Consider the following 49,737-nt stretch of genomic DNA (forward strand, 5'->3'; position numbering starts at 1 on the left):
AAATAACTTACAATTTTAATTGTTATTGTGGGATGGGCGTCCCGCCCGTCTTTTTTGGACGGGCGGGACGCCCATCCCACTTTCAAGAGTGGAAGTTATTTAATTCTCATTCCTATGGTTCTCTAACCGGAAATCCTATTATCCACGGCCTTAATTCACAGGCTTAGTGGAATTCACGCAAAATTTTTCATCTACAATTGCAGAATTGATACTGACAGCGTGCATGGATGATGACGGAATTATCAGGTCTTGCGGAACTACCACGGTCTTTTTACAAACAAGCTCGCTACTGCCTACAGAGGCAAAGTTCCAAGCATAAAATTCGGGAGTGCTGACTGTCGCATTGGCCGGATGTAAACCTAGTGCAGTCACCAATACTAATCCTAAAGTTACTAAAGCTACGATCGCGAATCTCAGCATATTCTTTGTTTGAACAGGAAAACTTACCTGATCGGTATTACCTTATTATTGCCTGGGTGGATAGAGAGCGTCAATCGATTTTAGATTTTAGATTTTAGATTTTAGATTTTAGAGGCGACCCCACGGATAAATTCGGGGGTTCCTTTATCGGATACAGGTGTTTTATTTCTGGACGGATGAATCCGGGAGCTTGTATCCTGGATGCTTGATTGTCAATAGCAGTTATTCCGCCGTCAGGTTCAACTCGTAAGCGATCGGCTCAGATGCTTGAGAAACTACCACAAATTCATAAAAACCAGTATCATCCAGCAATCCTGACCAACTCAGCCCTTCTGCATCTTCCAGCAAAGCTCGCGCGCCCTTTGTCCGCCCTGGAGTATAAATTGACAGTAGAGTAGATTTGCGCGGTGCTTGCAAATTCACGCGCAAAGTTTGATTTTGAGCGAACCTGGCAATGTAAGCTTTCCCTTCTCCGGGTTTGAGATTCCCTGTGAGGCTTTTGCTCTTCGATAGGCGGTCAAATTCAACGCTTTCAACAGTTGCTCCAGCTTGTAAGGCTTCGAGTTCGTCGGCGGTAATTGCTTGCCAAATTTGTCCGATCGGCAAACCAATGATATTGCGATCGCGCGGCTGTTGTGGAAACCAATAAAAGAACCTAGCATCAGCCAAATCGTAGAGAGCCCGACTGCTCAAATTCAGCTTGTTAACCTCAGTTTTCCAGCGATCGATATCAGTGGTGTCGTAAGTGCCCAACCGCGCTCTAGCGTCGCTGCTGAGGTTTTCCAGCTTGTCGAGCAACTCGTCGCCGATTTTCTGCCACCTTTCGCGCCACTGGCGATCTTCATCGCCTTCTTTTAACAATCGTCCGCCCAATTCCGGGTATTTGGCATAGAAAGTCTCGTCCACAAGGTTGACGTAACCGCTATAGAATCGATCGTCAATTTTGAGCTTTACAAAGCGATCTTGCAAAGCATCTTCTTGCTCCCGCTTCGGGCTTGAAGGCTGGGGAACTTTCTGCACTTTTGATTGCAGATTTAACAAAGAATTGCCCGCAAACCAGCCAACTCCCCCCATACTTGAGAGCACCGCCACCACGAACAAAACCATTTTCCAAGCAGGCATCTTTTGCTGATTGCCAATAGCAGCAACTCGCACCGGAGTTCCCGGCAGTTTTGGCGTGGGGGCGGGCACGGGTATAGGCGAGAGATCCGGCGGCTGCGTGGGCGCAAAATACCCTGGCTGCGGGGCTGGTGGCAAAGGCTGTAAAGGCGGATTGCCGGAGAGAGCGAGCATTACCTCGCGAGCCGAGGAGTAACGCTGGCTCGGCTGTTGAGCAAGCATTTTATCCAGCACTAGGGACAAATTCGGAGACAGAGAACATTCCGCCCGCCAATTCCAATTCAGCGTCTGGCTGTCGAGCAACTGATGGGGTTCCTTCCCCGTCAGCAACACTAAAACCGTGGCCGCCAGAGCGTACAAATCGCTGTGGGGAGAGACGATGCCCATCTGCATCTGTTCGACGGGAGCATAGCCGAGCTTGCCGATGCGAGTCGCGGGGGCGAGAGTGCCGTTAGCCTCAGCGAAAAGAGATTCTACGGTGGCGGCGACTTGTTTTACTCCGCCGAAGTCGATGAGCACTGGCATCCCGTCAGAACTCCGCAGAATCAGGTTGTCCGGGGAGATGTCGCGGTGAATCACTCCCAAAGAGTGAATGTATTCGAGTACGGGCAAAATCTGCAGCAGCAATTGATTGATTTCTGCTTCTATAAACCGCAAACCTTGACGCTTGCGGGCGTCGAGCAGAAAGCGGTAACTTTGGCCCGGCACGTAGTCTTGGACGAGAAATAGGTAGCCTCGATCGCTGATACTGACGCGGAAGAGTTCGCGAAAGCGGGGGATTTGATTGTGTTGCAGCTTGTAGAGCACTCCCGCTTCCCGCTCGAACAGTTCCTCGGATTTTTGTAAAGCGTAACTTCCGTGTACTTGGGGCGCAAATTCTTTTAAAACGCAGGGTTCGTTAAATCGGTGGGCATCTTCAGCGAGGTAGGTGCGCCCGAAGCCTCCGTGTCCCAATTCGCGGACGATGCGGTAGTGATTGTTGAGAGTTATGCCGGGGTAGATGGGATTGTTCATGGGAACTTGCTGCGTCGGATTTTCACGCTTGACTGAGACTGGGAGTTTTGGGCGATCGCTGATTTAATCTTGCCATAGTGTGTCAGTGTTTATTAGTCGATCGCCCGCTTGGCTATCCCCTGTGGCTATTGTTAAAAAAGCAGTTTCGTGCTATAGAAGTTTATCGACTGCGCCATATTTTCGATTCGATCGACCTCAAAGTGTGTTCAAATTTTTAGTGTCCAGCCCAATGTGCGATCGGGTCGCGCCGCGCTACTAATTGAATCTTGAGCGATCTCGGTGCAAAATACGCATTTTAAGGAGCAAATAATGCAGCCAGAACAGCGTCAGCGAGCAATTGGGGCGTTTGAAGAGTTTTTGAGAGCGCCCCTTGAGGAACGATTGCAACACCAGCAGAGTCGAGGTGCCGAATCCGGGGCGATTCCCTACGGGATAGCTGCGCTTCATGCGCTTTTTCAAAAAGTCGCGACCACAGTACCAGCTTACCAGAATTTCCTAGCTGAACATAACATCAATCCCGCCTCAATTCAAACCTTTGAAGACTTCCAAAAATTGCCGCTAATTACCAAAGAGAATTATTTACGCTGTCACCCGCTACCTCAGTTGTGCTACCACGGCAAATTAGAAACTTGCGATTTCATTGCTGTTTCATCTGGTTCGACAGGAAAACCGACATTTTGGCCGCGTTTTATCAGCGACGAGTTGCAAATTGCCGCTCGTTTTGAACAAATATTTCACGACAGTTTTTACGCCGACAAGCGCTCAACTTTAGCTGTCATTTGCTTTGCGTTGGGGACTTGGGTAGGTGGAATGTATACGGCAAATTGCTGCCGCTATCTAGCGAGTAAGGGCTATCCAGTTACAGTTGTGACACCGGGGAATAATAAGACTGAAATATTGCGAGTTGTGCAGGAACTTGGGGAGCATTTTGAGCAAGTAGTTTTGTTGGGATATCCGCCATTTATCAAGGATGTGATTGATAGCGGAATTGCTGGGGGTGTGGAGTTGCAAAAATATCGAATTAAGATGGTGTTTGCGGGGGAAGTGTTTAGCGAAGAATGGCGGAGTTTGGTGAGCGATCGCACTAATTCTGACAATCTCTATTACAACTCTGCGAGCCTTTACGGTACTGCCGATGCGGGGGTTTTGGGCAACGAGACACCGCTGAGCATTTGCATCCGTCGCTTTTTAGCAAACAATCCCGAAGCAGCACGCAATTTATTCGGGGAATCGCGGTTGCCAACACTGGTGCAGTACGATCCGAAAAGCCGCTTTTTTGAAGTGAATAATGACGGCACGCTGTTATTTTCTGGCGACAACGGCATCCCGCTAATACGCTATCACATCTCGGATAATGGCGGTTTAATTTCTTACGAAGCAATGCTCAATTTTTTGGCTGAATGGGGATTTAACCCTGTGGCACGTTTGCAGCAAGCAGCAGGTATGAAAGTTTCTGATTTCCCCAGAGGAATTCGCTGCTTGCCCTTTGTCTATGTATTCGGGCGATCGCACTTTACCGTTTCCTACTTCGGTGCTAACATTTACCCGGAAAATGTCACCGTAGGTTTAGAAGTTCCCACCATTCGGGAATGGGTGACGGGAAAATTTGTGCTGCAAGTCAAGGAAAATGCTGATCAAAATCGATTTTTATCGGTGGTTGTGGAATTAGCAGCGGGGGTGGAGGGCGATGAGGAGATGCAGCAGGCGATCGCATCTTCAATTCTCGCGCAATTGCGGCGGCTAAACAGCGAATTTGCTAATTATGTGCCGCCGGAATATCAGTTACCTGTGGTGACATTAACGGAGACGGGTGATGCGGAGTATTTTCCGATTGGGGTGAAGCACCGATACACGCGACAGTAAGTAGTTTGAATTGATGAGCTATCACTTTTCAAAAGTCTTGTTTTATTCTATAATTAGGGTGACATTTGATGGTTCAGCTTAGAATATGCCAGCCCAAGACATCTACCACAATAATGTCAGAACAGCCCTAGAAAAAGATGGGTGGACGATAACCAAAGATCCCCTACCCTTAAAAATTGGCAAACGTACTCTCAGCGTCGATTTGGGTGCAGAAAAACTATTTGCTGCCGAAAAGCAAGGTCGCAAAATTGCTGTAAAATTAAAAAGTTTCGTGAGTGTTTCACCCGTTCATGACTTAGAAGAAGCTGTTGGACAGTATATTGTCTACGAAGATATCCTAGAGCTTTCGGAACCTGAACGGATAATATATCTGGCAATTCGTGCAGAAGTTTATGCAGAAATCTTTTCTGAACCTATCGGGCAGATTTTGTTAGAGAACAAGAGATTTAAACTAATAGTTTTTGATTCATTAAAGGAGACAATTGTCAGATGGATACACTAGATGAATATCGCCAAATTGTTCGCAATGTTTTAGATAGTTATGCCCAGATTTCTTACGGACACGGAGAAATTAAAAGCAGCGTTATTGTTGACAGCGAACAAAACAATTTTTTACTAATGCACGATGGCTGGCAAGGGCCTAAAAGAATTCACGATTGTATCGTTCATGTGGAAATTATTGACGGCAAAATCTGGATTCAACAAGATGGTATAGAAACGGGAATTACCGCAGAACTTGTAGAATTAGGAGTGCCTAAAGACAAGATAGTTTTAGGGTTTCATCCGTATCATGTTCGGCAACATACGGGATATGCGATCGCCTAAACCAGCTTACAATACAGGAAACAGGTTTTCATATCTCTGCCGACTATTCTGAAAGCCCGATCGCACTTTTTGCCCAAAAATGCGATCGAACACCGAATAATTAGTCTTTAACTATTAGCAATTATCGTTTTATTGACCGTCAGTTTGTCTGAGAGCCGCCAGAATTTCCGGTCGTTTCATGCGCGCGTAGCCCCGCACTTTCTTGTCTTTGCCGATCGCCTTCAACCGTCTCAGCGAAAGACTTTCGTAGTCTTCCTCTGGGGACGGGGACGGAAACGGCAACTCTAACTGCAACTGCGGTAGCTGAGGTTTCTGCTGAGCTTTCGACTGCTTCTTAGGCTGCGTTTTTGACTGCGTTTTCGGTTGTGCCTCGGGCTGTATTTCTGAGTGCGTCGCTGCGGCTCCCAGTTGGCGGCGGAGCGTTTCAATTTGATTTTTCAGGTCTTTCTCTACGTTTTCAATAGCCTCGGAAACAAACTGATTAATTGTTTGAACTGTGCGTTCTAATTTTATTGACAGCAGTTTTTCCAGTTCATCCAACTGTCTCAAAGCACCTTCAAGATTTACCTCAGAAATAACAGCCGATGTTGGCGGACGGTTGCTGCTCGATTGTTCAATTTTTTTAGCCATTTTATCTACCTTTTCATGAAATGCTTTTTCCACTTGTTCGAGCAAATGCTTAATCTGTTCTATTTGGTTACGCTCAAAGTTTTGCTCAGTTAGAGCTTTTACTTGCTTTTTTAGTATGTCTTCATTTTTTTTAACAGATTGTTCTATTTGTTTTGTTAGACTATCTACCTTTTTTTGAAATGATAGCTCAAATTGTTGCAGTAGAGTCTCAATTTGTGCAGTTTTATGAGTCGGCTGCGGAGCTAAATGTTCCATTTCTGCTTGAGCAACAGCTACCTCCTCGTCGGTCATTTCAAATACCCACGCCCACATTTGCTCGATGCCAAGTTCTTTAGCAACAATACACCAATCTGAGCCGCAGACAACTTCATATTCTTCTTCGTTGCTGTAAGCTTCTGTAGGGCGTACAATTAAAGGAATTAAGTTGCTGCCTTGCTCGATCAGACTTCTTCTGAGAGCTTCGCGGCGTTCCCGATGAATTTCGCCCCGCTGAGGCTCTGGTACTGCAATTTGGGAAGTGTAAATCTGACTGTGACTAATGGGCTTAATCCGCAAATATTCAACTATTCGGTTTTGATCGGACGATCGATCCATCTTGTTACAAGTCCCCTTTTCTCATTAAAATCTGGTGTGTAGGTATTTATGTATATCTACGCGGCTTCCCGTGGGGTGACATCCCTGACGATGGCGTCGGGCCCTCGCCCGTGCTACGGCAAAAGTTACTGCAATTCCTAAAAAAAGCGACTGTGATGAGTTTAACTGGCTGTGGGACACCAATGATCCACTGCTTTACTCATCTTTACTTATTTTGGAGTAGAGACTCACTGAGTCAAAGTTGCGAGTAGCCGCAGGAGTTGCGAGTTATGAGTATTTTTGCCACTTGTCAATTATTTTAATCATTGTTTTGTCGGTTAACCCTTTAACACGTTCCACCACATTTGCAAATGAGACAAACGGCCGCACATCTCGCTCTTTGAGTATTATTTGGATTACTGGAAGCTTCAAGCCAGCATCTTTCAAATTAGCCGACAGTTGATTTTTCTCTAAAGTATTGAGTGCTTCCAACAGCGACATTGATTCGGAAGCTACGTTTTCAACTTCTGGTATCCTCTCTACCACCACTTGTTTTTCGGGTGGCGACTCTGATTTCAACTCATTAATTCTGTTTGCTAACCCAGCTTCAACTAACAGAGGTACTTGTTGTAAGATTCGGTTTTCAAGTTCTTGTATACTCTGCGCTAAAACTTGTTGTTCACGGGCGTACTCGGCTTTTAATTCATTGATTTGACTTGCAAACAGGGCTTCAATATTTGTTAGTCGCTGTTCTAAACTAGATGAATCTTCGGGAGTTTCATTTTCACCGAAATTAGGGACTTCTACCAAAGAAACCGCGTTAGTTATTGAATCTGCGGGCTGGGACGAAGTATTTTCGTGAAAAAACCCGGTTTCTTGGTTCTCAACTAAATTCTCAGTTTTGGCTGATTTCCTCAGCGCTTGAACTTGTTCCAAAAGCAATTCTTCATTTTCGGGTTCAAGAATAAATGCTCCGATTGTCTCGCCTTTTTGAGGGTGAATTTCCCTGGCTTTCGCAGCAGCGTAGTATTCAAAGTCTCCGTCTACTATCTCGTAGGCATCCATACCGTTGCGGCGGACAATTATGGGGTTGATCAATCCTCCTAATTCTAAAATCAGTTGCGCCAGTTTCTCCAAATCCGGATCTGCAAAATTGGAACGGGGCACTGCGGATGTAATTTTTTTAACTGCAACCAGTGACGGAGATAATTTTTTCATTAGTTTTTACCTATTTTTTCTAAAACTTCGATTGCTAGCATTTCAAATTCTTGAGATGCGATGCAATCCGGCTTAAAGTCCAGCACTGAAATCGGATCTGCGATTTCCATATTTCCCACGATTTGAAATTGTTCTGCACACTTTGCTAAATCGTCTCTCTCGTAAATTACGCTGTCCATGATTTCAAAGCCGTAGCGTTTGGGAATTGCCTCCCTCCGCTTGGGCAAACTGTACTGTACAAATTTAGCATTAGTTGAGATTTTGCAAGCAAGTACGCCTAAAACTTCTAGAGGTTTCTTGCCAATTTGTTTTTTGAATCCGTTGACTTTTTTAATAAAATCCTTGACATTAATCAGTCCTTGATTGGCAAAAGGTTTTAAGTCAGAAGGAATAATTAAATAATCCGCCGCAATTAGGGCCACTCTAGCATAAAAATTCAAAGATGGCGGCGTATCAATCAGTACAATATCATATTTTTCCTGTACTTCTGCTAGTTTCTGAATTAAAATCATTCGGCTGTAATCTAGTTGATTGAGTTCCGTTTCATATTGCATTAAATCAATGTGGGAAGGAATCACATCAATTTCGGGATGGCAAAAATTAGACTTGCGAGCTACTTGTGCAATCGAGAAAAAGTCTTCTGATTGCAAAACTTGAAGAATATTACTATCTTTCAAATCGTCTTGTTCTTCATCTTCAAATTTTACTAAACCTGTCGCAAAGGTTGTATTAGCCTGACTGTCTAAGTCAATCACCAAGACTCTCTTACCTTTCTTGCTCAGCGCTGCGGCTAAATTGACTACTGTTGTAGTTTTGCCAACGCCGCCTTTATTGTGGTAAACTGCAATGATTTTCATCGTATTTTGGCTTTTTTGGGGAACGGTTACATCTGATTTAACTTGAGGCTTAACTGGATAATTTTCAGGTATTTGTTCCGGTTCAGAGATTTGACTTGGCTCAGGTTCTGCGGTGGCGGGATTGTTGGGCTGTACTGGGACTTCGCTAATTAACTCAGGAGTAACCAAATTAATTTTACTATCTTCCAGTTCTAGATTATCAGGAGTTTTTATAGGTTTTAAAGTATTTCTGCCAATTAAAGCGATAATTTCATCAATTCTATTTTCAACGTCTTGTCCAGCACACTTAAAGACTAGCTGAATATCATCGGCGACTCTTTCGTAAATTCTAATTTCTTTACCGTTAGTTATGAGTCCGTAGCGGATGCTCAAACTTGTTAAATAGCGATTGAGTTTTCGCCGGTGGCGGTCTAAATTTTCCTTCGGATGTTTAGCCTCCATGACTACACTCATCGGTGAGTCTGTCTCGACAACTATGGGTATAACTTGGGTGGCAAATGAGAGGAAGTCTAGACGAATATTCCCAAATGCGATTTCTTGGTGCCAAGTGTCGGGCGTATAGCCTAACTTTGGTAGCAGATAGCTGACAATGAGTTTGCTTTCTACTTCGCTTTCGTTGCGACAGTTATTGGGATTGAAAGTCATTCGATTTTAGATTTTAGATTTTAGATTTTAGATTGGGAATGACTGATTTAATAATGGTACAGATTGTGATACTGACAGTAGGGTACGCATTCCTCACCTTACAAAGGCTACGGATTGTAATATCGAAAAACCCGGTTGTGTTTGACAAACCGGGTTTTTCTGGGATTTATCGCGTTGAAAGTTTACTTTGTTTTAGCGTTAAATTCCTGCAATGTTTGATAGCCGCCAGCGGGATTGTACAAGTGACAGTTATCGGCAATCCGCTTCATTAAAGACCAAGAAAATTCTGTTTCGTAGAGATGATCTTGCCAATTTTCCTTTAAGCTGCTGTGGGCGAGGCGCAAATTGTACCAGGGAATAGCAGTTGAAAGGTGGTGGGGAACGTGTACGTTAATGTCGTGGCACAGAAACTCTACCCAACGGGGATAATCGCAGTGAACTGTTCCCGATAGTTGCGCTTGGGCTTCGTTCCATTCTTCGGGTTCTTTAAAGGAAATATCTGGTGCTGTGTGGTGGACGATCGTAAAAGTGCTCATCCAGAAATGGTAAACCAGCCAGGGCATCAACCAAAATTTGACAAATCCCCAAATGCCTGTGGTTGCAATTAAAATCGGGAATCCGATCGCAGCACCGATTAAAACGACAAAAACTGAAAACCGCACTTGTTCTTGTTGCTGTTTACCTTTGAAGCGCCACCACTTAAAGTGTACTTTTGCCCAGTGGGCGATCGAGCCGATCCACCACATCCGACCGAATATTAAACTATAAGCTATTTGTAAAGGCTTGGACGCGCCAGTGTAGTCTGCTGCTGTCATCGGGTGCCAAGCATTATCCTCACCAAGTTTATTGGTGTGCTTGTGGTGATAATTGTGGCCGTGCCGCCATGCGTGAAACGGAAAAATTAACGGCAGAAATGCGAGATGTCCGACTAAATCGTTAACCCAGCGGCGGTTAGCAAATGACCGGTGCCCGCAGTCGTGGCCGATCACAAAAAAACCGGTTAATCCGGTGCCTGTGAAAATCCACATTAGGGGCAGTAGATACCAAGGCGATACTGCTAAGCCCCAGTAACCGACAGCAACTAGCAAAACGTTGACGATTACTTTTGTCCAAGCTTTGCGGGGGTTTTTGACGAATACTTCCCGCGGCAGGGTTTTGAGAATATCTTTGAGGCGCAGGTTGGAGGTGTCACTTGCGGATGTCAAATTTAGTGGTTTTTCGATCGATGCTGTCATAAACTGATTTCGATTCTCCGTATGCCATGAGCATGGCTTAACAAAATTAGCGCATAAAAAAGCGCAGTAAAAGGTCAGCTCGTTGCCAGCAAGCAGCAGACGAGTTGAGCTGTAGGCAAGCGCGTTTTAGCAAATGCTAGCGATCGCTATCCGCAGTTAGGAATTTCTAGCACTTTTGGCAAAAAACACTGCGGGTAGCAAAACATTCGTTTTTATAACACAGGGGCCGGACAATTAGCATTAGGCGCTATTGTCTGCTAATTGCTCTTGCTGCCAGAAATCGGGTCGAGAGCCCGCAAGCCAGCGATCGAGCGTTGCTGTTTGAGGCTTTGCACTTCCAGCAGCAAGGATTCGATTTCTGCTTGCAAGTGCAGGAACTTAACTTGCTGATCGGCTTGGTACGGGCACTTTACCAAATCTACTTTGCGGGCAAAACTGGTCGATAGGGTAGAAGAACTAGCCATTTCGGGGTTGCTCGCGGTGACTTGAGGCCGGGAAAGAGTGGATGAATTATTTGACATTAGTAATTGAGTAGACATATCTACACATTCACACCATTAAGTTACTTTAACCTGAACCGATCGTATTAAACATCAAATTAACCGATCGAGCTAAAATTAGTGTAAATTCCTTGGCCATTGCCTAAAACCATTGACATCGTGACCCTGATTCTACCTGCTACTGACTCTGCTGCTAACTCCGCTGCCCGCGCCGCCGAGCCGAAACGCTACGGCTGGCCCGGCTTGATCGAAGCTTATCGCCCCTACCTGCCGGTGACGGAAACCACGCCGGTAGTCACTCTCCAAGAGGGCAATACTCCCCTGATTCCAGCACCTGCGATCGCCTCTCTCATCGGTAGAGACGTGCGCGTCCTCGTGAAATACGACGGCCTCAACCCCACTGGTAGTTTCAAAGACCGGGGGATGACAATGGCGATTTCCAAAGCCAAGGAAGCTGGTGCCGAAGCTGTAATTTGCGCCAGTACCGGCAATACTTCGGCCTCGGCCGCCGCCTACGCCCGACGCGGGGGGATGCGAGCTTTCGTGTTGATTCCCGAAGGTTACGTGGCTTTGGGCAAGCTGGCGCAAGCTTTGCTTTACGGTGCGGAAGTCATTTCGATTGGGGGAAATTTCGATCGGGCTTTAGAAATTGTCCGCGAAATGGCTGTTAACTACCCCGTGACCTTGGTAAATTCGGTGAATCCTTACCGATTGGAAGGTCAGAAAACCGGAGCTTTTGAAGTCGTTGACGCCTTGGGCGACGCCCCCGACTGGCTGTGCATTCCCGTCGGAAATGCGGGAAATATCACAGCATACTGGATGGGCTTTTGTCAATACCACCAAGCCAAAAAATGTTCGCGCTTGCCGCAGATGATGGGATTTCAAGCAGCCGGGGCTGCACCGTTGGTAACGGGCTCACCGGTATCGCACCCAGAAACCCTGGCGACGGCGATTCGGATCGGCAACCCCGCTAGCTGGAAACAGGCGATCGCAGCTTCCGAAGCCAGCCGCGGCAGTTTTGCCGCAGTCACCGACGCCGAAATTCTCGACGCTTACCGTTTGTTAGCATCCCAGGAAGGGATTTTCTGCGAACCGGCGAGTGCAGCTTCTGTGGCCGGCTTGCTGAAGGTAAAAGACCAAGTTCCGACTGGGGCGACGGTGGTTTGCGTGTTGACTGGTAACGGTTTGAAAGACCCGGATACCGCAATTAATCACAGCAACAATCAATTTAAAAGTGGCATTGCTCCGACTTTGGATGCAGTAGCTGGGGCGATGGGATTTTAAGAAGTTAGTTGGCAGTTGTCAGTTGTCAGTTGTGTTCTTTGTGTCCTCTGTGGTTCATTTAAACTAAGATATTGCACCGGCGGTCAACAACCTGTAGGGGCGGGTTCACCAACAATATCTAACAACTACCAACAATCTGAATAAACCCGCCCCCACCCAACAGTAAATCGCAATCTACCTCTTTTAAGATACAAGAGGCTGCTTCCCCAATAGCTTTCAAGGATACCAAAAGACTAAAAAAACAGCCCCCACCCGCGCGAAAGTCCTCGATTGATATTGTTGTAAGATATCAGTTTAAATTCACATCTTGCACCAATATAAGAAACAGGCAAGATGCCTGTTCCACTCTTAGTTAAAATCTTTTGTGGGGAGTAGGGGTTGGGCCGAAGAGCCCGCCCGTAAGCCCATCGAAACAGGCTTTTCGGCCTGTTCCACAAAATATAAATTTTCTTGTGGAACAGGCCGGAAAGCCTGTTCATAAAAGGCTAATTGAGAATGGTGCAACATCTCAGTATCAATAAACTCCTGTGAACTCACTTTTTTCTCAATAAACTCAGCGAGACAATTTTGTCATTATATTATGACTAGCCCTACTGCAACCCTGTTAATTGCCTGTCCCGATCGCAAAGGACTCGTCGCCTTACTTGCCAATTTTATCGCGTCCCATAACGGCAATATAATCCACGCGGATCACCATACAGATTTTACCGCCGGATTATTTCTGAGCAGGCTAGAATGGCAATTAGATGATTTTGACTTAACCACCGAACAAATAACACCGGCTTTTAGTGAAATAGCCAAGGACTTACAAGCCAATTGGCAATTGCATTTCTCTCATAAAATTCGACGGATCGCAATCTGGGTAAGCCGTCAAGATCATTGTTTATTAGACTTGATTTGGCGACAGCGAGCGCAAGAAATCAGATGTGAAATTCCCCTGATTATCAGCAACCATGAAAATTTAAAGCCTCTTGCCGCACAATACGGTATCGACTTTGAGTATATTCCCATTACTAAAGACAATAAAGCTATTCAAGAAGCACAACAGTTAGAAATTCTTAAGAAATATAAGATTGATTTAGTAGTTTTGGCTAAATATATGCAAATTTTAAGTCAAGACTTTATCATAAAATTTCCCAATGTGATTAATATTCACCATTCATTTTTACCCGCGTTTGTGGGTGCAAATCCCTACGAAAGGGCTTATGAAAGAGGGGTAAAAATTATCGGTGCAACAGCCCACTATGTTACACCCGATTTAGATGCTGGCCCGATTATTGAACAAGATGTTGTGCGCGTCAGTCACCGCGATGAAGTCTCTGATTTGATTCGCAAAGGTAAAGATTTAGAAAGAGTTGTTTTAGCAAGGGCGGTGCGATATCATTTACAAAATCGTGTTTTAGTTTATGGCAATCGGACTGTGGTTTTTGCTTGAAAATTAAACCTCACCCCCATCCCCCAGATCCGCTGATTTAGGGGTATCGGATAATTTATAGCATGATTTTTTCTAATCGTTTGACTAATTGCTAAAAGGCGGTAAATCGAGTAACTGATTTTTAGAAGGTGGAAGTTGGGCGGGATTTTTGCCTGGGGCGGAAGTTTGACGTATTTCCAGAGCAGTTTCGCCAGGATTTGCAGTGCGAGTAGGTACTATCTCTAAAGAATATACTGTCTCGGTTTTTGCAGGGGCAGGATTTTGGGCTTTCGTGAGCAAGTCAACGGCATCTCCGAGGGCGCTAGTTAAATTTTTGCTAGTTTCGGCGTGACGGGCTTCTTCTTGTTTGAGGGCTTGAGTGAGTTGTTTAACTTGTTCGATCGCCCGATCGCGCTCTTCGAGAACTTCTGCTAACTTAGCTTTAAGTTCGCCTACTGTTTGCAGTTGTTCGACTTCCTGCTGGCGAGCAACTCCAGCATCGTCGCCTTCGGGCGCAATGGGGGAAAAATTTTGTAATTGCTGTATTTGTGCTTCCAGAGAAGCGATGCTTTGCTGAGTTAATTTAGCATCATTCCGCCGCTGCTCGGCTTCGGTATTGTACAGTTGGCGCCACTGAGCCGCACTTTCACCAGCCTCATCGCGATCGCGCGAAACTTCTGTTAACTGCTGTTGCAGCCGCTTGATTTCATCTAACCACTGTCTGACATCCTGAGCCATAATATTGATTTTAGATTTTAGATTTTAGATTTTAGATTGGGGAATTGGGAATTGGCAATTGAGAATTAGCAATTGCGAGTTGATAATGGCTTATATCGTTTCCGGTTGCATCGGAATGATTTAACCGCAGAGGGCGCAGAGAACGCAGAGGGAGAGAATACAGAGAGGAATAATTCCGATGCAACCGGATTTGATATTAATTAATTAACGACTTGTGTACCTCATCTTTCGCCCCATTGCCTGTGCGCTATGAACATTTTTTACTGGTTGCGCTACCTGATTTTAGCTTTGTTTAAGGCGCTTTTAAGGCTGCTGAGAGCTCTTAAACGGAAATTTGGGGGTTTTTGGCTGTTTTGTCGGTGTTTGACTTGGGGCACCCTCAAGGAAGTCGGCGCGAAGGCGGGAGAGCAGCGCTTGCCGGGGCTATCTGCAGAAATGGCCTACAATTCTATGCTGGCGCTATTTCCGGGGCTGTTGGCTATCTTATCTGCGATCGCTCTGTTTGAACCTTTGCAGTCAACACTTTATCAAATCGCCCGTCTTTTGGGCGAAGTTATACCCGATGACGTGCGGAAGTTGATTGGTGGCTTAATCAAAGAAATTCTGTTAACTCGCAGTAAAGGGCTGTTTTCGGTGAGCTTTCTTGGGGCGATTTGGGCATTTTCTGGAGTAATGAGCGCGGCGATGGCTGCACTCGATCGTATCCATGACATCCCCAGCGATCGAACTCGACCATTTTGGAAAGCAAAACTTATTTCTCTGGCGCTGAGTATCGGTACAATTGTGCTGTTAATTCTAGCATCGGGAGTAGTCTTTGTCAGCGACTTAATCGTACAAGCTATTGCCCGCCAGAGTTGCCTGCTGGAGTCCGTCGCCAATTGCCATTTAAAAGATGTTCAAAATTGCTTGCTCCTCGCCGGCAATTGCCCTTTGGAGTCGCAACTGTTAGGTGTTTGGCGGCTGTGGCGGTGGCCGATTTCTTTGGGAATTATATCACTAGCCTTTGCTTTTGTTTACCGCTACGGGCCTAGCCGCCGTCAACCAGATATTCCTATTTTTTCGGGAGCTGTTTTTGCTGCTATTTTGTGGGCGCTTTTTTCAGCTTTATTTCGGTTTTATGTTTTGCACTTGGGCAATTACACTTGGACTTACGGCACGATCGGAACTTTTATTGTGTTGCTGCTGTGGCTCGATCTTTCTTCTTTGGTGATGCTGATCGGCGCTCAGTTAAATGTAACAGTGGGAAAGGCTATCAAACAATCAAAATTAAAATAATTTGTTAACTTTTAATTGTTAATTCTTATTTGTTATTTGCCGGATGCTGGCTTACCGACGGAGTAAAGTGCTGAGGATACCCGCAACAAAAGACAACAAAATCAGTATCCAGATAACACCACCGGGAATGAATGTCAATATCCCAACACCTCTGAGAATCCAAACTAGGAGGGTGAGGCCCAGGATAGTCAAAAAGATACGGGTAGATAGTCGCATTTGAAATCTAGGAGAATTAGTCATGTTGAATCTTAAAGTTTTGTCTGGATCAATGATAGCTGTTTTATTGGCGATCGGCAGTTACCTCACCTTAATTTCCGAGCCCGGTTCCGCTGTTGCGCTTGGGGGTGCAAATAAGCTGGGGGAAACGGCAAAAACTGCTCAAAAAACACCTGCTGCAAGTTTAACAATTTCCGATCGCACAATTGGAGCGGCGAAGGTGGGGATGACTTTCGGACAATTGAAAAAGACTCTGGGTTCCACGGCGCAGTTTAAAGTAGAGTCTCCTTTTATGGTAGACTTTGATTCTGTAACAGTTAGTCGATCGGGAAAAGTGCAATATCGCATTATCTACGCTGCGGGTACAAAGCTAAAAGATACCGATGTCATTGAACTTTTGATGACTGACAATGCTAATTATAAAACAGTTCAGGGCGTCGGGCCGGGAATGACTCTGAAACAAGCTGAGGCAATTTACGGCAAGGCTACTTTATCTTATAACGTGGATAATGAAATGAGAGAAGGGGTTGTATTTGCCAAGCAACCCACTAGAAACATTATGTTTGTTCCCAAGGCTGAAGGCAAACAATTTGGGGGGGTTTACGGGGCTGGTAAAGGGGGATTTTATCAGACTAATAAGTATCACCCGAATGCTGTAATTAAGTCTGTGATGGTGCGGAAGTAGCCTTCGCATCATCCCCAGAAACCGGGTTTCTTCCGAGATATCTCGCCATCCAACCTAAATCATCCGAGAAACCCGGTTTCTTAGCCTAAAATTAAGGATTACCTGTAGTTACGTCCAAATACTCTTGATTGTCAAGATAATCTCTGATATTTTCCAGTATTTGCGTCAAATACTCTACGACTTCTTCCTTCATATCAAATCCGGTAGCATCGGAATTATTCCTCTCTGTATTCTCTCCCTCTGCGTTCTCTGCGCCCTCTGCGGTTAAATCATTCCGATACAACCGGAAACGATATCATTTCTAATAGTTGCTTAATTGTCTTATCTCGTCCAACTTCCTCAAAAGACTTAATCCCATGCGCCAAATCATTCCGGTTGCTTTTAACAACTACAAGATTTTGCCCGTTCTTTGTCTTAGTAAAGTCGGTTTGATATGAAAAACCATATTTTTCTGCTATTTCTTTAATCAACCTAGCATCCACATTTCCTGAAAACAGTTCCTCGCGCTCAAATGTAGCTGTGATGATATCTGTAGAGATTTGATTGATTGTTAAATGAATTTTCTGAGGAGAACGGTTTTTTAGATTTTGGAGGACAATCACTTTGATTTTGGGTTTTAGTCGGTCAAAGGAGATTCCTTTATTTTTGAACTCCTGGAATATGGCTTCAATCGCATTTCGCATAGTGGATTCAACTAAGTTATACAGTAACAAAAAAGCATTAGCTTTGAGAGTTTTTGCTAACTCTGGATCGAGGCTTTGAATTTGGTATTTGCCACGAGTATCGAATAAAGCTAACTTCGTTGTCTGTTTTTCCAAGCTTTCCAAAAAAATGAAGTAATCGTTCACCTCTTTGGCGCGTGTATTAAAGTCTAAAAATACAGTATTCATGAGTGTGACATGGCAGTTAATTGCGGAAATATTCAATACGCGCCACTACATTTATTAAACTGGTTGCCTCAGATTTTGTACAGTAGGTAAAATGAATTTACATTGCCCTTAAAAGGATTGTATCCGTTCAAATAAATCTCTTCGGACTTCCTCATTCGCAGCTTCAGTTAATTGGATAGTCCGAACTGTCTTTCGGTTGAAGTTCCTCTGGCGAGCCATGAGTAAATCACTAAACTTAAATCCATTTAAATGCTCTATTTTTTTGAGTCCAATTAAGGTTAATTCGTTGTTAACAAATCTAGTTAGGGTAAGAATGCGTTGTGCACCGTATACGATCTCTAAACGTGGTTCATCATTTTCATCATGGCCGATATCAACAACGAATATAGAAGGTATTGGCAGCCCCCAAATTACCGATTCGATAAACTTTGATTGCCTTGCTTCATCCCAAACAAGTTCGCGTTGGTAGTCGGGAATAAACAACTTATTAGTATCATCGTTAATTCCTTCCATATATTTTTGAACAAGTATTTCGAGGGGATAGTCTCTCGTATCGTAATTAATTTGCTTCTGCTTGTCGCGAATTTCCATTTCAGCAGCATTTCTGTCTTGAAGCGTAATTTGTTCTAGTTGCGATCGCATATTTTTAAGTAACGAGAAAGTGGTGTGGATACGATCATTTTACCACAGCCCAAGGTTGATAAAGTCCTGTTCGGAAAATTTTAGTCTTGAGGCCACCCCAGTATAAATTCTGATTTGGCTAAGATGGTACGGCCGATCGCACTTATCAAAAAAAGTGCGATCGCAAATGTTTAGTTAACTGAAACCGCCGCGAAAATTACCATTTATAACGCGCTGGTGACGGAATTGGAAGGGCGGCCCAAGGCCGATAAACGGTGACTGTCCCCACTGGAATCGAACACAACCTCGAACTTAACGTGGGGTATAGTTTGACGCAGAAACTGAAAATGCCCGTCTGCATCTGAACGACTGCGGAAGCGGGCAACAATTATCCATTGCTCAGAGGGTAACAAACGGGCGATCGCCCAACAACACAAGCGTTCTTTGTATGTCATCATAGAATTTGTCTCCATTGAATGTTGGAGCCAGAGCCAGCCCGGAACCTTGGACAGTAAGGGGCTGGCTTTTGACTGTTTACAGGTGGTATTATAACACACAATGACGTACAATAATTTAAAACAACTTAAAATGAAATATTTTTATCGGTCTTAACTCAAAACAGCGTAAGATGGACTGTATTGAGATTTTTTGTAGTGCAACGAATGGCTTCACGGGGAAGAGTTACCGCATACCTACCAGAGGAAATTCAAAAAGCTCTGGAAGAATGGGCAGAAGAAGAAAGCAGATCCGTTAGCAGTTTGACAACTTACCTGCTGACGAAATCTGTTAGAGAGCGCCAAGAGCAGAAAAAGGACCAATCCCGGAGCGATCGCCCGAGTTGAAGACGGCGCCATACTGAAAGGGTTTGCAGTGTAAAATTTAAGACAATTGAAGTAAAACCGTGCCCACCTATGCCTTCACGAATGCGAGTTACAGTTACACTGCCAGAAGACGTTCATCAAGCCTTGTCCGAATGGGCCGAAGAAGAAGATAGAACCCTCGCAAACCTTCTCTCCCATGTCGCAGCTAAAGCAGTCAGAGATCGCCAAGAGCTCAAAAAAGATAAATCAGAAAACGATCGCCCTTAAGAACGATCGCCCGCAATCCCATCCGCGTCCATCAGCAGTAAAAAAAAGAACCATCGCCTCAAAAAAATAAGGTGGGCCACAGCCCACCCTACTCCAATTATTTCGCAGTCACCAACTGTGCCGGCAGCCGCTTAAACGCCAACCTTTCATTCTCGATATCCACAAAAATGGTATCGCCGTCAGCAAAATCTCCCCGCAAAATACCCTTCGCCATTTGGGTTTCCAACTCGCGCTGAATTCCCCGCTTCAAAGGCCGCGCACCGTAAACCGGATCGTAACCAATTTCTGCTAAGAAGTCGATCGCAGATTCCGACAATTTCAGAGACATTTTGCGATCGGCTAACCGTTTTTCCAAGCGCTTAACTTGCAACAGCACAATCTGCCGCAGTTCCGTCTTACTCAAACCGTGGAAGATAATCATCTCATCAATCCGGTTCAAGAATTCCGGGCGGAAAGTTCCCCGCATCGCTTCCATCACCCGACTCCGCATTTGTTCGTTATCTCCCGCCACATCTAAGATGTATTGAGAGCCGACATTCGATGTCATAATAATCACAGAATTCTTAAAGTCTACTGTGTGACCTTGAGCATCGGTAACGCGGCCGTCATCCAGAATTTGCAGCATGATGTTGAATACATCCGGGTGCGCTTTCTCGATTTCATCGAATAGAATCACTGAGTAAGGACGGCGGCGCACAGCCTCAGTTAACTGTCCACCTTCATCGTAGCCCACGTATCCCGGAGGCGCACCAATTAACCGCGAAACCGCGTGTTTCTCCATGTATTCCGACATATCAATTCGCACGATCGCTTCTTCCGTGTCGAACAGATAAGACGCTAATGCTTTCGCCAACTCGGTTTTGCCAACACCCGTGGGGCCGAGGAAGATAAAACTCGCAACCGGACGATTGGGATCGGCTAAACCTGCGCGCGATCGCTGAATTGCATCTGCAACCGCAGTCACCGCTTCATCCTGTCCAATTACCCGCTTGTGCAGTTCATCTTCCAAGTGCAGAAGTTTCTGCATTTCCGATTCAACTAACTTGCTGATCGGAATTCCCGTCCACTTGGAAATAATCTCGGCAATGTCAGCTTCAGTGACTTCTTCCCGCAGCAAAGTTTTACCTGTGGTTTGAGTTGCGGACAGTTGAGCTTCTGCTTCTTGCAATTGTTTTTGCAATTCAGTTAACTTGCTATATTTCAACTCAGCAGCGCGGTTGAGGTCATATTTTAATTCAGCTTGCTGAATTTCAATATTCACCTTATCAATCTGTTCTTTAATCTTTTGAATGTTTCCGATGACACCTTTTTCCGATTGCCACTGGGCATTCAAAGCGCTTTGCTGTTCCTTGAGGTTTGCTAAGTCTTTTTCCAGTCTTTCCAAGCGCTCGATCGAAGCAGCGTTACTTTCTTTTTGCAGCGACAGTCTTTCCATTTCTAGCTGCAAAATCCTGCGATCGATTTCGTCTAGTTCTTCGGGCTTGGAGGTAATCTCCATTTTGAGTTTAGCGGCTGCTTCGTCAACTAAGTCAATGGCTTTGTCTGGAAGGAAGCGATCGCTAATATATCGAGTAGACAAAGTAGCCGCCGCCACTAGGGCGCTGTCAGAAATTTTCACGCCGTGGTGAACTTCGTAGCGTTCTTTCAAGCCCCGCAAAATCGAGACAGTATCTTCAACTGTTGGTTGGTCAACATAAACTTGTTGAAAACGGCGTTCTAGTGCCGCATCTTTTTCGAGGTACTTGCGGTATTCGTCGAGAGTTGTAGCACCGATACAGCGCAATTCTCCCCTCGCTAACATCGGTTTGAGTAAGTTACCGGCATCCATCGATCCTTGAGTCGCACCCGCACCGACAACGGTGTGAATTTCATCGATAAATAAGATGACTTTGCCGTTGCTGTCCATCACTTCTTTGAGCACCGCTTTCAAGCGTTCTTCAAATTCTCCCCGGAATTTTGCCCCGGCAATTAACGCGCCCATATCTAGGCTAATTAATTGTCTGTCTTTGAGAGATTGCGGCACATCTCCGGTGATAATTCGCTGGGCGAGTCCTTCGGCGATCGCAGTTTTGCCGACTCCCGGTTCCCCAATCAATACGGGATTATTTTTGGTGCGACGGCTCAAAATTTGAATCGTGCGGCGGATTTCGTCATCCCGTCCGATTACCGGATCGAGTTTGCCTTGACGCGCGGCTTCTGTCAAATCTCGGCCGTATTTTTCCAGCGCTTCGTATTTGCCTTCTGGATTTTGATCGGTCACTTTGTTCTTCCCCCGGACTTGGGTAATGATATCTTTGAGCTTGCCTTCATCTAGTTTAAATTCTTGTAGTAGATTTCTGCCGAAGCGATCGTCCTTAACGTAACCTAGTATCAAATGCTCGATCGAAATAAATTCATCGCCGTACTCTTTGCGATAAGTTTCGGCGCGATCGAGCAAAGTGTCGAGAGAACGACCTAGATAAACGTTGCCGCCGCTTCCAGTGATTTTGGGCTGGCGACTGATAAACTCATCAGTGCGATCGCGCAATTTTGCTACAGAAACTCCCGCTTTGTTAAACAAGCTGCTAGCGAGTCCCGATTCTTGTTCCAGCAAAGCTTTCATAAGATGTTCGCTTTCTAGCTGCTGCTGCTGACCTGCTTTGACGATTTCGGGGGTGCGGGCGAGGGCTTCCCAGGCTTTTTCTGTAAATTGGTTTGGATTATTTGGTTGCATAAATTTTAATTCCCTGCATTAAAAATGATGACTGCTGTAGAGGCAATTGCTTAATTCCCCGTACAATAGTCATTGTAGGCAGTTGCGGAGAGGGGGCGGATCGGTGTTCCCCTATCTTGAGATAGGTATTTCCGTCCTGTGTAGCAGTCCCTCGCAAGGAAAAGCAAACTTTCGCGCCTAAAAGTTGGACTCTTGGATAAGACTGAGATGTTGCACCATTGTCAATAAGCTTTTTATGAACAGGCTTTTCGGCCTGTTCCACAAGAATAAAATTCACTTTTTGTGGAACAGGCCGAAAAGCCTGTTCTTGAGAATAGTGCAAGATGTGAGATAAGGCCAAATATCACATTAAAAATGCTTTTTAGTGCCACTTGAAAAAACGGCACATTCTTAAACAGTCTCCTGCTGCGGAAAATGCAGAAACACTCATGTAAATAGGAGAGAGGACTTGAGAACCGTCACAGTCCTATAGCGAAACCCGAAGCGTTATTGTTTTACTCATCAATAACAGCCGCTATAACTCTCACACATGGAAAAGATAGCTATGAAAATTTTACCTTTAATTTCGTTAGGAATTATAGCAAGTGCCGCGATCGCACTAGCCCCTGAAGCTTTGGCAAGTACCTGGCGTGCCGCACACCGGATGTCTGGTTTTTCCGCCGACAGCAATTACTACTTGTACCTAGAAAGTTCCAGAGATACAGGAGCGGGAATTCCCAAAGCAGAATTGCAAATTGTCCAAGTTGCTGCAAATTCCTGCATCAGAAATGGGTGTATCGAAACTAAATATGGCGAACCAGACTCCAATAAAAGCACTAAAATGGCAGAAGATGACTTGCTTAAAAAAACTTGGAATAGCAGGCAAACTTTGAAGTTAACTCCTCCTCACGCTGGAACTAAACTCAACATTATTTCTCGTACTCCCGGAGCTAATGGAAGCGAGACAGTCGCCGTCAGAGTCAATACAGCAAAGCCTTTACAAATTCGCCTAGAACAGCGGCAAAAAAATGCTTCTGCTGGCAGAGAAAGCGCCGCCATGCGTCTTGTAATTAATCATAACGGTCGGCAGCGTGTCCTCGGATCGCTAAACAATTTTCAAGATTGGGTGTTCTCTTATTCAATCCGAGAAGTTCGTTTGTCTCCGAACCGGCGCAATGTCGTTGTGCTGGTGGACAAGACAGAACGCACTTTTGAAGGAGTCTTGAAAACTACTGTTGTACAAGGCTTTCTTCTTTAGGCTTGCTATATTCCCAGGTTTTGACCTGGGAATTATCAAAAATTACGCAGAACCCCTATCTGTAAGGTGCACAACGCGCACCTACAGATAGAGCCTGTGCGTAAGTCCGGGTTGTTAATTATTCTTTATTGTGATAATTGATATATCAATACATTTTAAAATTTTCCTCTTCCTTCCTCCCTCTTTCTTTTTCCTGGAATATCTGCCTCCTGACTATTGATATCATGTCCGATGATTGAGCGCGATTAAATGCCGGGGCGGGTTTACAGATTTTCCCGTTTCTATTCAATATCTTGGCGAACCCGCCCCTACAGGAATTATGGTTAATTGACCGGACATGATATGACAAATGCTCAATCATTAATCCGTGTATCCGCGTCCAAATCCATATCTTGCCTGACAATCAAGCATCCAGGATACAAGCCCCCGGATTCATTCGTCCAGAAATAAAAAACCTGTATCCGAGAAACTTGCCCCCCGAATCGATCCGTAGGGTCAATGCTTCAATTCTTTAATCTAAAATCTAAAATCTAAAATCTAAAATCGATTGACTTCATGCCTGCATCACAACCCGTTCCGGGAGACTGACAATAAAAGTAGAACCTTTCCCGTCTTCGCTTTCAACGCTAATTTCGCCGCCGAGAATTTGACACAAACGCTGGCTAATTGTCAATCCCAAACCCGTCCCTCCGTATTTGCGGGTAGTCGAAGCATCAGCTTGGGTAAAAGGTTTAAATATCTGCTCTAATTGCTCGTTTGTCATGCCGATGCCGGTGTCGCTGACTCGAAACATTAAAACTTGAGAAGTGTAGCTTGAACCAGAGTGAATATCATTATTTTTATTTTGTTTGGTCGGTCTTGATTTTTCTATTTTCATTCTTTCGACGCCGATAGTAATGACGCCTTTTTCGGTAAACTTGGCAGCATTGCTGAGCAAATTAAGGAGAATTTGCCGCACTTTCGGTTGGTCGGCGTACATTGTACCGAGTTCGCCTTTGGTTTTCAGTGCTAAAGAATTGCCTTTTTTTTCTACTAGCGGTTGAGCCGTAGTCATCACTTCTTCAATCATGGTCGCCACGTCGAAGTTTTCCAAATAAAGGGTGACGTGACCGGCTTCTATTTTGGAAATGTCGAGGATGTCGCTAATCATATCCAGCAGGTGTTTGCCGGCGGTTTGAATTTTTTCTAAGTCTGGCAGAAAGTCTTCTGAACCCGAATCTTGAGCATCTTCTTGCAGCATTTCGCTGTAGTTAATGATGGCGTTGAGGGGGGTGCGTAGTTCGTGGCTCATGTTGGCGAGAAATGCACTTTTCGAGCGGTTGGCAGCTTCGGCTGCTACTTTTGCTTCGTGCAATTCTTCTGTGTATTCCGCTACTCTTTGGATTAGTTCGTTGAGGGAAATTGCTAGCATTCCCACTTCGTCGGAAGTAGTGACGGGTACTTGCAAGTCAAAGTTAGATTCTTCTGTCACTCGCTGAGCGATGAGGGTTGTGGCTTCTAAGGAGCGAGCGATCGCCCCGCTGGTGTATGCTGCTAGAATTGCTGCGATCGCACCTGATATCAAGAGAGAGCCTACGAGAATGAGAGTTCCGAGTTTTTCGGCATTTTCGTAGGTTCTCAATGCCTCGTCTGCTTTCTCGCGAAAGTTGACGGCCAGTTGGGCTGAATCCTCGGAAAACTGTTTGAGTTTCAAAGCAGTTTCGCCGGCCACAAAATTGTTCAAGTTCCGCCCGAAAGCCTGCTGCTGTTGCGGATTCAAAGCAGATAATTTGGCAGCAGCCAACAATTTTTGTACTTGTTGAAAGTATGATTCTACGGTTTTGCCGTTGGCTTGAGCGAACTGTTGAAGCTGTTGGTAGTCTTTGGCAACATCGGGATTCTTCGTCGGCGGTAGAGTTTGCAGTTGTTCGAGGATGCCGCTCATCTGAGCAACGCGAGTCAGGAATTCCGATCGTTCGCGATCGAAAATTTGCGGTTTGGCCGTCAGACTCGCGAGCTCTTGCTGCTGAATTCTGACTTCCTGCACCGTGTGATTGAGATTTGTTAAGATTTCCGCTTTGTCTCGGTCGATCGCTAGTTTTTCTCTAACTTGCTGTTTGTGATAGGATTCTACTCCCCGTCCCGCCACAGCACCCAAAACGGCAATACCAATGACCAAGGCGTATCCGCAGCCGATTTTCTGCCTGATACCCAAGCGGCCCAACAGACTTTTCAACCCTATTTGAGGACGGTTCTGCAGTTGATTTTTCAAAGCTAAGGTTAAAGACATGGGCAATGTACTCGTCACCTTTGAGAGGCACCATCTATATTCTAATTGATGCCTGTCTGAGGGTAAATAAAGTTCTGGCTTCAAGCCAGCTTTCGGCAGTTATTGGGCCTTTGCAGGGTTCCACAGCTCGATCGGCTTGACAGTTTGGATGAGTTATGCGTAACAAATTATAGCAGAAGGAAGAAGAAAGAAGGAAGAAACAGTCAAAGGGAGGGTTTGAGTGATTAAGAACCTACTCACCGTCGGGCGTGGTTGCGAGATAAGTTGCGAGTTATAAGTTGCAAGTTATGAGTTAGATTTCTGATTAAAAACTCTACTCTCCTGGCAACCTACAACTCTATCCTTGTTCCCCTACTGGCAAAGTCGAAATTGTGCTATCTCAGCAGGAATTCTTGAAGCATTAGGTACGCTAGCACTTGCTGGAACGAAGATTCCCAGGCCGTAACTGCAACCCTCTGCCGTCGTGCATTCCCCAGGCTTAGCACTGATTTGATATTCGCCTTGGGATGGGGGAGTAAAAGAGATTGACGCCAGTTCGCCTGTTTTTTGACTCACAGCGACTTCCTGACCGCTTGCATCCTTGAGAGATAAGTTTAAATCCTGGCAATTTCCATCGCAAGTGGCAACAAAAACATACTCCACATTAGGATGCAGCGTGGCTCTAAAAGGAGATGAAACTTGCTTGCGAACTTGGCCCAGCAACGGCACAAATACTAATTTTTGACCGTTGCCTTTCCGCTGATCAAATTCAGTTTTCAAGCGACAAACAACCGTTTTTTGGTCGTCCGTCAGTCCTTGAGCAATAGCATTTCCTACGATTGTAGTACCGAGGAGCAGGGCCATGCCGGAAATAACCAGATGTTTGATATTCATTGATGTCCGGTAAAGTTAATTTTGGGTGATTGCAATAGACCGCTTTTGTCAGCAGTCTATTAGTTTATCTGGAGCCTATCACATTTGTTGGGGAATTGGGAATTGGGCATAGGGCATAGGGCATGGAGAATTGGGCGTGGGGCATGGGGCATGGAGAACTGGTAACAGTTAACAGTCAACTGTCAACCACCAATAACCAATAACCAATGACTAAATCATTTCTTGCGAAAATCCCACGCGGGAACAAATTTAGAATCTCCCCAAACGCCGCGGCGATTTTTCTTAGCTTCTGCTTCCGCTTGTTCCAGAATACTTGCACTCGGACAATTTTTCAAGTAAGGACGGTAAACCATTGCTAATCCTTCGCGGGTCAAAACTTCTTGGGCAAATGTGCCGTTTGGCAAGCGAACTTCGCTAACTTGGCGGCCGTAGCGGTCAGTATCGGTGACGGTCAAAACAACGCGACCACCCCCTTGTTTGACTAGCTGCTGCATTCTTTGGTGCGCTAGATTTCCCCACTTAAATTGATTTTTTTTTGCTGCTGCTTTGCTATTTTTTTCAGCATTTGTGTGCGCGACTTCCGGTGCATCTATGCAGGCAAAACGCACTTTTATATCTTTCCCGGCGGCATCGCTGGCGACAAGGGTGTCGCCGTCGCTGACTCGCTTGACAGCATAGTTATTCGGTGGAAACTTTTGCGGACAACCAAATAGTAGCAATAGCATAGCAACTGCACTTAAGGTTTTTATTTTGGGGAAAATGGCGATTTTAAGTTGGCTCATATTTCTGTGTTTTATTTAGTTTCCATCCAATTTTGCCCAGCGTGGATGTCAACTATCAGCGGTACCATACCGGGCGCATTTTCCATCGCACTTGTATTTTTCGGCAGAGCATTTTCCATCGCACTTATAATTGTCGGAGCACTTTCCATCGCACTTCTAATTTTTGGTTGCAATTCTTCCCATTCATCGGGAGGGACTTCAAATATTAATTCGTCGTGAACTTGCAGCAGCAGTCGCGCCTGATAGTTTTGCAAAATTTTGTGTACCTCAATCATGGCAAGTTTAATGATATCAGCACTAGAGCCTTGAATGGGAGCGTTGGCTGCGGCCCGCAAAGATTGGGCGTCATTTTCACTCATTCCCTTGAATTCATCAAGGTTAATATCTTCTGCTTTTTGCTGATTTGTTTTGACTTCTTTGAGGTTTTTACCCTCGAATTCAAAATAGCGACGACGACCTAAAATTGTGGAAACATAGCGGTTCGCGATTGCCTCTTTTTTAAGTTTCTCCAAATATTCAAAAACTTTACTATAACGCTCGTTAAATCGGCGAATAAATTCCTTGCCATCTGCTGAGCTTTTACCCATCGATTGACCAAACTTAATCGCACCCATACCGTAAACTACCCCAAAATTAATCGTTTTGCCAAACCTGCGCTCGTCGGGAGTTATTTCTTCCTTTTCAAATAAAAGTTGAGCCGTCACGGTATGCACATCTCGGTTATTTTGATAAGCTTCAATTAACACAGGTTCTTGACTCAAATGAGCCAAAATTCGCAGTTCGATTTGAGAATAGTCAGCCGACACCATCAACCAACCTTCTTCCGGCAAAAATGCCTTGCGAATTTGCCTAGAAAAGTCCGTACCGATGGGAATATTCTGCAAATTAGGATTAGAAGAAGAGAGACGACCTGTGTCTGTAACAGTTTGATTGTAATCAGTATGCAATCGCTGAGTATCGGGACGCACCCGCTTCGGTATAGCATCTACATAGGTAGAGTAAAGCTTTTGCAGGGTACGGTAGTTTAAGATAGCATCGACAACAAAATGGTCTCCTTGCAAATTTTCTAGGTATTCAGCATCCGTGGAGTAGAAGCCTGTCGCGGTTTTACGAGACTTTTGGGTATTGAGCTTGAGTATGTCAAACAGCAGTTCACTCAACTGGGCTGGTGAGTTCAATTTTAAAATTTCACTGGGTGCTGTGCTGTGAACTTTCTGCTTAATTTCAGCCAAATCAAGGTTATTTTTTGGCAAGACTTTCTTGAGATAAGGCTTTAAAATTGCACTGGGTACGGCTTCGTAAACTTTCTGAGGAACCGTCCCTAAAGTTGGTTCAATCTGTTCGACTTTTTCTGCGAGATAAGCCTTGAAATCATCAAGAGGTACGGCGTTATAAATTTTTTGTTCAATGGCTGCTAATTGCGGTTCCAGTTGGTCGGAGAGTTCTTTAAGATATTTTGTGTCAATGCGAATACCCTGATATTCCATTTCAGCTAAAACAGGTTCTAAAGGCTGTTCTACTTCCAGCAGTAACTTGTGCAAAGACTTATCGGGAAAGTTAGCTTCATCAGCTTTATCTAATTCGGTTCTCAGTTTAGCTACTAACTGAAATGTGGTGTGAACATCCATGCCGCAGTAGTCGGCTACCGCCGGAATACTGATGTCAGCAATTGTTTGGTTTTTTCCTCGTACTAATTCCTTGTAACTTTTGGCGACAATACCTAAGTATTTTTTTGACAATTCGCTGAGGCTGTGGCTAGTTTCTGGATTGAGTACGTAACTGGCTAGCATGGTGTCGAAGACGACTCCTGCTAGTTTGATTCCTTGACAGCGCAAGATCGATCTATCAAACTTAGCATTTTGCAGCGCCTTGGGATAATTCTCGCTTTCCAAAATCGGACGCAAAGCATTTAAAACTGTGGCTTTATCCAAGTTTGTGCCCGTTTTGTGTCCGGTTGGGATATAAGCTACATCTTGTTCACCGGTTCCCCAACAGCAGCCAATTCCGACTAATTCCGCGTCTCGCGGTTCGAGGGCGGTGGTTTCGGTATCCCACGCCACGGGTGTAGTTTTGTCGGTGCAGGTTTCCAGCAGTTGGACTAATTCCTTTAACTGTTCTATTGTTTGAATTGTCTGGGGTTTGATCGGTAATTTTTTTGCTTCCTGATCGGCTATGGTATCAGCATAACTCCAAAACCATAAGGCGTATTCTTCATTAAGAAGAATTCCGCCAAAGCGCTTTTGAATTTGTTGCACTTTGCTTAAAAATGTTTTAAATTCCAACTTTTCCAGCATGGGAATCAAGGCTGATTCGTCAAAACCTATAAGCTGGCAATCTTCTAAGTTGATTTCTAATGGCACGTCTTGGACAATTGTCGCCATGCGTTGAGAATGATAAGCAGCTTCTTTGCCTTCTTCTAGCTTTTTCTTAGTTGCTCCTTTAATCTCGTCGATGGCTGCATAAATTCCATCAAGGGAATTGTAAGCTTCCAGCAATTGCAGGGCGGTTTTGTCGCCGATGCCTTTAACTCCGGGGATGTTATCGGATTTGTCGCCGCAGAGGGCTTTGTAATCTATTACTTGTTCGGGCAAAATACCGAGTTTGGCTTTGACTTCTTCCGGGCCGTATTCTTGGGATTTCCCTTTGCCCGATCGCCTGAGTTCATCCGTACTCAAATACAATACGCTGATTTGTTTTTCGGTTTCTACTAATTGAAACAAATCTCGATCGCCCGTGAGGATTTTGACCTGATAACCCGCCGCGCTGGCTTTGTTTGCCAAAGTTCCCAAAACATCGTCCGCCTCGTAGCCGGGAGCAGTTATGGCAGGTAAATTCAAATAGGTGAGGAGTTCTTGCAGGTTTTTGATATCCGGCTTAAAATCTTCCGGTGTTTCGGCTCGACCGGCTTTATAGGTGTCGTCTGCTTCGTGGCGAAATGTGGGCGTGGCGAGGTCAAAGGCGATCGCCATGTACTGGGGGTCGTGGGCGGCCATTACTTCCAGCAGCGACTTGAGAAAGCCAAAACAGACGCTGGTGGGAATGCCTGTTGTCGTTCGCAAGCCTCCGTCTCGACTTTTGGCAAAGGCGAAGTAGGAGCGAAAGGCCAGGGAGTGGCCGTCAACTAAGATGAAGGTGGGAGCTTGATTTTCCGACACTGACACAGATTGCGGCACGAAAGGATTTTCTCATTGTACTCAGTTGTCCGCCTGCATTGATCGACCCTAGGGATGGCCCGCAGACTTGAGGACGCTTGACACTCGATCGGATCTCGGCTTACCGAGAAAATGGGTTTAAAGCCCTGCCCTTCTAGGGCGGCTTTTTTCTTATAAATCGTGTTGTCCCTTTGTAACAGTATGGTACCATACTGAGACAAGGAGGTACTACAAGTGTTTTCTCTAACCTACGAGTTTAAGCTCAAACCTACCGTCAGCCAAGTTTCACTGTTTGAAGACTGGCTAGAACAGTGTCGGCGGGTGTATAACTACGCACTTGCTGAACGGAAGGCTTGGTATAAGTCTCGTAGTTGCCTGGTTAATGCTTGTTCCCTACATTCCGAGTACATTATTCCTGCTGATGCTAAGCGTCCTACTTATGCTTCTCAGTGCAAAAGTTTAACAGCAGCAAAAGAAAAAATCCCCGCTTTGAGGGTAGTTCAATCGCAAGTTCTACAACAAACACTTAAACGGTTAGAACAAGCTTTTGTTTCAATGTGGGAGAGAAACTTTGGCTTTCCTCGGTACAAGAAGCCTGGTCGCTGTAAATCTTTTGTTTTTCCACAACTGGGGAAATCGCCTTTGAAAAACGGCATGATTAACCTACCTAAAATAGGTTGGGTTAAGTTCCGACAATCAAGGGAGATACCTGGTGATGCCTTGGTGAAACAAGCTCGAATTGTTAAACGAGCTAGCGGTTGGTACGTGATGCTTAGTTTGCAATGGGGTGTATCTGTACCTCAAGCAACACCATCAGGAGAAGCAGTAGGAATCGACGTAGGATTAATCAGTTTTCTCGCTACATCATCTGGGCTAACACTACCAAGACCGAGGTTTTTTGTAGACCTTCAACGCAAGCTTAAATTGCTGCAACAAAGAGTCAACAGAAAGAAACTTGGGTCAAATAATTGGCGTAAAGCTCAAACGAAAGTGGCAAAACTCCATGAACATATAAGCAACACCCGCAAGAACTTTCATTGGCGTACTGCTCACTTGCTTTGCAATCAGGCAGGAATGATATTTGTTGAAGACTTAAATTGCAAAGCTCTAGCTGCGGGAATGTTAGCCAAGCACTGCCTAGATGCGGCTTGGGGACAATTCTTCAACATCCTGAAACAGTGTTGTTTTAAGCGTGGAGTCTTTTTCCTGGAAGTTGACTCTAGAAAAACCAGTCAAATTTGCCCTAACTGTGGAGTTGAGACAGGTAAAAAAGATTTGTCAGAACGTATCCACAAATGTAATAGCTGCGGGTATACAACTGATAGAGATGTTGCCGCAGCCCAAGTAGTTCTACGACGAGGACTTGCAGCGGTAGGACATACCGTCAAGATGCTTCCCGGAGGGCAAGGTCGTTGGACTCCCTACGAGTTAAGAATCTCCGCGCTTATAGGGCCCAGAGTGTCAATGTGCAGCTTGGCTGAGAATAGTAGAAGATGTTAAGTACGATTCCCTAGGGGATAGCTTCGCTTCACGCGAATTTACCAACACCTGCCCCAAGCCTATGGCTGACATTAATCGATGCTACGAAATCCTCGAAATTGAGCCGGGAACTTCCCTAGAAGAAATTAAGCGCGCTTACAGGGATTTAGCGTTTGTGTGGCATCCCGATCGATTTGCCCACAACGATCGCCTGCAACAAAAAGCTCACCAAAGATTAACAGAAATTAATGAAGCTTACCAGGAGTTGGTGTTGTTTCTGAGTCAGCCTGAATCGAGGTCGATCGAACAACAGTTTCAGCAGCCACCACCGCCTGCGCCGGAAAAACCCCTGAGAAGGCGTTCTGCAAAATCAGCCGCCAGGCCTGGTCAAGAGCGCCGTCAAACCCGCCCAAAAGCCGCCTCCAAAAAATTTCTCACTCAAAAAAACTCTTCAAGAAAGAAACGATTTACCACTCACAGTCGCCCAGGGTGGCGGGGCACAAAGCAACCAGGGCGAAGCGTTGCGAGGAAAGCAGGGCGATCTCAAAACTATCGAAAGCTTACTTCGAGAAGGAAAACAGAATTTTCAACTCAATACTCAAAACCACGAATCCCGCCGAGGGAAGTGCGCCCATCTCAACAGTATTCAAGCTTCCCTTGGTGGCCGCTGGCAATCGCCGTGGTGAGTTACGCTTTGACCGGTTGGATTTTGACGAAATCAGCCGCCCCGCTGTGGATGTGGGCTTTAATCTGCGGTGCAGATTGGCTGTGGGCCGCGATTTTGCTGGCGGAGGGTTCGGCAACGCCTAGAGTGTGGCTGGCGGCGTTAGTTTTGGCTGGGGCGGTGGGGGGGTCGATCGCTGGTTTTCAGGCGGGAGGAATGGTAACAGGGGCTGCTTGGGGGGCAGTTGGGGCTGGTTTGGGGGCGATCGCCAGTTCCGAGGCCCAGTATCGGGCTGTGGCTGCTGTTTTGGCTGTAGGGGGAGTGGTGGCAGTGGTGGGATTGATGGCGGGAACGGTTTCTGGGAATTGGGTTAAGGCGTTGGTGGCGGCCGTGTGTTGGGCGCTTGTCGGCTTGATGTGCGGGCTGGCGACGGAACTAGGCGTCAATTCTGGCGGCCCCGTCGGGCTCCGAGGTGCGATCGGGCTGGGGATTGGGGCGTGGGCGGGGGTTTTTGCTGGGGCGGGTTCGGGGGATCTCGTCCAAGCTTTGGCTATCGCCGGATCTAAGGCTGTTTATGGGGCTTGGGCTGCGATCGGCATTATTGCTGGAGTTGTGGCGCGGATGGTAGCTGCTGAAAGGTTGATCCACAACGGCAACGGGCTTTATACGGTTATCCTGTTGGTGGCTACTTCCGGTTTTGGGCTGTGGCTGGGAAGCTGGTTGGGCGATCGTATCTTTTAAATCAGTTAACAGTCAACAGTTAACAGTCAACAGTTAACAGTTAACTGTCATGAGGATTGCAACCGGAATTGATGTAAATCCCAGCACTTATCGCTTTTCAGCAGCGCTTCAAACTCAGCGCTTGGCAAAGCTGGGCTGAAAAGATGGCCTTGAATTTCGTCGCATTCGTACTCGCACAAAAAATCAAGTTCTTGCTTATTTTCTACCCCCTCAGCCACCACCGTCATGTTCATGCAGTGTGCCATTTGAATAATCGCTATTGTGATCGCTGCATTTTGGCGATCGTCTGCAATATCGCGAATAAAACTCTTGTCAATTTTGATCGCATCAAATGGAAAGCGTTTTGGATAACTCAAAGAAGAATATCCCATTCCAAAATCATCAATTGCTATCCTAATCCCCTGCTCTTTCCACACCGTAAAAGCTTTAGCTGCTGCAATTTCGTCTTGCAAAACCAGACTTTCCGTCAGTTCTAATTCCAAACACTTGGGATCGAGAGCGGTTTCTGTTAATATCTCCCTGACTCTTTCCGTGAAATTTTTGCGCTCGAATTGACGGGCTGACACGTTAACTGCCACTCGCAGGGGGGGTAAACCTGCTCTTTGCCATGTTTTAGTTTGCCTGCAAGCAGTCTCTAATACCCATTCACCCAACGGTGCAATCAAGCCCATTTCTTCAGCCATTGGAATAAATTCCCCAGGAGAAACTCGCCCCCGTTCTGGATGATTCCAGCGGACTAAAGCTTCAGCCCCAATAATTTTACCTGTTTTAATTGCTATTTGCGGCTGATAGTATATTTCAAACTCTGAACTTTTTAAAGCATGGCGCAAGCAAGTTTCTTGAAGAAGTGTATTAATAAAAAAATTAGCATTTTGTGGCGTGTAAAAATGATAAGTATTGCCGCCTTTCTGCTGAGATTGATACATTGCTATATAAGCATTTTTCAGCATTTCATCACCGTCAGTGCCGTCCCCGGGATACAAGCATATCCCCATACTAGCAGTGACAGAGACTTCGCAATCTTTGACAATCATACCTTGGGATACAATATCTAAAATGTTTTGAGCAATCTTAGCCACATCCTGTTTTTCTGCAACTGGTTTAAGAATCAGCGCGAATTCGGCTGCTTCCAAACGAGCAACAATATTAATGCTTTCCATGCAGTTAGTTAGCCGCTGGGCGATGCTGCAAAGCACCGAGTCGCCGATATCGTGTCCCCAGGTACTGTTAATGCGGTTGATTTTATCTAAGCTAAGCGTGACAACTGGAACGACTCCAGACAATTCTTTTTGACCATCTAATACTCGACTTAATTTTTCTCGCAAAAATGAACGATTCGGCAGGTTTGTCAAGCTGTCATACTGATGTCTGTAGAGTGCCAGTTGAATAGTTGTGTGCAAGTTTTTTTCTTCAAATGGCTTGACAATATAGCCGAACGGTTTGGTACTATTGACTCGTCGCAAAGTAGTTTCATCGGCATAAGCTGTCAGATAAACTACCGGGATTTGAAAGCGCAAGCGAATTTCTTCGGCTGCTGTAATGCCGTCGATTTCTCCTTGCAGGTTAACATCCATTAAAACTAAATCCGGGCGCAACTTGGCTGCAGATTCAATCGCTTCTTCTCCCGAATAGACCATGCCAGTTATTCTATATCCTAGAGATATCAAACTGTCGGAAATGTCTTCCGCAATGATGCTCTCGTCTTCAACTATCAGAATTTTTTTGTTGGACACTAATTTTTCTCCTCAGAGTGCAATTTGGGTTGACAAAAGGTTATTCTAAAAGTCGTGCCCGCAGTTTCTAACAGTTCTATTTCCCCCCGGATTTGCTTGACTAAAGACCCGACCAGTCGCAAACCCAATGTTCGGGCTTTGCGATAATCTAAGTCTTGAGGAAAACCAATTCCGCTGTCGCTCACGGTTAGCACGCAAACTCTGTTATTATCTAAAGTGAAATCTATGTTAATTTTACCTTTAACTTGTCCTTTAAAGGCATATTTGAGGGCATTTGTCACAAGCTCGTTGATAATTAACCCGCAAGGAACTGCCGTATCAATATTGAGAGAACACGGCGCAATATTTGTTTGCAAGTTGACGCCTTCTGCATGATTTTCATAAGCTTGGAATAAATTGTGGGCGAGATTTTGGATGTATTCAGCAAAGTCAATGTTTGACAAGTCTTTGGATTGATACAATTGTTCGTGAACCAGGGCCATTGATCTGACTCGGTTTTGACTTTCTTTTAACATTTCACTAACGCGGCTGTCTTGAATGTAGCGAGACTGAAGTTTCAGCAGGCTAGAAATAACTTGGAGGTTGTTTTTGACGCGGTGGTGAATTTCTTGGAGAAGGACTTCTTTTTCGGCGAGGGAGGCTTTGATTTGATCCTCATCCCGTTTGCGGTCTGTAATGTCGCGTACTACAGCTTGGAGAAATTTTTGTCCGTTAATTTCCATTGCGTTTAACAAAACTTCGGCAGAAAATTCTGAACCGTCGAGTCGTTGGTGTACCCAGTCAAATCGACAGCTACCTATGAGCATTGCTATGTTCATTTTCTGTGCAGCTAAACTGGCTGAATCTTGTCCGTTAGGCTGAAATGGCGGGGAAAATTCCCTCGGATGCTTGCCGTAAAATTCTTGTTTGTTGCTACAGCCAAATATTTTTAAGGTGGCGGGGTTGCAGTCAAAAAACTCATGTTCGTCAAGCAACATTACTGCGTCGCTGGTGGCTTCATAAAGGCTGCGAAATTTGTGTTCTGATTCTTGCAACGAGCAGATCAATTGGTTTTTGAGAGCTTCCGCACGCTTGCGATCGGTAATGTCTATTCCTACAGAAACTGCTGCGGTTCCCTGATGATATTTCTGAGCTACTATCAAATAGTTGCGGACGAAACCGTTAATTTCTATTTCTATTTCTTGGCAGGTTTGCTGAGATGAACTGTTAAAAAAAATTCGGATCAGTTCTCCGAAAGTCGAGCCTTTGTCGAGAAAGTTGATTTCTTGACCGACAAAGCTTTCAGGAGACAGGTTGAATGAGGTTGCTAAGTGCTGGTTGACTCCGATATACCGCAAATCGGAACTGATCCAAGAAATCAGTCCGGGTACGGCATCCAAAACGGCGCGAAGTTGGTCTGTAGCTTCTTTGAGTGCTTCTTCCGATCGCTTGCGATCGCTAATATCTGTCGCCGTTCCGCACAACCCTAAAATAGCGCCGTTTTCAGCTTGGTTGACGATGCTGTTGACGCGCAGGTGGACGGGAGTACCGTCTTTGCGAAGGTGCACTGTTTCGTAAGGAGAATTAGCGCTTTGTGGCTGAATTTTGGTTCTCGCTAAAAGTTGGGCAAATATTTCTCTTGGTCTATTTTCTTGACCGGGAACTAAAAAATCGGTGAAGCGCCGTCCGATCATTTCTGGCGGTTCGTAACCGTAGATGCGTTTGGCGGCGGAATTGACAAAAGTCAAGAGGCCTTCAATATCGATCGACCAAATCAATTCTTGGGAGGTTTCTACGAGGTTGCGGTACTTTTTTTCGCTTTCGGCAAGTGCTGCATTGAAGACTGCCGTTTGCTGCTGAAGTCTGTCTTCTAATTCTTGATTTGCCGTTTTCAGACTGGCGATGGACTGCTCGCGCTCGGTAATTTCAGTAGAAACACCGACGGCGCCGACAACTTCGCCGTTTCCATCTCGCAGGGCTGCCGATCGAATTTCGTGAATACAATGCCCCTGTCGGGCATTCCAATTGCGATCGTTTCCTGCTAATACCTCGGCAATATTTTCTAAGATATCTGGCTGGCTGCTGTAAACTTCAAAAATCGATCGCCCGACAGTTGCACCTGGTTTGAGTCCCAAATTTTCTAATCCTTTCCCCGCTGCCAGAGTTAACTTGCCTTCTCTGTCTGTTGCCCACAGGAAAATTGGGGCACAACTGACAGCGGCGTGAAGGGTTTCGTTGGCAAGTTTTAGCCGATCGATTTCTGCGTGAAGCCGATCGCGCGTGCTGTTTAATTCTACCGTTAGTCGATCGGCTTTTTGCTGCCAACTGGCAGCCGTATCGCACATTTCTACGAGATTGCGGGAACGACAGATGGATTGGTTGCAGTGTGACATGGTTACTCTAGGGCGCACTGTATATTTAACCCCAGCCTATCTTTTAAGCATAAACTTTTTAAGTCAAATATTACAATTAGCAGGAATACTCATCCAACCAAGATGCGATATATTAAAGCTAGTTTAAAGGATTCAGAAAATGCTCCTTGCTCAGGCTTTCTGGCAACAGTTCACAAATTGATAATAAGCTGAATAATGCCTGTAACTCAGTATTCTTACGGTAACTATTTGTAGTATTGCAAAAATAAATTCCGCAATTCTCGGCTTGCACAATAACTGGGATTGTAAATTTATTATATTTGTTTGCGTAGATTCACGCACCGAGGAATCTGGAATCTGGAATTTAGAAATATAGCCAGCGCGCCCGACCGTTAGGACGCGCTTAGGATCGCGAATTAAATAACTTACAATTTTAATTGTTATTGTGGGATGGGCGGGACGCCCATCCCACAAACTTGTGGAAGTTATTTAATTCTCATTCCTTAATTGCACTTGTCCCATGCGTATCGCCTCTGCCTTCTTCCTTCTTCTTTCTGCCTTCTTCCTTTTTCCCTCTTCCCTCTTTCTTCCATGCGCTACATAATCCGTTGCCGAACTTCCTTCAATTAATTCCCCAAATTTTGACAGTTTTGTCGATACTGCCACTGATAATAGTTTCACCATCGCTGCTAAAAGTAAGACAAGTAACAGAGTTTTGATGTCCGCTGAGAGTATGAATATGTTCGCCGGTACTGGCATTCCAAAATTTGATATTACCATCGGCACTAGCACTGACAACAGTGAGTCCGTCGGGACTAAAGGCGATCGCATTTATCGAGTTAAAATGCCCGGCCAAAGTGATTGAAGTATCTGGATTCGATAGCTGCCGCAGTTGAATGTTTCTGTCCCAGCCGCCAGTAGCCAAAGTCTGCCCGTCTGGGCTGAAAGCCAGACAATTCGCGTAACCTTTAATTGTTTGAAAGCATTCTCTGCTGCGGAGGTTCCACAGTTTAATTGTACCGTCAGAACTGCTGCTAGCGAGAGTTTGTGCGATCGGGCTAAAAGCAAGACTAACAATTCCTGCTTTATGAGCTCCCCAAGTTAAAAGACTGCCAAAAGTACAGATTAACTTTCCCGTCTCTAAATTCCAAATTTTAATAGTAGTATCTGCCGAACCGCTGGCGATAACTTGACTGTCGGGACTGATAACAATTGCGCTAATTTCCGCTTCATGTCCGAGGGAAGTATGCTGCAATTCTCCTCCCTGCCAAATTTCGATCGCACGATGTTTCGGAGTATTTCTGCTTCTCACAAAAACTTCACTTTCTTGGCAAAGGACAAAAGTTTCTTGAGCGCGGGGATACTTGTCAACAGTATAGAGTATTTCTCCTGTCTCTACATCGCAAATTCTAATTATTTTGCCGTGCAAACTAGCCGTGCAAGATCCTCCGGGACTAATCGCAACATTTGTCCCAGTTTTCACAGTGCGGATGCAGTCAAAAAGCTTGTAAGGCACGAATTCTTTTAAAGCTTGGCGGACTAGAGGTTCTGTCCTCGATCGCAAAATTAAATAAGCAACTCGCTGCACTTCTGCTGCGGGGTCAAGCAGCGCCTCAATTGCTAAATTTAAACCAGCGCCTCCGTATTTAGGAGCATCTTTAACAGCGGCAATCCGAGCCTCGATACTAGGACTGTTGAAGCGCTGCTTGACCCCGGCGATGCCTCCCAAAACAGCGGCGGCGATCGGGATTTGACTTTGGCCGCCGAGGACGGCATCATATTCTCTGGGTTGGTTAGAATTGTCGGGCATCATACGATTTTAGATTTTAGATTTTGGATTTTAGATTTGAAGAATTGGAGGATTGAAGAAAGCGAACTCACGGATCAATCGGGGGAATTGTTGTCGGATATATCGTATTGTTTAGGTTGCTTACAATTATCGGCTATCATACGATTTTAGATTTTAGATTGAAGAATTGGAGGATTGAAAAAAGCGAACTCACGGATAAATCGGGGGAATTGTTATCGGATACTCTGTTGTGAATTTCTGCACAGATGAATCCGGGGGCTTGTAACCTGGCTGCTTTCGGTGACGCTCAAACCTCGTTTAAGATCGCAAGTTCTAACTTATTGACTGTTGCAGTTTATAGTATTATAATCAAATCAGCGTTTCACACAAAAATCCGAAAGTGATATGTCACACTTCACAACGATCAAGGTTCAGATCAAGAACGGCGAACTGCTGCATCAAGTGTTGGAAGAGTTGGGTTATCAAGTAGAGTCCAATGTGCAGGTACGGGGTTATCGGGGTGACAAAACTAATGCCGAGTACGTGATTCGGCAATCCAATGGTTACGATTTGGGTTTTCGCCGCAACGGAGAGGATTACGAATTGGTAGCGGATTTTTGGGGCGCTCGAATTAATCAGCAGGAATTTGTCAATTCAATTAGTCAAAAATACGCGCGCAAAAGTTTGATGGCGGCGGTGCAGTCAGAGGGTTTTCATGTTGAAGAAGAGGAAACTTTGGCAGATGGAACGCTGAGAGTTGTAGTCGGTAGATGGGTTTAAGACTCGCGCTTGATTAGCTCGTTTTTACCTACCAAGAGGAATCACCATGTGGCGATCGGCGATCGTACTAATTATCCTGGCGCTTGTAGTTGGCATTGTTGCCGCGATCGCCCTTGGAGCATACCGCTGGCATCTCGGTACCAAGGAACTGCGAGCCAATCTGGAAGCTGCACGCTTGCCGATTAAACCTCTCACCTTTGATGCGCGGGAAATCGCCGATTTACCCCAGCCAGTGCAGCGCTACTTTCGCGCGGTGTTCAAGGATGGACAACCGCTAATTGTAGCAGCGCGGGTTTCCCACGAAGGCACGTTTAACATGAGCGAAACCGCAGAAAAATGGAGCGCCTTCACCTCAACTCAACTCGTAATTACTCAGCGCCCTGGCTTTGACTGGGACGGGCGAATTGCGATGATCCCCGGTATCAATGCGTTCGTTCATGATGCCTACATTTCTGGCGAAGGCATCCTCCATGCGGCGCTGCTTGGCCTGGTGACTCTGGCGGATATCCGCGGCACTCCAGAAGCGGCACAAGGGGAACTGATGCGCTTTTTCGCGGAGGCTGCTTGGTATCCGACGAGACTGCTGCCGAGTCAGGGTGTTCGCTGGGAGGCTCTTGACAATTCTTCGGCCAGAGCAACGCTACAGGATGGAGACACCGCTGTTTCCCTGGATTTCCGCTTTGATGAAGCAGGGCTAATCGCCAGTATCCGCGCCGAGGCCCGCGCCCGTACAGTTAACGGCGGGCTGGTGTTTGCGCCCTGGATTGGCCGCTTCTGGGACTACGAATTGCGAGACGGTATGCGGATTCCGCTCTCCGGCGAGGTGGCGTGGCAACTGCCTGATGGCTCGCTATTGCCCTACTGGCGCGGCCGCATCACGAATATTGCCTATGAGTTTGCACGATGATTATAGTTTGTGTTGTCGGGTGCGTCTGAGATTTTCTCCCCTATTTCATGGGAACAATTTGATAATTAGAGTACACAGGTAAACGGCTATTAGCAAAAAAAGTTAATTACCCATGAACATTTCAGAACTCAAGACAGCAGTAAGGGAACTTCCAGAAAATGAACTCGCAGAGTTTCTCGAATGGCTTGATGAGTTCCAAGCAGCTCTCGCCGATCGCCAGTGGATCGAGGGTGTACGAGTTAAGATAGATGCTGCTGTTGCCATGTCCGAACATACTCCACCGATTGACGGCGACACCTTTATTGCAGGGATTTGCGATCGTTTCCGGCAAGCACGGGAGACTCAACATTTATCCAGTTGCCAAGATCGCTAGACGCGATATAATTATAGCAAACTGGTAAACTAATTTTATGAAAAAAAGATACTTACCCATGAACATTACAGAACTCAAGACAGCAGTAACGGAACTTTCACAAAATGAACTCGCAGAGTTTCTCGAATGGCTAGACAAGTTTCAAGAAGCACTTTGGGATAAGCAAATTGAAGAGGATGTGAACGCAGGCAAATTTGACACCTTGATGCGGCAAGCAGAACAAGCATTTAGTGAAGGAAAGTGTAGGGAAATTTGAAGCATTTCACAACACCTGAATTTTGGGAATATTACCGTCAACTGCCGCTCGCAATTCAAGAATTGGCGGACAAAAACTATGAATTGCTTAAGGCAGATCCGAAGCATCCATCACTGCGCTTCAAGCAGATTGGCACGTTATGGTCTGTAAGAGTAGGACGAAACTACAGGGCGTTAGGTTTTGACAAGCCAGAAGGGGTTTTGTGGTTTTGGATAGGTTCTCATAGTAATTATGATGGGATTCTTGAGCGTAAATAGCGCCGACTTACTCCTCCAAGTCCACCTGTTTAACCTGCTCTAAAGGTATATCTAGCGCTGCGGCAATTTGCTCGTCGCTCAAGCCAAACTGCCGTAATTTATCAATTGTTTCAATCTTAGTTTGATTTTTGCTTTCCTCCTGCAAGTCGGCAGTTTCCGGCTGACTTTCATCTGGGGTAGGAGTAGAGGGAGTAGAACAATTATTGACGTAGCTAATTCTGTTATTTTGAAACTTATTATTCTTGCCCAGAGTTATATTCTGATTTATCTGTCTTTCTATAACGGATTCAAGATTACTTTTTTTAACTGGTTCGCCAAACACCTCAGATAACATTTGCAAAAGCTCATGACTAGCCTTTTTAACGTGCTGGGAGCTATAACCATAAGTTTCTGCAACGTCAGCATATCTTTGACGCTTCAGTATTCCCGCAATAATCCCCCGCTGCAAGTTATTTAGATGTTTGCCTGTCTTGGCCCAGACAGCTCGATCAACAAATTGCAATATCTGAGGACTGTCCATAGGTGGGATGGTGAGATAGGTATGGTTACTATACCAAACTTTTTCCAACTTTTTCCAACTTTTTGGGCCTCGCATCCCAATTTTAGGAAGTTCCAACTTTTTCCCACTTTTTTTCCTTTACAGGGTTGGTGCGATCGGTCTAGCATGGATCAACCGGACACAAGCATCTTACTAGAGTGTTTATTGACAGGTGCATAGTTGCGCCTCTGAGCTGAAAAGGGTGTCTTCACATAGTCTCAACCATCAATTTTATAGGTATAATGAATGTCAACATCAAACCCCCTGGCAAGTAATCAGAACATCACTTTAGAGAGGAATAAAGTTATTACCATAACTAAAAGAACTGTTCGTTTTTCAAATGATGTCTACCAAACTCATAATATTACAGGTTTTAGTGAAGGAGAGGTAGAGATAGGAACGATTCCTTGGGGGATTATAGTTGCTCTTCTTTTAATGGGTTCAATTGCTGGTGTGGCAAACAGTGGAATAGGTGTGGCCTTAAGTTTGGCTGCAATTGGAGGTGCAGTTTGGAACTTTGTCAAGCCAAAACACTACGGATTGTTACTCACTTTCAATTCTGGTCATCAGACCCTTTTTGTGACAGATGATAAGCCCCATCTCAAGGAAAAAATTAACACTATATATGAGCTTATTGAGAAAGCAGAGAATAAAACTTACGAGTTATCTATCTTGAACAGCACTGTTAGCGGTCAATTTATCATGGGCACTGACAATAGGATGTGAGACCTCAACAAAAAAACTTCAAAAAAGTAGGATTTTATAGGGGGATTGCTGTATGAAGCACTGGTTCAGTTTTGATATTAAACCATATCACACAAAGTCTAGTAATTAATAAGGTAAAAAAAATGACAAATTATTCTGCAAGATTCGACAATAGTAGTTTTGATGGCAACTTCATTCAAGGAGAGGGCAATCAAATAGGAGATAAAATTATATCGGAAAACAAGAAAACTCTAGCAGAAGCGGCTGCTGAGATTCAAACACTTCTCAAGCAGTTGGAACAAACTAATCCTACCGCTACTGAGGCTGAAAAAATTGTTTACGTTAATGATGAAACTACCCGTAGTTTCAAGCGTCGCGTGGTGGGTGCGTTGCAGGCTGGCGGTGAAGCTGCGATCGAAGAGTTTTTAGACAATCCTTATGTCAATGTCGGGAAGGCGATCGTTAAAGGTTGGATAAAACCAGAATAGATTGTGGTGTGCCAGGAGCGATCGCCCTTACCAGAAAAAAGCCCGATCGCCCGCAACTACCAAATCGTTTCAACCTGAGAAATATCATACCGCCGCGCGATCGCATCTTAGTTGCGATCGCGCCTATCTTTGTCAAACTCCCCTGGAAGTTGCAATTACTACGTTAACCTGCTACCGTTAACATAGACGCATCGTAGGAAAAAAACCGATCGCACTAACAGAATTACTCTCTATCATTAGACAACTATCTGCGATCGAGAAACGAGAGTTAATCCGCATTCTAATGGCGGAAGAAGATATCAGTGATGAACGCGCGTGGAATGCTAAATTTGAAGCTACAACACACGCTCAGTGGGATAGTCTAGCTGAGATAGTACGTCAGGAAATCGCTGCTGGCCATATTACCCCTCTAACTGAAATTTTCCCTCAAAGTCATATCGAAGTTCTGATACAATTCAGACAGTAAGCGTTAAGGTTGCCATGACATTAGCAGTTGTAGCTGAACAGGCCCCCCTAAAGACCAATGCTGACGGCGTAGTGCGAGTCGGTAACACTCGCGTGACTTTAGATACCGTGATTGCAGTGTTTAAGCAGGGAACAACCGCGGAGGAAATCGTTTATCGTTATCCGTCGTTGAGATTAGCTGACGTGTATGCCACCATCGCCTTTTACCTCAATCATCAGCAGGAAGTCGAAACGTATTTGCAGCAAAGACAGCAACAAGCACAAGAGATTCGCAAAATGAATGAGGCAAGGTTTGATCCGCAGGGATTGCGTGACAGATTGCTGGCCCGCAAGGCAGAGAAATCGGCATGAAATTCCTAGCTGATGAAAACTTTGACAATACAATTGTTAGAGGTTTGATGCGTCGCAAATCAGACATTGACATTGTTCGCGTCCAAGACGTTGGCTTATCCGGTGAAGATGACCCAACAGTGCTGGAATGGGCGGCCGAAGAAGATCGGATATTACTAACCCATGATGTTGCTACTATTACCCGCTATGCCTATGAACGTATGGCGGCAGGTAAGTCAATGCCAGGAGTTTTTGAAATTACCTTCGATGCACCCATTGGTCGAGTTATTGAGGATATTCTAATCCTTCTGGAGTGCAGTCTTGAGGGAGAATTGGCAGGACAAATTCAGTATCTTCCTTTATGATGAGTTGCAACCGTTTAATTTAGCTTTGCCGCACTAAAAGCCCGATCGCCCTTTCCCCAAAAAACCCTACCTCAAAAACAACTTATAAGCCGGATTTTGACTCTCATCCCCATACTGATAGCCCAGCGTATCCAAAAAAGCCTGCCACTCCTTCATCTCATCCGGCGGTACCTGAATTCCCACCACAATTCGCCCGTAATCTGCGCCATTATTTCGATAGTGAAAAACGCTGATATTCCAGTTAGGGCTCATCGAACCGACAAACTTCATCAACGCACCCGGACGTTCGGGAAATTCAAAGCGATAAAACAATTCATGATTGGCCAGCATGGAACGCCCGCCCACCATATGCCGCACGTGCAATTTCGTTAATTCATCATCAGTTAAATCCAAAGTCTTGAAGCCACAATCTTCAAAACTTGCGGCTATATTCACCGCATCGGCACGGTTTTGAATTTGCACGCCTATAAAAATATGTGCTTCTTTTTCATCCGCAATTCGATAGCTAAATTCAGTTAAATTACGTTTGCCCAGACATTCGCAAAACCTGCGGAGACTTCCCGGTTGTTCGGGAATTGTGACTGCAAAAATGGCTTCGCGGCGTTCGCCAAACTCGGCTCTTTCTGCTACAAAACGCAGCCGATCGAAATTCATGTTTGCGCCGCAAGCAACAGCAATTAATGTTTCTCCTGCGATTTGTTCCCGTTCCACGTAAGCTTTCGCACCTGCGATCGCCAAAGCGCCAGCAGGTTCTAAGATCGATCGCGTATCTTCAAAAACATCCTTAATCGCCGCGCAAACATCATCCGTATGCACCAAAATAATCTCATCCACATACTCCTGACACAACCGAAAAGTTTCCTCCCCCACTTCTCGCACAGCAACGCCATCAGCAAATAAACCCACCTGCGACAAACGCACCCGTTTACCCGCTTTCAGCGATTGATTCATTGCATCGGAATCCACTGGTTCGACGCCAATAATCTTAATTTCCGGCCGCAACCGCTTGACATAAGCCGCAATTCCCGAAATCAATCCGCCGCCACCAATTGCCACAAAAATCGCGTGAATTGGTTTTTGATGTTGCCGCAGAATTTCCATGCCGATCGTACCCTGTCCAGCAATCACGTAGGGATCATCAAAAGGGTGAATAAAAGTCATACCTTTTTGGGCCTCTAATTGACGCGCAAAGGCGTAGGCCTCATCGTAAGCATCCCCATGCAAGACTACCTCTCCACCACGGGCTATCACCGCATTTACCTTCACCTGCGGCGTCGTTACGGGCATGACTATGATCGCGCGAGTCCCCAAGTGGCGGGCGGCGAGGGCGACTCCTTGGGCGTGGTTGCCGGCGGAAGCTGCAATGACACCTTGTGCTAGCAAATCCGGCGACAGTTGCGCCATTTTGTTGTACGCACCCCGCAGCTTGAAGGAAAACACCGACTGCATATCCTCTCGCTTCAGCAAAAGTTTATTGTTGAGCCGTGCTGATAGATTCGGGGCGCATTCTAGGGCTGTTTCTTGAGCAACATCGTAGACGCGGGCGGTGAGGATTTGTACTAGGTAATCGCAAAGCATGGGGTTAGCAGGTTGGTTGATGCCAGATGGTGGGATAATTGTAGGGCACTTGTGTTAGTATTTTGCGGGGAATTGGCGATCGCAACTTTCCAATAATAACTTTTCCCTTTGGGAACATAAGGAGCGTGAAGACTATTAATAATATTTCGTTTTTGCCGTTTCCCAGGTTATAAAATCCGGTTTGTGAGCGGTATTATAGCAGTTCTCAATAAAATGAGGTATGCCCTATGCCCTATGCCCTATGCCCTATGCCCTAGATCCGAGAGAACCTCATCTTACTGAGAAAGGCTATAGTCCGTAATCCTTGATTTAGTATGTAAATTCATGAACGTACAAATTACAGATTTGCGTGCGGGCGACGAGCCAAAAATTCAACAGGTAGCTAGATTAATACTTGAAGGTTTTAAAGAGCATTGGCCCGATGCTTGGCCCGATCTAAAATCTGCTTTGCAAGAAGTGCGAGAATCTTTGGAAGCCGATCGCATCAGTCGAATTGCTGTGGCCGACAACAATCAAGTTTTGGGATGGATTGGCGGGATTAAACAGTATGACGGTAATGTTTGGGAACTGCACCCGCTGGTAGTAAGAACAGAATTTCGCGGACAAGGAATTGGTCGATCGCTCGTAGCTGATTTAGCAACAGAAGCTAAAAACCGGGGAGGGCTCGTGCTGTGGGTGGGTACCGACGACGAAGACAATCAAACCACTCTTTCAGGCATCAATCTTTATCCTAACGTTTGGGAACACATCGCCAAAATTAGAAATTTGCGCGGTCATCCCTACGAATTTTATCAAAAAATGGGTTTTGCGATCGTGGGAGTGATGCCCGACGCGAACGGAATTGGCAAGCCCGATATTTTCATGGCAAAGCGGTTGTAAAGTTTAAGGTAGGTTCTAAATTTACTGGCCGGTGGCTTGCCAATCCAACACTTAGCAAAATTTGTTGTTGAAAGTTTCCCAGAAAATCTGTCTAGTCTGGAAGTGCGAACCCCGTTCGAGGGTCGCTAATAAACAAACCCAGAACTAACGAATCCATCACCGTATCCCAGACAGGAGTCACACGCTCTGCATCGTCCACCCAGTAATCAAAAGTAATCAAACACTGAACATTAGAACCCAATCCAATACAGATTCGCGAATAAGCTTCCCGCTGTTCTGGAGGATCGATAAACTTAAATTCCGTCCAAACAACGCGGGCAGTTTGTCGCTTCAATTGGATAATTTCCCCAAAAGCGATCGGATTTCTGGTATCATCTTCAACCACCTTCTGTAATAGCGGCACCAGCGGAAAATCTGCCCAGTTATTAGGTGGTAGCAAATTAAACGAAACCTCCAAACGACAATCATCATCCGGCGGCTTTTTATCCGTAAATCGGAACGACTTAGTATCCGGTTCAAAATGCCAATCTTCCGGGACATCAAAGCGGACTGCACCTCTTCCTGCTACAAAAATTCGAGTTCCAGGCTTTGACTTCCAATTGTGGTCTTCTTTGAGTTCTAGAGTTTCCTTGAGCCATGCTTGCTTTTTGCGCTTAGACATAAACAGAACACCAAATTGCTGCTAATGTGTAGTTTTAGACCTTGCAAACACATTTTAACTCTATTTGGCTCGCCGTTTGCTCAAAGATAACAATCCTTACAAAAATTATGAATTCCTCTCTTCTCTATCCCTCTGTGTTCTCTGCGCCTCTGCGGTAAAAAATAATTCCTTTCACAATTTGCTAACTTTTATTTTTCACTCTTGGGAATCACATACCTAATTCCCCCTTTATTCCCAGCCGCATCACCCCTGTAACGAGGGATAACATGAATAGCCGCATGACTGCGACTTTGACCAGCCTGTTTATTAATATTGATTCCCACATTAAAACCGTCAGGCTGAAACTCTTTACTTAACATTTCTTGCACCTTATTAGCCATAAACCAGCAAGCCGATTGCTCTCGAAACGGCAGTTCAAAATAATTGGCAACGTGACGCTTGGGGATGATTAAAACATGACCTTTGCTGGCGGGATAACCGTCAAACATCGCATAAGCTGTTGCTGATTCTGTGAGTAAAGTTAAATTTTTGTAAGGATTGCAGAATATGCAGTTATTAGTCGAATTTCTTTGATGGTTGTAATGCACGTATTTGTAAATTTCGCAAGACTCATCTAGGTGAACTGGCTTAAAAGGAAGTTTGACAATGCACTGATATGTAGGCTTTTTGTGGACATAATGTTCTCGAAAGCCTTCTTTTTTGATATCCCTTCTCACCGCAAAATACGCATTCCCTCCCGGTTTCAACAGGTGCGAAACTTCCATCAAGACATTAGCTTGTTCTTCAGGAAACAAAACATTCAAAACATAAAAGCAAATGATTGTGTCGAATTTATCATCGGGGAATTCCGGGAAATAATAAGGGTCATAACCCGTAATATCGAAGCCTTTTTGCTGCAACAATCTCACATCGCTGCCCAAGCCGCACCCAAAATCTAAGACTTTGCCTTGCAGCAAGTTTTTATCCAATAAAAATCTTGCCGGGAATGACAGGGAAATTCTTTCGATTGCCGTCAGGTGGCTGAATTTATTTTGTTGCTTTTTCATGGCGGCATAAATTTGATTTTAATCGATATTCTTCAGTCCGCGCACGCTCAGGACGAAAGTTTGTGTAGTACCGATTTCAATCTCCGAATGTTATCTAAAAATTTTACCATTATTGCAGTTTGGCGATCGCCCCTTTTTCCACCAACACCTTACCAGTCACCAAATCCCGCACCGTCGCCAACAAAACCCGCCTCTCATCCACCTCAAAACTCACCGAAACCCTGTCAATTCCCAATACCCCAGGCGGGTTCAAATGCGCTACGCAAACCTGCTGGTGGTGGCTTTCCAGAGAGCGAAAATCCGTCTGTTTGTTGAGGCAACTGCTCGTCATTTGCCCTTTTTCGTTAAAAATAACCTCCGCTTGTGATACCTCCGCAACTTCCCCAATATCTAACCGAATTTCCCTTTGCCCTTCAATTGCCACTTGCAGCGTCAACTCTTCGGAACTTTGACAGGGATACTTCATTTCCTTGCTAAATATCGGCGAATAAGCATAAGCTTTAGCATAAGGTTCCCAGAGGCGAATTGCATAGCTGTGGCGCAAATAATCATCAACACTTACCAATTGTGTCAACGCTAAAGCACCGTGCGCCACAGCTTCAAAAGGCTTGTCTCTTTGGACTTTTTGCCGCCCAAAATACGAAACCACTAAATTAGATACAGCCGGAATTAAAGAAGTTCCTCCTACCAGCAAAACCTGTTCGATATCTGCTTTGCCGATCCCTTTTCCCTGTGCAATACTCAGCACTTCATCTAAACTTTCCCGCAACTGTTCTAACAACTGCCTAGATTCCAGAATTTCCTCAAGCTTGTCTCGGTTTAGCTGCAAGTCGTAAGACATAAAATTTTCATCGTCAAACCAGCTTTCCTTCGCCTCATTAACTTGAGAAAGTTGAATTTTTAATTTTTCCGCTATTTCTAATAAGTTTTGCCAGCCAATTGCGCCGACTTCTGCGCGCGACGAACCAATTTGTCGCAAATAATCTTCGACAATCCAGATGTCAATATCTTCGCCGCCGACATAAGCATCGGATTTTGCCAATACTTCGGCACGTACCCCCCCCAGCCCCCCCTTGGTAAGGGGGGGAGCAAGATTTGTCCCCGCGTTGGTAAGGGGGGAAGCGAGATTTTTCTCCCCCTTGGTAAGGGGGGAAGCGAGATTTTTCTCCCCCTTGGTAAGGGGGGAAGCGAGATTTTTCTCCCCCTTGGTAAGGGG

The 49,737-nt window shown here is 45.2% G+C and carries 49 protein-coding genes; 24 read left to right on the plus strand and 25 right to left on the minus strand.

Features of this window, described 5'->3' with window-relative positions:
• Positions 1-150: 150 nt before the first annotated feature.
• Entirely contained in the window at positions 151-420 is a 270-nt protein-coding gene (locus QUB10_RS18390; protein WP_333204340.1) for a hypothetical protein, read from the minus strand.
• A gap of 222 nt (positions 421-642) precedes the next feature.
• Positions 643-2,553 (minus strand): serine/threonine-protein kinase, encoded by a 1,911-nt coding sequence (locus QUB10_RS18395; protein ID WP_333204342.1) that lies wholly within the window; start codon positions 2,551-2,553, stop codon positions 643-645.
• Positions 2,554-2,862: 309 nt separating this feature from the next.
• Here QUB10_RS18395 and QUB10_RS18400 point away from each other — a divergent pair, with 309 nt between their 5' ends.
• The 3 genes from QUB10_RS18400 to QUB10_RS18410 all read left to right on the plus strand — a co-directional run bounded on the left by QUB10_RS18400 (position 2,863) and on the right by QUB10_RS18410 (position 5,241).
• On the plus strand, positions 2,863-4,416 hold the full coding sequence (locus QUB10_RS18400; protein ID WP_333204344.1) for a phenylacetate--CoA ligase family protein: 1,554 nt from the start codon (positions 2,863-2,865) through the stop codon (positions 4,414-4,416).
• An 85-nt stretch (positions 4,417-4,501) separates the two neighbouring features.
• Complete coding sequence (locus tag QUB10_RS18405; RefSeq protein WP_333204346.1) at positions 4,502-4,918, plus strand: element excision factor XisH family protein; 417 nt, start codon at positions 4,502-4,504, stop codon at positions 4,916-4,918.
• The gene (locus QUB10_RS18410) at positions 4,906-5,241 is read left to right on the plus strand and encodes a XisI protein (RefSeq protein ID WP_333204348.1); all 336 of its coding nucleotides are present in this window, start codon (positions 4,906-4,908) and stop codon (positions 5,239-5,241) included. Before QUB10_RS18405 ends, QUB10_RS18410 begins: the two co-directional genes overlap by 13 nt.
• Positions 5,242-5,370: 129 nt before the next feature.
• Here the strand turns inward: QUB10_RS18410 and QUB10_RS18415 are convergent, their stop codons facing one another.
• From QUB10_RS18415 to QUB10_RS18435, 5 genes are all read right to left on the minus strand, one after another.
• On the minus strand, positions 5,371-6,465 hold the full coding sequence (locus tag QUB10_RS18415) for a Rho termination factor (modular protein) (protein ID WP_333151892.1): 1,095 nt from the start codon (positions 6,463-6,465) through the stop codon (positions 5,371-5,373).
• 267 nt (positions 6,466-6,732) lie between these two features.
• Positions 6,733-7,662 carry a ParB N-terminal domain-containing protein gene (locus tag QUB10_RS18420; protein WP_333204350.1) on the minus strand — a complete coding sequence of 310 codons (930 nt, stop codon included), beginning with the start codon at positions 7,660-7,662 and terminating at the stop codon, positions 6,733-6,735.
• A complete protein-coding gene (locus QUB10_RS18425; RefSeq protein ID WP_333204352.1) occupies positions 7,662-9,164 on the minus strand; it encodes an AAA family ATPase in 1,503 nt (500 codons plus the stop codon). Before QUB10_RS18425 ends, QUB10_RS18420 begins: the two co-directional genes overlap by 1 nt.
• A 182-nt stretch (positions 9,165-9,346) precedes the next feature.
• Entirely contained in the window at positions 9,347-10,399 is a 1,053-nt protein-coding gene (locus tag QUB10_RS18430) for a fatty acid desaturase (protein ID WP_333204354.1), read from the minus strand.
• 257 nt (positions 10,400-10,656) lie between these two features.
• Positions 10,657-10,938, minus strand: a complete 282-nt coding sequence (locus QUB10_RS18435) for a hypothetical protein (RefSeq protein WP_333204356.1) — start codon at positions 10,936-10,938, stop codon at positions 10,657-10,659.
• A 120-nt stretch (positions 10,939-11,058) separates the two neighbouring features.
• Here QUB10_RS18435 and thrC point away from each other — a divergent pair, with 120 nt between their 5' ends.
• The gene (gene thrC / locus QUB10_RS18440; protein ID WP_333204358.1) at positions 11,059-12,183 is read left to right on the plus strand and encodes a threonine synthase; all 1,125 of its coding nucleotides are present in this window, start codon (positions 11,059-11,061) and stop codon (positions 12,181-12,183) included.
• 348 nt (positions 12,184-12,531) lie between these two features.
• Here thrC and QUB10_RS18445 read toward each other — a convergent pair whose 3' ends face one another.
• Complete coding sequence (locus tag QUB10_RS18445; protein WP_333204360.1) at positions 12,532-12,720, minus strand: hypothetical protein; 189 nt, start codon at positions 12,718-12,720, stop codon at positions 12,532-12,534.
• 43 nt (positions 12,721-12,763) lie between these two features.
• On the opposite strand from QUB10_RS18445, the gene purU reads away from it, so the two are divergent.
• Positions 12,764-13,618 (plus strand): formyltetrahydrofolate deformylase, encoded by an 855-nt coding sequence (purU, locus tag QUB10_RS18450; protein WP_333204362.1) that lies wholly within the window; start codon positions 12,764-12,766, stop codon positions 13,616-13,618.
• Between the two features lie 84 nt (positions 13,619-13,702).
• Here purU and QUB10_RS18455 read toward each other — a convergent pair whose 3' ends face one another.
• Complete coding sequence (locus QUB10_RS18455; RefSeq protein ID WP_333204364.1) at positions 13,703-14,335, minus strand: hypothetical protein; 633 nt, start codon at positions 14,333-14,335, stop codon at positions 13,703-13,705.
• A 249-nt stretch (positions 14,336-14,584) separates the two neighbouring features.
• Between QUB10_RS18455 and QUB10_RS18460 the strand changes: the two genes are divergently transcribed.
• Positions 14,585-15,610 (plus strand): YihY/virulence factor BrkB family protein, encoded by a 1,026-nt coding sequence (locus tag QUB10_RS18460; protein WP_333204366.1) that lies wholly within the window; start codon positions 14,585-14,587, stop codon positions 15,608-15,610.
• Between the two features lie 238 nt (positions 15,611-15,848).
• Positions 15,849-16,511 (plus strand): hypothetical protein, encoded by a 663-nt coding sequence (locus QUB10_RS18465; protein ID WP_333204368.1) that lies wholly within the window; start codon positions 15,849-15,851, stop codon positions 16,509-16,511.
• A gap of 269 nt (positions 16,512-16,780) precedes the next feature.
• Here QUB10_RS18465 and QUB10_RS18470 read toward each other — a convergent pair whose 3' ends face one another.
• From QUB10_RS18470 to QUB10_RS18480, 3 genes are all read right to left on the minus strand, one after another.
• Complete coding sequence (locus QUB10_RS18470; protein ID WP_333204370.1) at positions 16,781-17,437, minus strand: MAE_28990/MAE_18760 family HEPN-like nuclease; 657 nt, start codon at positions 17,435-17,437, stop codon at positions 16,781-16,783.
• A gap of 72 nt (positions 17,438-17,509) precedes the next feature.
• The gene (locus tag QUB10_RS18475; RefSeq protein ID WP_333204372.1) at positions 17,510-18,043 is read right to left on the minus strand and encodes a DUF262 domain-containing protein; all 534 of its coding nucleotides are present in this window, start codon (positions 18,041-18,043) and stop codon (positions 17,510-17,512) included.
• 203 nt (positions 18,044-18,246) lie between these two features.
• Entirely contained in the window at positions 18,247-18,480 is a 234-nt protein-coding gene (locus tag QUB10_RS18480; protein WP_333052782.1) for a hypothetical protein, read from the minus strand.
• Between the two features lie 204 nt (positions 18,481-18,684).
• Between QUB10_RS18480 and QUB10_RS18485 the strand changes: the two genes are divergently transcribed.
• Together QUB10_RS18485 and QUB10_RS18490 are read left to right on the plus strand one after the other, a co-directional pair.
• The gene (locus QUB10_RS18485) at positions 18,685-18,864 is read left to right on the plus strand and encodes a ribbon-helix-helix domain-containing protein (RefSeq protein ID WP_332960054.1); all 180 of its coding nucleotides are present in this window, start codon (positions 18,685-18,687) and stop codon (positions 18,862-18,864) included.
• 69 nt (positions 18,865-18,933) lie between these two features.
• A complete protein-coding gene (locus tag QUB10_RS18490) occupies positions 18,934-19,110 on the plus strand; it encodes a ribbon-helix-helix domain-containing protein (protein WP_333052781.1) in 177 nt (58 codons plus the stop codon).
• Between the two features lie 97 nt (positions 19,111-19,207).
• Here QUB10_RS18490 and clpB read toward each other — a convergent pair whose 3' ends face one another.
• Positions 19,208-21,823: an ATP-dependent chaperone ClpB gene (gene clpB / locus QUB10_RS18495; protein ID WP_333204374.1), complete on the minus strand. Its 2,616-nt coding sequence runs from the start codon at positions 21,821-21,823 to the stop codon at positions 19,208-19,210.
• A gap of 544 nt (positions 21,824-22,367) precedes the next feature.
• Here clpB and QUB10_RS18500 point away from each other — a divergent pair.
• Entirely contained in the window at positions 22,368-23,060 is a 693-nt protein-coding gene (locus QUB10_RS18500) for a DUF2259 domain-containing protein (protein WP_333052778.1), read from the plus strand.
• Positions 23,061-23,613: 553 nt separating this feature from the next.
• Here the strand turns inward: QUB10_RS18500 and QUB10_RS18505 are convergent.
• From QUB10_RS18505 to QUB10_RS18520, 4 genes are all read right to left on the minus strand, one after another.
• Entirely contained in the window at positions 23,614-25,329 is a 1,716-nt protein-coding gene (locus QUB10_RS18505; RefSeq protein WP_333052777.1) for an ATP-binding protein, read from the minus strand.
• A 351-nt stretch (positions 25,330-25,680) separates the two neighbouring features.
• Positions 25,681-26,202, minus strand: a complete 522-nt coding sequence (locus QUB10_RS18510) for a hypothetical protein (protein WP_333052775.1) — start codon at positions 26,200-26,202, stop codon at positions 25,681-25,683.
• A gap of 215 nt (positions 26,203-26,417) precedes the next feature.
• The gene (locus QUB10_RS18515; protein WP_333204377.1) at positions 26,418-26,984 is read right to left on the minus strand and encodes a thermonuclease family protein; all 567 of its coding nucleotides are present in this window, start codon (positions 26,982-26,984) and stop codon (positions 26,418-26,420) included.
• Between the two features lie 11 nt (positions 26,985-26,995).
• A complete protein-coding gene (locus QUB10_RS18520) occupies positions 26,996-30,157 on the minus strand; it encodes a DNA polymerase I (RefSeq protein WP_333204378.1) in 3,162 nt (1,053 codons plus the stop codon).
• A 213-nt stretch (positions 30,158-30,370) separates the two neighbouring features.
• On the opposite strand from QUB10_RS18520, the gene QUB10_RS18525 reads away from it, so the two are divergent.
• Positions 30,371-31,636: a transposase gene (locus QUB10_RS18525; RefSeq protein WP_333204380.1), complete on the plus strand. Its 1,266-nt coding sequence runs from the start codon at positions 30,371-30,373 to the stop codon at positions 31,634-31,636.
• A gap of 61 nt (positions 31,637-31,697) precedes the next feature.
• Positions 31,698-33,020 (plus strand): J domain-containing protein, encoded by a 1,323-nt coding sequence (locus tag QUB10_RS18530; RefSeq protein WP_333204382.1) that lies wholly within the window; start codon positions 31,698-31,700, stop codon positions 33,018-33,020.
• 47 nt (positions 33,021-33,067) lie between these two features.
• Here QUB10_RS18530 and QUB10_RS18535 read toward each other — a convergent pair whose 3' ends face one another.
• The 3 genes from QUB10_RS18535 to QUB10_RS18545 form a co-directional block, all read right to left on the minus strand.
• Complete coding sequence (locus tag QUB10_RS18535) at positions 33,068-34,753, minus strand: EAL domain-containing protein (protein WP_333204384.1); 1,686 nt, start codon at positions 34,751-34,753, stop codon at positions 33,068-33,070.
• Positions 34,753-37,125 carry a PAS domain S-box protein gene (locus QUB10_RS18540; protein WP_333204386.1) on the minus strand — a complete coding sequence of 791 codons (2,373 nt, stop codon included), beginning with the start codon at positions 37,123-37,125 and terminating at the stop codon, positions 34,753-34,755. The genes QUB10_RS18535 and QUB10_RS18540 overlap by 1 nt, the downstream gene beginning before the upstream one ends.
• A gap of 601 nt (positions 37,126-37,726) precedes the next feature.
• Positions 37,727-38,917 carry a WD40 repeat domain-containing protein gene (locus QUB10_RS18545; protein WP_333204388.1) on the minus strand — a complete coding sequence of 397 codons (1,191 nt, stop codon included), beginning with the start codon at positions 38,915-38,917 and terminating at the stop codon, positions 37,727-37,729.
• 381 nt (positions 38,918-39,298) lie between these two features.
• Here QUB10_RS18545 and QUB10_RS18550 point away from each other — a divergent pair, with 381 nt between their 5' ends.
• The 5 genes from QUB10_RS18550 to QUB10_RS18570 all read left to right on the plus strand — a co-directional run bounded on the left by QUB10_RS18550 (position 39,299) and on the right by QUB10_RS18570 (position 41,466).
• Positions 39,299-39,673 (plus strand): DUF1257 domain-containing protein, encoded by a 375-nt coding sequence (locus tag QUB10_RS18550; protein WP_333204390.1) that lies wholly within the window; start codon positions 39,299-39,301, stop codon positions 39,671-39,673.
• 46 nt (positions 39,674-39,719) lie between these two features.
• Positions 39,720-40,580, plus strand: coding sequence for a DUF6920 family protein (locus QUB10_RS18555; RefSeq protein WP_333204391.1), 861 nt, complete (start codon positions 39,720-39,722; stop codon positions 40,578-40,580).
• 112 nt (positions 40,581-40,692) lie between these two features.
• Positions 40,693-40,953: a hypothetical protein gene (locus QUB10_RS18560; RefSeq protein ID WP_333204393.1), complete on the plus strand. Its 261-nt coding sequence runs from the start codon at positions 40,693-40,695 to the stop codon at positions 40,951-40,953.
• 37 nt (positions 40,954-40,990) lie between these two features.
• Positions 40,991-41,209: a hypothetical protein gene (locus QUB10_RS18565; RefSeq protein ID WP_333204395.1), complete on the plus strand. Its 219-nt coding sequence runs from the start codon at positions 40,991-40,993 to the stop codon at positions 41,207-41,209.
• On the plus strand, positions 41,206-41,466 hold the full coding sequence (locus tag QUB10_RS18570) for a ParE family toxin-like protein (protein ID WP_333204397.1): 261 nt from the start codon (positions 41,206-41,208) through the stop codon (positions 41,464-41,466). Before QUB10_RS18565 ends, QUB10_RS18570 begins: the two co-directional genes overlap by 4 nt.
• A gap of 7 nt (positions 41,467-41,473) precedes the next feature.
• Here QUB10_RS18570 and QUB10_RS18575 read toward each other — a convergent pair whose 3' ends face one another.
• Positions 41,474-41,986, minus strand: a complete 513-nt coding sequence (locus QUB10_RS18575; protein ID WP_333204442.1) for a hypothetical protein — start codon at positions 41,984-41,986, stop codon at positions 41,474-41,476.
• Positions 41,987-42,250: 264 nt separating this feature from the next.
• Between QUB10_RS18575 and QUB10_RS18580 the strand changes: the two genes are divergently transcribed.
• The 6 genes from QUB10_RS18580 (at position 42,251) to QUB10_RS18605 (ending at position 44,357) form a co-directional block, all read left to right on the plus strand.
• Complete coding sequence (locus QUB10_RS18580) at positions 42,251-42,730, plus strand: DUF6232 family protein (RefSeq protein WP_333204399.1); 480 nt, start codon at positions 42,251-42,253, stop codon at positions 42,728-42,730.
• Between the two features lie 122 nt (positions 42,731-42,852).
• Positions 42,853-43,197: a hypothetical protein gene (locus QUB10_RS18585; RefSeq protein ID WP_333204401.1), complete on the plus strand. Its 345-nt coding sequence runs from the start codon at positions 42,853-42,855 to the stop codon at positions 43,195-43,197.
• The gene (locus QUB10_RS18590) at positions 43,179-43,364 is read left to right on the plus strand and encodes a hypothetical protein (protein WP_333204403.1); all 186 of its coding nucleotides are present in this window, start codon (positions 43,179-43,181) and stop codon (positions 43,362-43,364) included. Before QUB10_RS18585 ends, QUB10_RS18590 begins: the two co-directional genes overlap by 19 nt.
• A 116-nt stretch (positions 43,365-43,480) precedes the next feature.
• On the plus strand, positions 43,481-43,663 hold the full coding sequence (locus QUB10_RS18595) for a hypothetical protein (RefSeq protein WP_333204405.1): 183 nt from the start codon (positions 43,481-43,483) through the stop codon (positions 43,661-43,663).
• Positions 43,664-43,677: 14 nt separating this feature from the next.
• On the plus strand, positions 43,678-44,013 hold the full coding sequence (locus QUB10_RS18600; protein ID WP_333052758.1) for a DUF433 domain-containing protein: 336 nt from the start codon (positions 43,678-43,680) through the stop codon (positions 44,011-44,013).
• Positions 44,010-44,357, plus strand: coding sequence for a DUF5615 family PIN-like protein (locus tag QUB10_RS18605; protein WP_333052757.1), 348 nt, complete (start codon positions 44,010-44,012; stop codon positions 44,355-44,357). The genes QUB10_RS18600 and QUB10_RS18605 overlap by 4 nt, the downstream gene beginning before the upstream one ends.
• Before the next feature lie 66 nt (positions 44,358-44,423).
• On the opposite strand, the gene ilvA is transcribed toward QUB10_RS18605, so the two are convergent.
• A complete protein-coding gene (gene ilvA, locus QUB10_RS18610) occupies positions 44,424-45,956 on the minus strand; it encodes a threonine ammonia-lyase, biosynthetic (protein ID WP_333204444.1) in 1,533 nt (510 codons plus the stop codon).
• Positions 45,957-46,259: 303 nt separating this feature from the next.
• On the opposite strand from ilvA, the gene QUB10_RS18615 reads away from it, so the two are divergent.
• Positions 46,260-46,814, plus strand: a complete 555-nt coding sequence (locus QUB10_RS18615) for a GNAT family N-acetyltransferase (RefSeq protein WP_333204408.1) — start codon at positions 46,260-46,262, stop codon at positions 46,812-46,814.
• 91 nt (positions 46,815-46,905) lie between these two features.
• Here QUB10_RS18615 and QUB10_RS18620 read toward each other — a convergent pair whose 3' ends face one another.
• From QUB10_RS18620 to QUB10_RS18630, 3 genes are all read right to left on the minus strand, one after another.
• A complete protein-coding gene (locus tag QUB10_RS18620; RefSeq protein ID WP_333204410.1) occupies positions 46,906-47,475 on the minus strand; it encodes a hypothetical protein in 570 nt (189 codons plus the stop codon).
• 188 nt (positions 47,476-47,663) lie between these two features.
• Positions 47,664-48,521 carry a bifunctional class I SAM-dependent methyltransferase/HIT family protein gene (locus QUB10_RS18625; protein WP_333204412.1) on the minus strand — a complete coding sequence of 286 codons (858 nt, stop codon included), beginning with the start codon at positions 48,519-48,521 and terminating at the stop codon, positions 47,664-47,666.
• Positions 48,522-48,630: 109 nt separating this feature from the next.
• A partial coding sequence (locus QUB10_RS18630; protein WP_333204414.1) for an Hsp70 family protein occupies positions 48,631-49,737 on the minus strand: 1,107 nt, incomplete at its 5' end.

This window comes from Microcoleus sp. B5-D4 (assembly GCF_036705145.1).
Taxonomy (GTDB): domain Bacteria; phylum Cyanobacteriota; class Cyanobacteriia; order Cyanobacteriales; family Microcoleaceae; genus Microcoleus.

Excerpts from the sequence above, each read along its gene's own strand:
- QUB10_RS18485 (WP_332960054.1), top strand. The coding sequence starts at position 18,685 with ATGGCTTCACGGGGAAGAGTTACCGCATACCTACCAGAGGAAATTCAA.
- purU (WP_333204362.1), top strand. The coding sequence starts at position 12,764 with ATGACTAGCCCTACTGCAACCCTGTTAATTGCCTGTCCCGATCGCAAA.
- clpB (WP_333204374.1), bottom strand. The coding sequence starts at position 21,823 with ATGCAACCAAATAATCCAAACCAATTTACAGAAAAAGCCTGGGAAGCC.
- QUB10_RS18605 (WP_333052757.1), top strand. The coding sequence starts at position 44,010 with ATGAAATTCCTAGCTGATGAAAACTTTGACAATACAATTGTTAGAGGT.
- QUB10_RS18555 (WP_333204391.1), top strand. The coding sequence starts at position 39,720 with ATGTGGCGATCGGCGATCGTACTAATTATCCTGGCGCTTGTAGTTGGC.
- QUB10_RS18460 (WP_333204366.1), top strand. The coding sequence starts at position 14,585 with ATGAACATTTTTTACTGGTTGCGCTACCTGATTTTAGCTTTGTTTAAG.
- QUB10_RS18430 (WP_333204354.1), bottom strand. The coding sequence starts at position 10,399 with ATGACAGCATCGATCGAAAAACCACTAAATTTGACATCCGCAAGTGAC.
- QUB10_RS18410 (WP_333204348.1), top strand. The coding sequence starts at position 4,906 with ATGGATACACTAGATGAATATCGCCAAATTGTTCGCAATGTTTTAGAT.
- QUB10_RS18625 (WP_333204412.1), bottom strand. The coding sequence starts at position 48,521 with ATGAAAAAGCAACAAAATAAATTCAGCCACCTGACGGCAATCGAAAGA.
- QUB10_RS18395 (WP_333204342.1), bottom strand. The coding sequence starts at position 2,553 with ATGAACAATCCCATCTACCCCGGCATAACTCTCAACAATCACTACCGC.
- QUB10_RS18565 (WP_333204395.1), top strand. The coding sequence starts at position 40,991 with ATGAAAAAAAGATACTTACCCATGAACATTACAGAACTCAAGACAGCA.
- QUB10_RS18390 (WP_333204340.1), bottom strand. The coding sequence starts at position 420 with ATGCTGAGATTCGCGATCGTAGCTTTAGTAACTTTAGGATTAGTATTG.
- QUB10_RS18500 (WP_333052778.1), top strand. The coding sequence starts at position 22,368 with ATGAAAATTTTACCTTTAATTTCGTTAGGAATTATAGCAAGTGCCGCG.
- QUB10_RS18435 (WP_333204356.1), bottom strand. The coding sequence starts at position 10,938 with ATGTCTACTCAATTACTAATGTCAAATAATTCATCCACTCTTTCCCGG.
- QUB10_RS18425 (WP_333204352.1), bottom strand. The coding sequence starts at position 9,164 with ATGACTTTCAATCCCAATAACTGTCGCAACGAAAGCGAAGTAGAAAGC.
- QUB10_RS18550 (WP_333204390.1), top strand. The coding sequence starts at position 39,299 with ATGTCACACTTCACAACGATCAAGGTTCAGATCAAGAACGGCGAACTG.
- QUB10_RS18505 (WP_333052777.1), bottom strand. The coding sequence starts at position 25,329 with ATGTCTTTAACCTTAGCTTTGAAAAATCAACTGCAGAACCGTCCTCAA.
- QUB10_RS18455 (WP_333204364.1), bottom strand. The coding sequence starts at position 14,335 with ATGGCTCAGGATGTCAGACAGTGGTTAGATGAAATCAAGCGGCTGCAA.
- QUB10_RS18465 (WP_333204368.1), top strand. The coding sequence starts at position 15,849 with ATGTTGAATCTTAAAGTTTTGTCTGGATCAATGATAGCTGTTTTATTG.
- QUB10_RS18560 (WP_333204393.1), top strand. The coding sequence starts at position 40,693 with ATGAACATTTCAGAACTCAAGACAGCAGTAAGGGAACTTCCAGAAAAT.
- QUB10_RS18575 (WP_333204442.1), bottom strand. The coding sequence starts at position 41,986 with ATGGACAGTCCTCAGATATTGCAATTTGTTGATCGAGCTGTCTGGGCC.
- QUB10_RS18480 (WP_333052782.1), bottom strand. The coding sequence starts at position 18,480 with ATGATGACATACAAAGAACGCTTGTGTTGTTGGGCGATCGCCCGTTTG.
- QUB10_RS18615 (WP_333204408.1), top strand. The coding sequence starts at position 46,260 with ATGAACGTACAAATTACAGATTTGCGTGCGGGCGACGAGCCAAAAATT.
- QUB10_RS18595 (WP_333204405.1), top strand. The coding sequence starts at position 43,481 with ATGGCGGAAGAAGATATCAGTGATGAACGCGCGTGGAATGCTAAATTT.
- QUB10_RS18420 (WP_333204350.1), bottom strand. The coding sequence starts at position 7,662 with ATGAAAAAATTATCTCCGTCACTGGTTGCAGTTAAAAAAATTACATCC.
- QUB10_RS18515 (WP_333204377.1), bottom strand. The coding sequence starts at position 26,984 with ATGAGCCAACTTAAAATCGCCATTTTCCCCAAAATAAAAACCTTAAGT.
- QUB10_RS18510 (WP_333052775.1), bottom strand. The coding sequence starts at position 26,202 with ATGAATATCAAACATCTGGTTATTTCCGGCATGGCCCTGCTCCTCGGT.
- QUB10_RS18600 (WP_333052758.1), top strand. The coding sequence starts at position 43,678 with ATGACATTAGCAGTTGTAGCTGAACAGGCCCCCCTAAAGACCAATGCT.
- QUB10_RS18620 (WP_333204410.1), bottom strand. The coding sequence starts at position 47,475 with ATGTCTAAGCGCAAAAAGCAAGCATGGCTCAAGGAAACTCTAGAACTC.
- QUB10_RS18530 (WP_333204382.1), top strand. The coding sequence starts at position 31,698 with ATGGCTGACATTAATCGATGCTACGAAATCCTCGAAATTGAGCCGGGA.
- QUB10_RS18540 (WP_333204386.1), bottom strand. The coding sequence starts at position 37,125 with ATGTCACACTGCAACCAATCCATCTGTCGTTCCCGCAATCTCGTAGAA.
- QUB10_RS18490 (WP_333052781.1), top strand. The coding sequence starts at position 18,934 with ATGCCTTCACGAATGCGAGTTACAGTTACACTGCCAGAAGACGTTCAT.
- QUB10_RS18580 (WP_333204399.1), top strand. The coding sequence starts at position 42,251 with ATGTCAACATCAAACCCCCTGGCAAGTAATCAGAACATCACTTTAGAG.
- QUB10_RS18545 (WP_333204388.1), bottom strand. The coding sequence starts at position 38,917 with ATGATGCCCGACAATTCTAACCAACCCAGAGAATATGATGCCGTCCTC.
- QUB10_RS18400 (WP_333204344.1), top strand. The coding sequence starts at position 2,863 with ATGCAGCCAGAACAGCGTCAGCGAGCAATTGGGGCGTTTGAAGAGTTT.
- QUB10_RS18475 (WP_333204372.1), bottom strand. The coding sequence starts at position 18,043 with ATGCGATCGCAACTAGAACAAATTACGCTTCAAGACAGAAATGCTGCT.
- QUB10_RS18585 (WP_333204401.1), top strand. The coding sequence starts at position 42,853 with ATGACAAATTATTCTGCAAGATTCGACAATAGTAGTTTTGATGGCAAC.
- QUB10_RS18405 (WP_333204346.1), top strand. The coding sequence starts at position 4,502 with ATGCCAGCCCAAGACATCTACCACAATAATGTCAGAACAGCCCTAGAA.
- QUB10_RS18415 (WP_333151892.1), bottom strand. The coding sequence starts at position 6,465 with ATGGATCGATCGTCCGATCAAAACCGAATAGTTGAATATTTGCGGATT.